The following is a 57671-nucleotide window of genomic DNA, read 5'->3' as shown; positions in this document are numbered from 1 at the left end:
ATACCGAATGGCATAATATAGTGGTGCGTAATAAAGGGGCCGAAATTTGCGAAAAGTACCTAAGTAAAGGCGATAAAGTTTATGTTGAAGGACGTATTAAGACCAGAAAATGGACAGACGATAAAGGAAATGATAGATATTCCACAGAAATACAATGTACAGATTTTACGTTTTTAAGCACCAAAAAAGAAAGTGGTAACAATGCTGGAAATACAGCAACGCCATCAACGCCTTCAAACCCTGTTGCGAAAGAGCCAACTCCAAATCAATCTACATCTGAAGATAACGACGATCTTCCTTTTTAATATATAATACACTCAAGTTTAACTAAAACCAAAAGTATTTGGACCCAGAGCCTCCCAGTTTGCAAGCTTTAATTATAGCAATTGATGTTTCAATTGTTTCAGGTTTTATATTACTGTTTTTATTGTTGTGCTGTTCTGCGCTCATATCTGGAGCAGAGGTAGCGCTTTTTTCTTTGACTAGAACAGATATTGATAATCATGCTAATCCAGAAAATAGAAAATTTAAAATTATTCTGGAACTTTTAGAACGTCCTAAAAAATTATTGGCAACCATATTAGTAGCCAATAATTTTATAAATATAGCTGTAGTTATTTTGTTCGCTTATTTAGGCGATTTTCTATTTAGAGGTATAGCAAACCCAACGCTTAAATTTGTGCTAGAGGTTGTTGTTGTTACGTTTTTGATTTTATTGTTCGGAGAAATTTTACCCAAGATTTATGCCAGCAGAAATAACTTGAAGTTTGCCGGTTTTATGGCGTATCCTCTAAAAGTTCTGGATTTTCTTCTGTCGCCAATAAGTCTCCCAATGCGGGGCGTAACCTTGGCAATTCATAAAAAGCTAGGGCGTCAAAAGTCTAATCTTAGTGTCGATCAGTTATCTCAAGCTTTAGAACTTACAAGCGACGAAGATACTTCAAGAGAAGAGCAAAAGATATTACAGGGCATTGTGTCTTTCGGAAATACAGATACAAAACAAGCCATGCGCCCGCGAATTGATATTTTCGCATTAAATATTGAGCAAAAGTATGCTGAAATATTGCCTGAAATTACAGAAAATGGGTATTCCAGAATTCCTGTTTATGAAGAGAATGTAGATAACATAAAAGGGATTCTTTATGTAAAGGATTTATTGCCATATATAGATAGAAAACAATTTGATTGGGTAAGCTTATTGAGAGAACCGTTTTTTGTGCCTGAAAACAAAAAGTTGGATGATTTAATGGCAGAATTCCAGGAGAAAAAAGTGCATTTGGCAGTCGTTGTAGATGAATACGGAGGGACTTCTGGGTTAATTTCTTTAGAAGATATTATTGAGGAAATAGTTGGAGATATCAGTGATGAGTTTGATGATGAAGATTTGAAATACTCTAAATTAGACGACAAAAATTATGTCTTTGAAGGTAAAACGGCACTTAAGGATTTCTACAAGGTTTTAAAAGTTGAAGACGATACTATTTTTGAAAATGAAAAAGGCGAAGCAGAAACCATAGCTGGTTTTGTTTTAGAAATTTCAGGAAGTTTCCCGAAGTTGCAATCTAAAATATTTTTTAGAGATTACGTTTTTACAATAGAAGCATTGGATAAAAAACGTATTAAACGAGTTAAAGTTAGTATTAATTAATATGAAAATTAAGTTTAGTTTTTTCTGTGTTTTACTTTTGGTTTTATCATCATGTGATGACGATTATGTGCCCAAACCAAAAGCCTTTTTAAGACTGGATTATCCAAAAGCAACTTACAAAAAAACAAAACTACCTAAAATGCCAGTTGCTTTTGAAATGAGCAGTTTGGTAAATAATGTTACCACTAAAACTATTTCTGGTTCAACCGAAAGTTACGGTGCAAATCTGGAATATAAACCTTTAAAAGCTACCTTGTTTTTAACTTATAAAGGGATACATAAAGATAAAACTAAGTTAAAGGATTTTCTAATAGATGCGCAGAAACTGACTTTAGAGCACACCAAGAAAGCTGATGAAATCCCTGTATATCCCTATGAAAACAAAGAGCGCAGAGTTTACGGAAAACTATCGGAAGTTAAGGGTGATGCGGCATCTTTGGTGCAATTTTATGTTACGGATAGCGTGAATCATTTTTTAACGGGTTCGTTATATTTCAATGTGAAGCCAAATTATGATTCTATTTTGCCAGCGGCTGATTATTTGCAGAAAGATATTCAAAGGATAATAGAGACACTTGAATGGCAATAAAAAAAGCTTCCCTAAAATAGAGAAGCTTGTTATCATTTTGTTGCTTTTAAAACCTAGGCTTTTTTAGCACAACATTCTTTTTTGCAATCTGCCTTACAGGCAGTTTTCTTAGCTTTATCTTTAGCGCAACAAGCTTTTTTACAGTTCGCAGCACATGTTTTTGTCGCAGAAAAGTCCTCTACGGTTTTCATATCGCTAACCTTGTATAAATCTGCAACACTAGTAACGGTGTTTTCAAGAGATTCAGGATTTACTTTAGCTTCATCATATTCTACCATTGCAAGTTTTTTATCAAAATCGACCTTAGCAAATTTCACACCTTCCATTTTTGCGATTTTCTTTTCAATTGAAGCAGCACAGCCAATAGCGCAAGTCATGCCTTCAACTGTAAATTCAGCTTTTGCATAAGTTGCATTTGGGTCTAGTTCTTTTGTTTCGCTAGTACTTTCAACCTCAACAGTTTTTACTTCGGGTTTAGTTTCGTTTTTACAGCTTACAACTAAAAGCGTTACAAGCGTAATTCCTAAAATATATTTTATTGTTTTCATAATTTATATGTTTAAAACTTAATGATACAAAACTACTAAATAATGCTGTTTATTGCCTTAAAAATTCCACATTTGTGATATAAATAACACTAGATCCACATGTCGGGAAATTCCATAAAATGGGTATATCTGATTATTCTTTCTATCATTTGGGGGAGTTCCTTTATTCTCATAAAAAAGGGACTTATTGGCTTAACCCCTGTTCAGCTAGGTGCTATAAGGGTTGTTTTTACTGCTATATTTCTGTTTATTGTTGGCTTCAACCGTATAAAAACGATTGCTTTAAAAGATTGGAAATGGGTAGCTTTGACTGGATTGTTGGGCACTTTCTTTCCAGCGTTTCTATTTGCATTTGCTGAAACTGAAATAGATAGTTCGGTAGCTTCAATCTTAAATTCATTAGTCCCTTTAAATACCATTATTTTAGGATTTGTAATTTTTAAAATAAATTCTACCAAAAGACAAATTTTAGGGGTTCTGGTTGGTTTAACAGGAACATTGTTACTCATTTTGAATGGTGCTTCCTTAAATCCGGATCAAAATTATCTGTATGTTAGCTATGTCATCATTGCGACATTTATGTATGCTGCGAGTGTGAATATTTTAAAACGCCACTTGCAAAACATGAACGCTTTAACCATTGCTGTTGGGAATTTTGCCGTTATTTTTATCCCAGCGTGCTTGATACTTGTAGCTTCAGGATTTTTTAAAGAAGAAGCGCTAAGTGCTCCAACACTAAAACCTGCATTGTTTTACATGCTATTACTTTCTCTGTTCGGGACAGCAATAGCCAAAGTATTATTTAATAAACTGGTGCATATTTCAACACCAGTATTTGCATCATCTGTTACGTATGTAATGACGATTGTAGCGGTTTTTTGGGGCATCTTAGATGGTGAGCGCTTTGGAATATTACAAGCGGTTGCGACCATAATCATTTTAATAGGTGTGTATTTAGCACACAAGCGAAAATGATTTAAAGGTAATTAAGTGCTTATAAATTATTTAAATTCAATTTTTTTCACGAAATTTAAGTGCTTTAACCCTTTGAAATATGAAAAATTTAATCCTTCCCATTCGTTTTGGTTTAGTGACTAGTGCTGTTTTAATTGCCTACTTTTTAGTATTATCGTTGTTTAACAAGCATATAAATCCGGCATTTAGTTTGGTGAATGCAGCCATAACATTATTCGGGATTTATGAAGCTGTTAAAATTAGTAAATTGCAATATCCCGAGGCGTTTTCGTATGGCGAGGGTTTTAAAACAGGAATTATAACAGGCTCTGTTGCCACTTTAGTATTTACCTTCTTTTTTCTGTTTTATGCTACCGAAATAAGTCCTAGTTTTTTAACAAATTTATTAGAAAATATCAATTGGGATTTTCAATCTAATATTGGGCTTGTTGTATTTGTAGTCTGCATTATGGGTCTGTCAACCACAGTAGTATCTTCGCTTACAGTCATGCAACTTTTTAAAAAGAGTAATAATCACGTTGAAAATAAGTAAAACGTTTGTAGATTAATTAATTAGAAGTATATTTGCACCCGCCTTGAGTAAATTAAGGTGTTTTTGAATATAATTTAATTAATAAAAACGTTACGCTATGTACGCAATTGTAGAGATAGCAGGGCATCAATTTAAAGTTGAAAAAGACCAAAGAGTTTTTGTTAATCGTTTACAAACTGAAGAAGGTAAGAAAGTAGATTTCGATAACGTTCTTTTAATTGGAGATGGTGACAATATAACTGTAGGCGCCCCCGCTATAGACGGAGCTCAAGTAGGAGCCAAAGTCTTAAAGCACCTTAAAGGTGATAAAGTAATAGTTTTCAAAAAGAAAAGACGTAAAGGTTACCGTGTTAAAAATGGACACAGACAATCTTTAACTGAAATCGTGATTGAGAATATTGCAACTTCTGGAGCTAAGAAAGCTGCCCCTAAAAAGGAAGTTAAAAAAGCTGAACCAAAAGTAGAAGCGAAAGCTGCTGCTGCTCCTAAAGCTGAAAAAGCGGCGCCAAAAGCTGCTGCTAAAAAAGCAACCGGGAAAGCGGATGATTTGAAAAAGATTGAAGGTGCTGGGCCTAAAGCTGCGGAAGCATTAGTAAATGCAGGTTTAGATACTTTTGCCAAAGTTGCAGAGGCGAAACCGGAAGCATTAAATACTATTCTTTCTGAAGCAAGTTCAAGATTATCCCATATCGTTACAGATACATGGCCAAAGCAAGCAAAATTAGCTGCTGATGGTAAATGGGATGAGCTTAAAGAATTACAAGACAGATTAGATGGTGGTATTGAAAAGTAATTTTCAAACTACTAAGTTTAACACAATAAAATCGAAATAAAATGGCACATAAAAAAGGAGTCGGAAGTTCGAAAAACGGTAGGGAATCAGAATCGAAACGCTTAGGTGTTAAGATATTTGGTGGACAAGCTGCATTAGCTGGAAACATTATCGTTAGACAAAGAGGAAATACACATCACCCAGGTGAGAACGTGTATTCTTCTAAAGATCACACATTACACGCCTATGTTGATGGTGTTGTAAAATTCACAAAGAAAAAAGACAACAGATCTTATGTTTCTATTGAGCCTTTTGAGGTTTAAGAACTAATTTTCTTTACAAGTAAAACAAACCCTTTCTGGAAACAGAGAGGGTTTACTTTTTTAAAATATCTCGAACAATTTTTAAATGATGCTTTGTATGTATTTCCAAAAAACGAAGTGTTTGTTCTTTTGATAACATCCCAAAAATATGATGTATAAAATGTGATGTTTTGGGTAAAGGTTTCACGTTTTCAATTTGTGCTCTTGCGGTTTTTAATTGCTGGAACAAATCCTCTGTTGAGATAAAATCAGGAGGCAAAACAATTTTGGGGGCCTTAGCTTTTCCTCTGGGAATGTAGCACAAAGGAAATAATAGCATTCGAGTAAAATTAAATTCTTTTTTGTATTTGTTAGGATTTGTCTTAATCAAAACCCTACAAACAGCGTTTGTTACTTTTAGTGCATGGTCCAATTGCCAACCTACAGTAACTTGGGAAACAATAGTGTTTGTTGTGTCTTTAAAAGGAATATGTTGCTCTATTTCTGATAGAAGATGATGTAGTAGTTTTATTTTTTTATGCTCCATAGGCTAATTTAGGTATAAAAATGAAAAAAATAAAAATGCACAAATGAAAATAAATTAGTAACTTTAGATATTGCATTTGCAATTAGCGATTATGTTTCACTTTAAAATTTGTGCTTATGCTTCCGTTTAGATCAGAAATTAGAAATTCCCCAGCAAAACCAACAATCAAGATTTTTTTGAGTGATGAATCTTTAGATGTCAGAATTAAAAAACACCTAGAACATTTCAAAGAAATTGAAGAAATCGAAATACGGGAAAGTATTGGTCAAAATAGAGGTAATGAAAATATTACCGTGTTTTTGAAAGATGATGTTGATATCAATAAATTTAAACAATCTATTGATTCTAGTTTGTGGTGGTATTTTGAGGAAGATATGGTGGATGAGTAAAACTCTTTTTATTTCAATAAACTAAACAGTATTATTATGCGTTCTCATAAAATGAGGACGTTATTTTATATATTTCTATTTTCAGTATTTTTCTGTACTGCGCAATCAAATTCAAAACCAAAAACAATCCATGTATTTGTGGCTTTGTGCGATAACGTCAATCAAGGTATTGTACCAGTACCAGCAAAATTGGGAAATGGGCAAGACCCTAAGAATAACCTGTATTGGGGAGCAATGTATGGCGTGGAAAGTTATTTTAAAAGAAGTAAAGATTGGGTATTTATATCTACCGTAACAAAACCTGAAACTCATATTTTAGAACGTGTTTTGTTTAAGCATAAAACGACCAACACCTATTTGCTGGCAGATGCCTATGATGGGAAATTTATTAAAAACACTACTAAAGCCTTTTTAGAAGCTACTGCGGGACGACATGGTATTGTAATTACCAAAAGAGCACAAAAATTAAAGTTTGGTGGTAGTTCTAATCTGTTAGCTTATATTGGGCATGACGGATTAATGGAGTTTGATGTCTCCGGGGAATTTAAACCAATTGATACCGAAAAAAGAGATGCTATAATTTTAGCATGTGTGAGTAAAGATTATTTTAAACCTTATCTTGAGCAGACAAAAGCCAATCCCTTGGTTTGGTCAACTGGTTTAATGTCGCCCGAAGCTTACACTTTAAAATGGGCTTTGGATGGTTGGGTTTTGAATGAAACGGATTTACAAATTAGAGAACGTGCGGCAAAGGCGTATCATCATTATCAAAAATGTGGTATTAATGGCGCAAAACGATTGTTGGTTACTGGCTATTAAGGCTTCCTGTTTGCAGATAGACCATCACATCATTAATACACGTTTTTAGGTTCTTTTTAATTTCAGATTCCCAAAACCTAAAGACTGTAAATCCCATGCCTTCCAATTGTTTGTTTACTTCCCAATCGCGTTGCATATTGCGTTCTATTTTAGGAATCCAGAAACCACGGTTTGTTTTTAGTTTTTGTTTGCGCTCATCCCAGTTATAGCCATGCCAAAATTCGCCATCTATAAAAATAGCCAGTTTGTATTTTTTAATGGAAACATCGGGTTTCCCTGGTAGCGTTTTACTATCCACACGGTAACGAACATTTTTACGCCACAATGCTTTACGGAATTGTAGTTCTGGTTTTGTGTTCCTGCCCCTGATCTTGCTCATGATTTTTGAGCGTTTCTTAGTGGTGTAGAAACCAGATTCCTCATTGAATCTTGGGACTTTTATTTTCTTATATTCGTAATCCATAAACTATTCTAATATAAGAATTTCATGAGCGATTCAAAAAACAAATATCTTGACTTTGTATCTGATGAACATTTTTTACAATGTATTTCTAATTTGTATCAATCATATTTAGAAGCAAAGAAAGAATTTACAAAATCAAAGTTTTATAACAATAAGGTTGATGTTTTCAAGTTGACATTTGATTCTAAATTTAATGAAATTTCCGAAGAAGACTTGTTAAAATTAGAATGGCCCGACAAATTGATAAGTCTGTAAATAATGCCATTGGAACTTTCCATGAGGAAGTTTTAGGCGGCGTTAAAGGTTATTCTAATGGAAAATTTAGTGGTTATGACATAAAAGCTGATGACGATTCTATTTTTGCTGAAGTAAAGAACAAAATGCTAAAATGAACAATAGAAATATCTTAGATGAGATAACCTTTGAGAATTTCTATCATTATGATGGTTTTGAAACCTTAAACAGCTAAAGCCTTTAATTCATTTTCTTTAAGTTCTTTATTTTCATGAACTTTATTTAAAAACGAAATAATAGAGTAACCGATTTCTTTAGCGAGATTTACAGGAACTGCGTTACCTATTTGTTTGTATTGTTGAGAAACGGAACCTTCAAAATGCCAGTTGTCTGGAAAAGTTTGAATTCTGGCATATTCCCTAACAGTAAAAGGTCTGGTTTCATCTGGATGACAGCGCTCAGTTTGTTTTTGGGCTGGACTACAAGTTAAAGTTAAACTTGGCTCATCCCAACCTATTCTTCTTGCCATTCCAGTTTTTCCTCCACCTAAATAAAAGCTTTTTCCCATATATTTTTTTTGAATTTCAAGAGGCAAGTCTCTCCAATAGCCTTTCGGTGGTACTAAATCAAGTATTTCTTTTTTATGTTCAGGGTATTTTGAACCTTCTGATTTAGGAACTTTGCAATTATATAACGCTCCTTTTTTAAGTGCATCGACTAAATTATATATCTTTTTATGAGGTTTTGGATATTCATATTTAACATCAATATCCTTTCTAATACCAACCAGAATTATGCGTTCTCTTTTTTGAGGCACTCTATAATTAATTGCTTTTAAAACTTTAACAGGAACTACATTATATCCAATTTCATCGAGTATTGAAATCATACCTTCTAATGTTTTGCCTTTTTCGTGGCTTAATAAACCTCGAACATTTTCTCCGATACAAATAGACGGGTTTACTTCTTTTACCGCTCTGGCAAATTCATAAAACAAAGTCCCTCTGGCGTCATTTAACCCAAGTTTTTTTTCAGCATAACTGAATGCCTGACAGGGAAAACCACCAGTTACCACATCAACTTTTTTGTTGTATTTTTTAAATGTGAAATCTTTGATATTTCCTTCTAATACATTCCAATTTGGACGATTCTTTCTTAAGGTTTGGCAAGCCCATTTGTCAATTTCATTTAGAGCAACACATTTCAATCCAGCTTGTTCCATGCCTACCGCTAGTCCACCAGCTCCTGCAAAAAGTTCTAAAACTGAATAATCATTGTGTGGTTTGATAAAGTTTGAGACTTCATCGGTTTCATCTATATTAAATAAATTCCCTAGCAACAATTGAACATCTTTTTTATGATAAACCCTGTAATTAGAAACAGGCTCTCTTACTGCTTTTAAGATACCTTCATTATCCCATCTTCTCAGTGTTTCTTTACATTTTCCAACTAGTTCTGCTGTTTCAGCTAAGGATAAATATTCTTTCATAACCACGTTACTAAACATTATACAATGGTTATAAATTTAATCTAAAAAGTAGCACCACCAAACTAAATTCAGTCAATCGTAAATTTATTTAAAAAGGGAAGGCATCTTAGAGAAACAAATATTTACAAATGGATTCCTGCCTTTATAAGAATGACAAAAAGCAAAAGATATGAGCCCGCCCCCCTTTTCGGGGGCAACCCGCCAGACAGGAAAGCAGTCACCGAAAATACTATTTTACATTTGGCCACGTTTTCTTAACTTTGTATCACAAACTAAATAAACTTTGTCGTTGAACCTACAGGACATTCCGCGTGTAAAAACGATTACAAAATCTGATTTCTTAGAGCATTATTTTAAGCCTCAGAAACCTGTTGTTATTGAGCGTTTTATTGAAGATTGGCCTGCCTACAACAAATGGAGCCTAGACTACATGAAGGCTATTGGAGGCAATATTACCGTGCCGCTTTACGATGATAGACCTGTAGATTATAAAGATGGTTTTAACCAACCGCACGCTAAAATGAAGTTGGCTGATTATGTGGATTTGTTAAAAACTGAGCCTACAAAATACCGTATTTTTTTATGGAACGCGCTTAAGGAAATTCCGCAATTACAAAAAGATTTTACATTTCCTGATTTTGGTTTACGGTTAATGAAAGGTATGCCTATGTTGTTTTTTGGTGGACGGGATTCGCATACGTTTATGCATCACGATATAGATTTGGCCAACATTTTTCATTTTCATTTTGAAGGCAGAAAGCAATGTATTTTGTTTGACCAATCGCAAAATGATTATCTCTATAAAATACCTCATTCTTTAATTACCCGAGAGGATATAGATTTTAATAATCCTGATTTTGAAAAATGGCCCATGCTCAAAAAAGCTAAAGGGTATAAAACAGAGCTTAATCATGGCGAAGTGTTGTATATGCCCGAAGGTTATTGGCATTATATGCGGTATATTACTCCAGGATTTTCAATGAGTTTACGTGCTATTGCTAGGAATCCTAAAAATTTCAGTAAAGCAGTTTACAACGTATTTGTGATGCGTAATTACGATAATTTAATGCGACGCATTAAGGGGCAAAAATGGATTGACTGGAAAAATGAACAGGCTATTTTAAGAACTCACAAGCATTTGTAAATAAAATCTTTGAAGTTATAAAACTTATAATATCTTTGCCCACTCAAATAAAAAACTCAAATCATGCAAAAATTAATTTTATTATTAGCTTTAGTAAGTGTTTCTTTTATAGACGCACAAGCCTTTATTGGTAAAAACGATAACAAATTTCAAGTTGGTGCAAATCTTCAAGACAATGGTACCGGTATTAATATTAGTTATGACTTCGGAATTGGCGAGAATATTTCGATAGGTTTATCTTCGACCTATTTATTGGGTGTAAATGACGCTTTAAAAAACAATATGGTTGACGCTTTGAACGCTGAATTCGATAATCGCTTTGATGTTAGAGCTCGTTTTAATGCTAACTTAGGAAACGTTATTAATGTTGATGAAAATTTTGATGTGTATCCTGGTTTAAGTCTTGGACTTAAAAACTTTGGTGGTCATTTAGGAGCACGTTATTTTTTCACTGATGGTTTTGGTATTTATACTGAATTAAATGCGCCATTCGCAAAGTACAAATCTGGTGCCTTAACTGCTGCTGAAATGCTTCACAATCAGTTTACAGTTAATTTAGGTGCTTGCTTTAATTTATAGTAAGACTGAATTTTAAAAAACCAAAAAAGCGGGTTAAGTAGTGTACTTAATCCGCTTTTTAAGGATTTACCCGAAAAACTCATTCGCTTTTTCGTACACAAGATGCGATTCCCAGCCTCTATAGAGCAGATAATCGATTAATTTTTTCTTTTTTTTGTATTTGTTGGGTTCCGTAATCGAATTCGCCTTTTTTTCGGCTAAACTATTGAAAACCCCGACATACTCCTCATTATCTATTTCCGCAAGTGCCTGATTTATATTAACTTTGCCTATGTCTTTTTGCTTTAGTTCATAAGTTAATCGACGACGGCCCCAAGCCTTAATTCTAAACTTACCGCTTACAAATGTTTTGGCAAAACGTTCTTCATTAAGAAAGTTATGTTCAAGCAGATGTACCATTATCACATCTATGGCTTCAGGAATCATTTGCATATCCCTAAGCTTTTGTCTAACCTCTTTATGGCAACGTTCTTGATACGCACAGTAATACTCCAGTTTTTTGGTGGCTTCTTGTACCGTATATGTTTTTTTGGTTTGCATAGGCACATCAAAAATAACAATTGAAATTGATAAAAACATTAAATTTTATAGATCCAAATCTAAATTTAAAAACTTAACGATTATGAAAAAGATTATTTGTTTAAAACTACCTGCTTTTTTAATTGCAATTTTTTCTGCAGTATCTTTTGGGTATGGGCAAAGTATATTTACAAATTCAGTAACAGGTACTGATCCGGGTTTAACAAGTCCTTATACGACAGGGCAAATAGTGAATGCCAATATTACTGCTACTGGAATTTCTAGAGGATCTGGAATTACTGGAAGAGCAGCCAATAATAGATATAATGCTATAAACTGGAACAGCCCCTCAATCGATAATACTGATTATTTTGAATTTACACTATCTCCAAATGCATTATACGAAATTGATTTTGTAAGTTTTGTATATACCGGGCAAGCATCTGGAACAGGTCCAACAAATTTTGTTTTTAGAAGTAGTTTAGATGGTTATACAGCTAATATAGGAACTCCTACGGCAGGTGGCACAACAATAAATCTGTCTTCAAGTACTTACCAAAATATTACAAGCGCAATAACCTTTAGATTTTATGGGTGGGGAGCTAGTAGTCCCATTGGAACTTATAGTATTAATGATTTTATATTTAACGGCAATGTTGGTCTCATTGGAACTTGTTCGTTGCCAACTGTAACTTGGACTGCTGGTGCTTGGTTACCTATAAGTGGCCCCACAATAAATACCCCTGTGGTAATTGCTGATAATTATAACACAAGTATTAACGGTAATTTTAGAGCATGTACTTTAACTGTTGATACTGGATATACATTAACCGTCAATAACAATTCTTATGTTGAGGTAGAAAATGATGCCATAATAGATGGCACAATAATAGTAGAATCCCAAGGAAATTTTGTTCAAAATGATAGTAATGGCTCATTTACCTTAAACGGATCTGGTGTTGCAAGAGTAAATAAACAAACAGCAACAAAAGCAGAATGGTATTATTACACATATTGGAGTTCTCCTGTTGTTGGAGCAACTGTTTGGGATGTTTTTCCTAATGTAGATTACGGCAGACGTTTTTGGTTTAACGCTGCAAACTTTGTTGATACTAATGGTAATGATATTGACGACAATGGTGATGATTGGCAAATTGCCAATGGAACGATGGATCCTGGAGTTGGGTATGCTGTGACAGAAGCTCAATTATTTGTATCTCCTGGAACAGGAACAGCATCTTTTGAAGGAGAGTTCAATACTGGAGACATTCCAGTAAACATCACTTTAAACGTTGCTAATACTGGCGTAAATTGGAACTTTATCGGAAACCCCTATCCTTCAGCTATAGATTTTATAGCCTTTCAACAAGCAAATTCTAGCATTATAGATGGCGCGGCATATTTTTGGTCGCAAGCTCGACCACTTGACGCTCTTAACCCTGGTAATCAAGGCTTAAACTTCAACCTAAATGATTATGCTACATTTACTATTGGAACTGGAGGAACAGCTGGAGGAACAACAATAGTGCCAACTGGGTATGTTGGTTCAGGGCAAGGATTTTTTATTCCAGCGTTAAATAGTGGTACAGCAACATTTACCAATGCTATCCGAATGGCAGATGCTACTAGCAATAGTCAATTTTTTAAGGGATCAATTACTAAAAAATCTTCTCTTAGTAATGAAGAAAATAAGCTATGGATCAATTTAACCTCTGGCAACGGAGTTTTCAATCAAATTTTAGTTGGTTATGTTGATGGCGCAACAGACTTAAATGATGGCTTGTCTTATGATGCTCCTAAATTACTTACTCAAGATTTTGCAGCGGCACTTTACACAGCAATGGATACAGATTTGAAAAAATATGTTATTCAAGGTAAGCACGTTAATAGTATTGATAAAAATGAAGTCATAAAACTTGGGTTTAGCACTAATATTGAAGTTGCTACAATTTACAAATTGTCTGTTGCTCAATTTGAGGGGGAATTCCTTAATACTAATTCGGTTTTCTTATTAGACAAATTGCTGCATAAAATACACAACTTAACAGATAGTGATTATTCATTCACCTCAGAAACTGGCGAATTCAATGATCGTTTTGAAATCGTATTTAATGAGCATGCATTACTGTCAACTGATGATTTTGCTTCAAACCCAGATAATTTAACTATTGTTGAATTAGAAAATAACAACGTTAAATTTAGCACAACACATTCCACACTAAAATCTATCGCTATTTTTGATTTATTGGGTCGGGAACTTTACAATTTAAAAGGCCATTTTAATTCTGAAACTTTTAGGCTAGCAAACCTAAAGAGTTCAATTTACATAGCTAAGGTTCAACTATCAAACGGAAGCAGTATTTCTAAAAAATTCTTCAAAAAGTAATCATTATCTTTCAGTAAAAATGTATTTCATCGATTAAACATGTCTTTTAATCTATGTTTTTTACAAAACTATTTTCTGGTTTAAGAAATATATTTTAGCTTTGACTATATTATATACTGTAGTTTTAATAATTACAATTTAATATTGTTTTTAATATTACTAAAAGAAAGCCCCCCTTTCTAGTATTAAAGCTTAACCCGATGAAAAAAATTACTTGTTTAATAGCATTACTTCTTGCTTATAATTTTAATTTTGGACAAACTACTCTAGCCGCAGGAGATATTGTTGTTACTGGATTTAATTCAGATAACAACCTAACCCCTCCAAATATGGGAGAGCATTTTAGTTTTGTTCTTTTGGTAGATGTAGAAGCATCTACTGTGGTTAAATTCACAGATAAAGCTTGGTTATCAACTAACACTTTTAGAACGGGAGAAGGAATTTTAACATGGACAGCTGATACTTACATTCCTTGTGGCACAGAAATAATCGTGGATAATTCTACAAGCCTGTCTGCTTCATCTGGAACAATTGTGAGTACGTTTGGAACTTTTGCCTTAAATGCCACAAATGGCGATCAAATCCTGATTTATCAAGGCACAGAGGCTTCTCCTACTTTTATCAATGCTATACATTTTGGAAATACCAATGGATGGTCAACCATAAGTAATTCTAATAATACATCACTACCTACAGGTCTTACAGATGGTACAAACGCCGTGAATTTTGGCGATTTCGAAAATGGAGATTATGGATGTAGTGTTACAAGTGGAAATTCAGCTATTTTGTCAGCCACAACAAATGTTTCAAATTGGACCCTTACAGATAGCCCTTTATCCTCTATTGGTGGCTGTGCATACACATGCGACCCTTGTTTTACAACCGCGACATGGGATGGTACATCTTGGAACATAGCGCCTACTATAGACAGAAAAGCAGTTATTGATGACGACTACGATACAAGCACAAATGGTAACTTTACTGCATGTAGTTTAGACATTAATAATGGCGCCATTTTGAATGTTGCAGATAACACTTATGTGGAAGTTGAAAACAATGTCGATGTAGATGATGGTGAAATTACCGTACAAAATCATGGTGCATTCGTTCAGAATAATGATAGTGCTACTTTTACCTTAGGAGTAAGTGGCTATGCCACAGTTAGAAAAGAAACAAGTACTTTAACTAACTGGTACGATTATACATACTGGGGTTCTCCCGTAACAAATACAACTGCTGGTTCAGCATTTTTTACTTCTGATATGCGTTTTTGGTTCAATGCCAACAACTATATAGATGCACTTCAAGAGTCTGGAAATGATAACACACTTATTGCTGGTTCTGATGATATTGATGATGATGGTAATGACTGGCAAACATTGGCCCCAGGTACTACTCTAGCACCTGGCGTTGGTTATGCTGCTACTCATACAACCGTTGGTTTTACATCTGGAGCATCCTATAATTATAATTTTGAAGGGGCATTTAATAACGGGCTCGTTACTTCCACAATTTATTATAACCCTGCCAATATAGGAGAACATTGGAATTTAATTGGCAACCCTTATCCATGTGCGCTAGATTTTGATGCATTTTACGCGCTTAATTCTGGAGTAGTTAGTGGAGCGGCTTATTTATGGTCTCATTCCACCCCTGCTTCAAGTGCAGCAAACGGTAATCAAGGATTTAACTTTTCTCAAAATGACTACATTATCATAAATACTGGTAGCGGAAGTGTTAATAATACCCCAGGAACTGTTGATGATTTTATTCCTTCAGGACAAGGGTTCTTCATTGCGGGAATAGCAAATGGAAGTGTTAGTTTCAACAATTCCATGCGTGTTGCCGACGGCACCAGCAACAGTCAATTTTTCAAGAATTCTAAGAAAACTAAGACCACCCAAACTGATAAACTTTGGATTAATTTAACCTCTAACAATGGTATATTTAACCAAATACTTATTGCTTATGTAAAGGGAGCTACGAATAATTATGACGGTATGGCTTATGACGCGCCTAGGAATTTATCAAGTGGGGTGGCATCAATAATTTACACTAAAATTAATGGTGAAAATGACAAAAAATATGCTATTCAAGGTAAAAGTCCTGATAGTATTACTATAAATGAAATAATCCCTATTGGTTTTTATACTTCTATAACAGCCCCAACTATTTATACATTATCCGTTGAAAAATCACAGGGGGACTTTTTAACAAAAAACTTTGTTTATTTGAACGATAATTTGTTAAACAAAAGCCACAATTTATCAAATGGCAATTATACATTCACCTCGGAAACTGGTGAATTCAATGATCGTTTTGAAATTGTATTTAATGAGCATGCATTATTGTCAACTGATGATTTTGCTTCAAACCCGAGTAATTTAACTATTGTTGAATTAGAAAATAACAACGTTAATTTTAGCACAACACATTCCACACTAAAATCTATCGCTATTTTTGATTTATTGGGTCGGGAACTTTACAATTTAAAAGGGAATTCTAACTCTGAAACCTACACCTTATCTCATCTTAAATCTGCGGTTTATATTGCAAAAGTAACTTTAGCCAATGGTGCTGTAATTACCAAGAAAGCGGTAAAGAAATAAAATACCTCGGGGCAAGCCCACGAGGTTTTAAAATTCCAAAAAAGAAAAAACTAAATTCCAAAAAAGAAAAACGAGGCAAGCCTCGGGGTACCAGCCTGCCGGCTGGCAGGTTAAACCCTCAAAAATGAATAAACCGTTTCTATATACGATAAAAAACCACACCTCTTTATCAAAGATATACTGAGGTGTTTTTTATAAACTATACTTTAAAGCAATGATAAGGTTTCTTCCTGGAGCTGCAATTCCTGAAGAGTAAGGTTTGTAACGTTGGTCTGTAATGTTCTCCAAAGCAGCAGTAATCGTGGTAGAATTGCTGACTTTATATTGGGTTCTAATATTTAGGGTGTACCATGAAGGCGCATAAGGATTTCCGTTTTCATCGGCTGCATAGATATAGTCTTTTTCTATTTCTGAAGGTGCCAATTGATTAAAAGATAATTCGCCATTGTAATCTACAAAGGCATCAAAAGTGAATTTGTTGTTTGCCCAAACCAAATGCGCATTTCCAAAATTTGGAGCTACATGTCTTATAGGCACTTCTATATTATCATTTTCTTCCGTACCTCCAATAACACTATATTGTGATGTAAATTTTAAATTCTTAGCAAGTGCTATTTTTAAACCAACCTCAAAACCATAGATCCAAGCTTTTGATGCATTTTGTATCGCTTGAACGTTGCTTAATTCGCCATCATATAAAATTTCGCTATTACCATCAAGCATAAAATCCCTCCTTACCAAAGCATTATCCAAATAGGTATAATAGGTACTTAAATCTAATACGAATTTTTGGTTAAAATCCAGCTTTAACCCTAAGTCCCCGCCATATGCATACTCTGGTCTTAAATTTTCGTTGGGCACTACAACAGATCCTGGTTCAGAATCAAAAACCTTGCCTATATCATCTATATTTGGTGCTCTAAACGCGGATGATGCATTAAGTTTCCATTGCATGATTTGGTTTGTTGACCAAGTAAGACCGGCAGTTCCTGTTAAGGCACCTGCTTTATTCATTGCACTTTGAAAGGGCAAATTTAAATATTGGTTGTTTTCAGTAAAATCTGCTTTTGAAACTACATTATTAAAGCGCAACCCAGATTGAAAAACGAACTTTGCATTGGGCTTGTACTTTAAACTCAAATATACAGCTGCGGAAGACCAACTAGAACCATTAGGGTATCTTGAAACGGTATTTGAGAATATTCCAGTATTAACATCTTCAATTTGCCCCTGAGACATCACTTTATTAAATACATACTCAACCCCATAGAACAAACGGGTTTTAGCAGTTAATCGCTTTTCGAAATCTAAATTGAACGAGTATGCATCCAAAGCTTCTTCTCTAATTCTTCTGTCATCCGATTGAAAATCCCTATCAATTCTGCTTTCTTGAAAATTTTGATACGCCAATGTCGCTTTTATTTTGTCATATAAATTGGAACGACTACTTAATTTAGTAACCTGAAGATTGGACATAAACCATTTTTGCGGCCCATAATTCCATTCCGCAAAGCGCAAATTTTCATCCTGATAACGCACAAATCTATCATATCTTGGGATGTCTGAAGATGTTGAATAATGAATCCCCAAATCAAAATCTAAATTTTTATGAGGCTTATATTTCACCTTTTGCATGATGTTTAACTGATTGTATCCCGAAAATTTCTGAACCTTTGGATTTGGATTAGAAACTACAACATCGTTTCCTCCATTAGAAACAACAAACTCTGGTCTTAAATAATCATCAGGCCCATGAGAACCCATTCTTAAATCATTAAAATCGGTGTAACTAGCACTAGTTAAAAAAGCCCATTTTTTATACCCCAGATTAACATCAAAATGCATTGTTTTTTCGTCACTCGCAGAAGAGTATCTTGCCAAAGTATTGGCTTTAATTAAAAGTGTATCGCTATGCGACAACTTTGGTTCTTTTGTATAAAAACTCATCACACCACCAATAGCGTCACTACCGTATATTACAGAGCCAGAACCCAATGTAACTTCTGTGCTTTGAATGGAAAGTGGATCTACGGCTATAACATTATGTACATTGCCACCTCTAAACGTAGCATTATTCATTCTTACCCCATCAACCGTGATGAGCAATCTGTTGGTAGAAAACCCTCTGATCATTGGGCTTCCGCCACCCAATTGGCTTTTTTGAACATACACCAACCCCGTATTTTGCAACAAGTCTGCACTTGTCTGCGGATGCATCAAGTCAATTATTTGTGCATTACTGTTTAATATTTTCTGAGGAATATCACGTTTACTTTGCTCAAACTTAGAAGCAGAAATTACAATTTCACTTAAGCCTTGCGTATTGGCATCTAAAAAGACACTATGAGATGTTGGAATTTCAGATTTTAGTAATGATTTGGTAATATGGGATAAGTGCTGAAAATAAAGCGTATCGTTTGGGGCAAATTTGTCTAATAATGCGATACCTTTAAAATTGGTAATAACACTTTTAGTTTTTTTTGAATCAAAAATTGCTACACCATAAATAGGCTCTTCTGTGATGGTATTTAATACTTTTATTTCTTGAGCTTTCACTCCTATAGAGAGTAGCGAAAACACTAAAAGCAAATAGCTAAACTTCATTATTTTAATTAAAAACCTGATTAAAAACCTGTAGTGATCTGGGCGTTCTAAAACTGCCCAAATGTAGTTCAAAATAAAGCAAAATCATACTTAAGAACGTCTGTCTTTGACCTGCATTTATTTTTATAGTATTTAAGGCATCAAATGTTGTGCCTAAAAGATCTTTTAAAAGTATTAAATTTTCCCCTGAAATTGATTGCTTTCCTTTGCTTTTCATTTCAAAACAACCATCTTGTAAGTTGAAAAACTTGAAATCTATATGTTCAATATCTGGATAAAACCCTAAATATTTAGTAAGCTTTAATAAAAATAACAAATGAAAATTGGGGCATTCATCCTGATTATCAAACCATTGTAAGGTTGTTTCCAAATAACTATACAATGCTTCATTTTTCTCTTCTTCTTGAAGTGTAGTGGCTAATACTTCTGATAAGAACATAGCCACCGAACATTTTAAAATATGGGAATGCAAACTGCTATAAAGTCCATGAGGCTTTACTTCTTTTAAAGTATATAAAGAACGGTTTTGAGTGTAATTAAATACAATTTGTAGCTGTGATAATAATTGAAAATAAGCAGCTTTTGTATGCGATTTTTTTGATTTTAAAACCCCTCTTACCAGAAAACTTATAATGCCATATTCGAGAGTATAGCATTTAACAATTAAATCGTTGTCTCGATACCTTAAACTTGAAAGAACAATTGCTTTTGTTGTACAGAGCATTACCTTACTACCATTAGTTTAATGACTTTGGTTTCAAAACTATCCAAATCTGCAAGCATTATTAAATATACTCCAGATGCTACTACGTTGTTGGCAAAATTCTTTCCGTTCCAATAGGCTATTCCACCGTCAATTTCTAAATTAAATCCCTGATACCTTAAATTGGTTCTTGATTGGGCTTCGGCCACTAAATTACCTTCAATATCGGTTATTTTAATATTTACGTTTTCTGGAATATCCTTAATTTTAACTTTCTCTTCAACAATATCAAACTGAGGCCTAACGGGGTTTGGATAGGCATGGGATTTAGCAAAATCTGCTTGGGTAGCCGAACTCCCAGAAGAAAAAGACACTAAACCCTTTTGAGTAGCTATAAACACTTCTCCATTGGCTTCATCTATTGAAATATCGGTTATGATGTTAGATGGTAATGGCGAGTTCTCTTTTGTAAAATGAAAAATAGTTCTTTGTCCGTCTTGAGATAGATAGAAAAGCCCTGTCTCGAAAGTCCCAATCCATTTATTATTTGATCCATCAACTTCTATATCTGAAATATACTGTTGAAACAAGAGCTCTTTAGCTATACCATCCTCTTCAATTATGATCTCATCAGCTATAACATCATCCCTAAAAAAATTAGATGTATTGTACAACACCCTTAGCCCCTTTGCGGTGCCAATCCATAGTTGGTTTCTTTTATCTAAAGCGATTGATGTTATTGTTCTACCTGGTAAATTGGCCTCTTCGTCACTAATGTTTTTTAAGAGTTGGTTTCCGTTATTCGCATTAAAACCAATAACTCCTTTTGACCATGAGGCAATGAAAATAGTGTCATCTGGAGCTATTACAAAATTAAAAAAACCTACATTACCATTTAAAGGATTCCCTACTATTTCGCTAAAATCGTAATGGGCCCATTGCCCATTTGAAGGATTGTAAGATTTCAAGGGGCGTTGTATTCTGCTTGTAATAGTCCAGAGCAAACCATTCTCGTCAAAAGCTGAATGGCCTAACCTTACATCAATATAACTTGGATTTGTAGGAATTATTAAAGATTCTATTTCACTATTTGTAGTATCATATAAAACCGTAGGGATATCATCATTTACTTCCAATATGCCATTAAAAAAAGAACTTATAAAAACCTGACTGGTATTAAATGGATTAACAGAGATAGTATTTAAACATTTTGCTTCAAAAACAGCACTATATGGTGTGTTAACCCAACCTGTTTCCTTTAGCACACTAAAACCTCGACTATTTAAAGGATACGGATTTAATTCGTTATTATACTCGCCATAAGTAACCCATAAATTATTGTATTTTGCTTCAATAGAAAAAGGGATGTTTAACAAGGGCCCATCTGGACGGATTTCCTCAAAACTTGTGGCGTTTATCAAAGATGTTTTTAGAACACCAAAATCTTCTGTTCCTATAAAAATAAAATCTCCGTTTGAAGTAGCCGCTGTATATTTAGTGTTTAATTCAGCTGTAACATCAAACTGGCCACTCAAAGTAAAATCACTTGAATAAACGAATACATTGTTCTTGGTGGTTACCAATAAATTATTGTCTGAAGCCACCATTTTAAGAGGCACATCGCTATAGTGGAAACGTTCTGATAATGCATCATTATTTATCTCATAAATTCTCCTGTCGGTTCTTACGGTATATAATTTATCCTCAATAGTTTCAATAGCTGAATAATTACCCCCAACGATGGTTTCCCAATTCTTGTAATCAATTAAGTTAGTATTTGTAATTGGTGCTTTTCTAATTCCTGCGCCGTCCAAACATCCCGCATAAATAAACCCATTAAAAATTGTAGTTTGTTTTACCTCTATTTGGCTTCCAAGGTTGCCAATAAAATAGGTGTCTCCAAATTCCAACCTTTCTAAATCGAAAACAGAAATACCAAAATCGGTGGCTATATACACCAGATTTTCATGAGCATTAAAATGGTTTATTCGTTTATCGTTAGGCGGAATGGTAGGTTTATCCCGGATATCGACTATTGTTAAAACATCATCGTCATCATCTAAAACAACTTCCATCAATCCATTTTCATAACCTATTAACAGCAATCCGAAAGCATCACTATAGAAAATAGTAGATATTGCTTCTCCAGATAATCCATTTACCGTCGTTATTTTCTCTATCTCTTTGGTTTGAATATCATAGCTAAAAACGGCATTCTCGGCTGAGGCATAAATTTTTGTCTCGCTACTTACAATGTCTGTTATATTGTAATATGAAAAATACCCTTTCCATAAATTAGAAAAATCTTGGGCAAACTGCAACAAGGGCAAGGTATAGATGAATAGAATGATGGCTTTTTTTAACATAGCAAGTTTTTCTGCGTTCAAAGATATTTATTAGTAACGAATTATAGCATAAAATAATATACATATCCCTATTTAACTATAAAACAAAAAGCTTCCTGTAGAATAGGAAGCTTTTAAACTATTATATTTTGACGGTTTAATTAAAACACACCTTGCGCCAACATTGCATCGGCAACTTTTACAAAACCTGCAATGTTTGCTCCTTTTACATAATCTACATAACCATCTTCATCTTTTCCATAGGCTAAACATGATTTATGGATGTCAGACATAATATCTTTAAGTTTATTATCAACTTCCTCTCTTGACCATTTAAATCTCAAAGAGTTTTGAGTCATTTCTAGACCTGAAGTAGCTACACCACCTGCATTTGATGCTTTTCCTGGAGCAAATAATATTTTTGCTTTATGGAAAGCTGCAATAGCTTCTTTAGTTGAAGGCATATTGGCGCCCTCGCTAACACAAATACAACCATTATCTAATAGTATTTTAGCATCGTCTTCTTGAAGTTCGTTTTGGGTTGCACATGGTAAAGCCACATCACATTTAACTTCCCAAGGTGTTTTTCCTTTTACAAATTTTGCTTTTGGATACGGCTTTAAATAGTCACTTATTCTGCCTCGTTTTACATTTTTAAGTTCCATAACGAAAGCTAATTTTTCTTCATCTATACCTTCTTCATCATAAATATAACCTGAAGAATCTGAAAGTGTCAGCACTTTTCCACCTAACTGCAATACCTTTTCTGAAGCATATTGCGCTACATTTCCTGATCCAGACACAACTACATTTTTCCCTTCTATACTATCCGCTTTAGTTTCAAGCATTTTTTGCGCAAAATATACAGTACCATATCCCGTTGCTTCTGGCCTAATTAAAGAGCCTCCCCAAGACATGCCTTTACCGGTTAAAACTCCAGTAAATTCATTTCTTAATTTTTTGTACATACCAAATAAGAAACCTATTTCTCTCGCTCCAACACCTATATCTCCAGCAGGAACATCGGTATTTGCTCCAATGTGTCGAAATAATTCGCTCATAAACGCATGACAAAAACGCATAATTTCATTGTCACTTTTTCCTTTAGGATCGAAATCACTTCCGCCTTTTCCCCCACCCATTGGCAGGGTGGTTAAACTATTTTTAAATACTTGTTCAAATGCCAAGAATTTTAAAATACTGGCATTTACCGTAGGATGAAAACGTAAACCGCCTTTGTAAGGGCCAATAGCGGAGTTCATTTGAATTCTATACCCTCTGTTAACTTGAATTTCGCCACTATCATCAACCCAACATACCCGAAAAGAAATTAACCGTTCTGGCTCAACCATTCTAAGCAGTATATTTTTACCATAGTAAATGTCATGTTCAACAATGTAAGGAATAACGGTTTCCGCTACCTCTTCTACCGCTTGTAGAAATTCTGGTTCGTGAGCATTACGCTCTTTTACCAAATCTAAAAATTCTGAAATAATTTTTTCCATGAATTAACAAATGTTTAAATTTTAATGAATATACAATTTTAAGACACAAAGATACGTTATCTTTAAAAAAAACACTATTTTTTTTATAATTTCGCAATTACCCCTAAAAGCCCTATGCAGTTTGTCAGAAATATTTGGTGGTTCATCGGGTTTTTATATATTTGTTCTGTTAACGCCTCGAAAAAAAATATTTATGACGCTTGACTTTAAATGTTTAGCTCTTATTCTATGCTTGTTTGCTATTGGGCAAACATCCTATTCTCAATTAGGCTTCTCTCACGAAATTGGCGTTATTGCAGGCCCTGTTCAATTTAGATCAGACTTTGGAAATCGTTCGGATGAAGAGACTAACTTTGGTAATTCCGGTATTGGCATTGGTATCGTGCATTATATAAATTTTGCCTATCGTGCAGATTGTAACTGCTACTCCACAGACACTTACTTTAACGATCATTTTAAATTAAGAAACGAAATTTCTTGGAATAAAACAAAACTTGAGCATCTTGGTAAATGGGTGGATCCTAGCAGAACAACTCCCGAAGCCAATCAATTGCGAGGTCATACTGGTGTAGCAAAAAATCTGGATATAGGAACGCAACTTGAATTTTTCCCATTAAGTATTAGATCCTTTCAATCCTATGGTTATAGATTTGCTCCGTTTGCGAGTTTAGGGGTTCATTACACAAGTTTTACTCCAGAAGTAACTACTACATATGCTAATCCAGACCCATCCGCCGTTGGAGATGTTACAGACCCGAGCAACTTTTACTCCTTTTGGGCTCCGGGATCAGTTGATGCTTCTCCAGGTAGCACATGGTCTATGGTAACCAGCGTTGGTGTTCGTTATAAAGTTGGAAAATTATCTGATATTATGCTAGATTTAAGATGGCAGTATTATTTTGATGATTGGGTTGACGGTCTAAATCATGATTTAGTGTACAACAAGAATAACGATTGGTTGCTATGGCTTAATGTTGGGTACATCTACTATCTTGACTAATTTTCTTTTTAATTTATACATCTAGTGCATAGAGAGATTCTTTTATGTCTTCTGATTGTTCTCGGTTTTAACTCATGTAAAAACGAGCAAGTAATCACGTTTTCTGAAGTAGAAAAAACTACTGATACCAATACTATAGTTGAAATTAATGTACCTGAAGCATCTGGTAACCTATTAATTTCGAATACAATAAATAGCGAAATTGAAAGCTATATCTGTAAGCTGCTTTCACAAAACGATGAAGCCTCTATTTCAACTTTAGACGCTCAAATTGATGCTTTTAATCGATCCTATAAAGATTTTACAACTGATTTTCCAAATAGTAGCCAACAATGGGAAGCACAAATAGACGGGGAAGTTATCTATAAATCTTCAGAAATTATAAGTATTGCCTTAACTGCGTATATTAATACAGGAGGCGCCCACGGCTCAACTACTATTTCTTTTTTGAATTTTGAAAGTGCAACTGGCAATTTAATTCCCAATACCAAATTATTCAATACTATTGAAGCTTTTAAAAATGTTGCACAACCCTATTTTAAAGAAGCTACCCGAGATAAAAGCCTACTTTTAGAATCCAAAACTTTTGAATTACCTGCTAATATCGGTTACAGCGACGAAGGGATTATTTTACTCTATAACGTTTTTGAAATTGCACCTTATTCAGAAGGAATAATAGAATTTACCATTCCATATAGCGAGGTAAATGATTATTTAATTTTTAACGGCCTTTAAAAGTGCCAATACGTAACCATAATGAAGCCCTTCGTGTATGGCGACGAACTGTAATGCCTCATCTATGTTTGTTAAAGTATTTCCCGTAGTAGAAACGGTATATGCGTTATACGTTTCAAAAACATCATCGTAATAATCTTCTTTTGTCTTTTCAATTGTAGAAGTCAACAATGCTTTAATTTCATCGACCTCAGCTTGAGTTACCTCGCCTTTGGGTTTACTATCTTTTCTATAGTTGTTAATCATTTCATCTGAAAGTATTGTGTCTAAACCTGATAACTTATAAGCCAACAACTGCTCTGAAACCAACACATGGCCAATATTCCAAATGATATTATTATTAAAGCCTTTTGGGATTTTATTTAAGTCTTTCAACGAATTCTTTTCGATGATTCTTTTAAAAATATTGCGTGTATTGTTTAAAACTTGAAATGTAAAATCCATGATTATCTATATTTTCGATAAATATAGTATTTATGATATAATTGCTTTTATTTTTGTTGGGAAGAATATTTAGATTTCCTGCTGATAGTTGTTATCTGGATTCAAGGAAATGACAATTATAATTAATTATGAAAAAAGTATATTATTTAAAAACCTGCAGTACATGTACTCGAATTTTAAAAGAACTGAATTTACCGTCTGATTTTGTGTTACAGGACATCAAATCTGAAGCAATTACAGTAAAACAAGTTGAAGAGATGAAAGCCCTCTCAGGAAGCTACGAAGCCCTTTTTAGCAAACGCTCTAAACTTTACAAGGAAATGGATTTAAAGAATCAGGACTTAAGCGAAAAAGACTTTAAACATTACATTTTAGAGCATTATACGTTTTTGAGCAGACCTGTTATTATTATTGATGATAAGATATATGTGGGGAATTCTAAGAAGAATGTTGAGGCGGTTAAAGCTTTTATTAATTTTTAAGCTAAAAATCTGAGTTTAATGTAAGGACAAACATAATCTAATTTAAATCATTAACTTATGTTGTAATGTCAGGTTGAGCGCAGTCGTAACCCAAAGAATTTATAGATTTCAAAAACCTTTCGACTGCGCTCAAGGTGACAACCATCTATTTTGTTGATTTTTATCCTAAAAATGGAGTTTTTTATATAGAACTCAGGTTAAAAATAGTTGACTTGTTGATATTACAACTTTGCAGGTTAGTTTTTAAAATTATTCTGTATTATATCGAATAAATAAACTTAAAAAATCCATTTATTGTTTTGTAACCATTTTAGCACTATTTTTATTCGAATTTTGAAATGAAAACAACTCATTTAATGAAAACAAAACTACTGGTTCTTATTACATTTTCAATTCTTATTAATGTTAATGCTCAAATTAAATTCCTAGGTCATATTGTAATGGAAAATGTCAATTCCATGCCATACACAACATATATAGAGAACGTTGATATGGATGGAGATGGAGATTTAGACCTGATATCTATTGGGAATTATGGTATCAAATGGTTTGAAAATACCGACGGTACTAATTCAAATCTCATTTCGCACCAAATTTCAGATTTAAGTGGCATTTACATAAACGCGAAAGATTTTGACAAAGATGGTGATATGGATATAATTTTCCATAACACAGGAAGACCATTCTATATTGAAAACATTGATGGAAATAATGATTTTGCAGAACCCGTGAATTTAACAAGTACTATCGTTGGTATTGATAAAATATATTCAATTTCTATTGAGGATTTAGATAAGGATGAGGATTTAGATATAATCATTTCATACAGGACGGAGGCTTCATTCACTAGTCTTGGTTGGCTTGAAAACATTGATGGACAAGGCACATTTACGGTGAATGAATTTGCAAAATATTCGAATTCTACGTCAATGACCACTGCTGATATTGATGGTGACAATGATATTGATATTATTACATTTAACTACCGAAATCAGGAAATTGAATGGTTTGTAAACGATGGCGAACAAAATTTCATTAAACAAACTATTATTTCTGCTAGTGTTAATAACAATGGCCCTATTCTTTTAAAGGATATTGATAATGACAATGATTTAGATTTAATAATTTCTGAGGTACCGAGCTATTCAGTTGATTCAGTCAAACTAAGAATTTTAAAAAATGATGGATTAGGTAATTTCAGTGAATATTATACAGTTAATACAGACGTAAAAGATATTTCAAGGCTACATGCAAACGATATGGATGCTGATGGAGATATAGACATCGCTTTTTCTTCACGTAAAAACAATACAGTCGCTTGGTTTCAAAATTTGGACGGATTAGGCACTCTCGGAAATTATAAGATACTTAATGATAACGCTAAGGGTGCTGGATGTGTTATTTCGTATGATTATGATTCAGATGGAGATATAGATATTCTTTCAGCTTCTCAAACCGACCACAAAATTGCTTTATATGAAAATCTAGATAGCTTCGGTAATTTCTCTGAAGAACAAACTTTAACTACTAGCATAAATAATCCTCAAAAAGTTTTGTCCATAGATTTAGATGGAGATGACGATTTAGATGTCATAGCATCTGATATTAATAACACTTTAACTTGGTATGAAAACCTTGATGGCAAAGGCACATTTGGATCCCAAACAACAATTGGCTCAGGTATTACTTCAATAATTAATTTTGCCGCAAAAGATTTTGATAATGATGGTGATATAGATATTGTAACTGGAGACACTAATAGTGATTCAAGCCCCTTAATGTGGTTTGAAAACCTTGATGGACAAGGCAAATTTAGTTTACCTAAAAGCATTGGAGGCACAAGTTTTTTAAAGGAAATTAAAGCAGGAGATATAGATAATGATGGCGACAACGATTTTATATACAACATAGGTTGGTCCAGAGAACACATATCATGGCGTGAGAATGTTGATGGTAAGGGTGACTTTTCAGAATACCACATTATCGAAACAACTGTAGGAAATGGTGGAAAGATAGTACTGGAAGATATTAATAATGACCAAAAAATTGATGTTGTACTACAAAGCAGAGGTAATATTGCTTGGTATATTAATGATGGGGCTGGAAATTTTACTGAAAACATTATCTCGTCTGCATTCTACCGAGGCTTTTCATTTAGTGTAGATGATATTGACAAAGACGGCGATTTTGATATTGTATCTATATATCAATCAGGTTATTATGGAAATAATCACATTGGGTGGTATGAAAACTTAGATGGATTGGGGAATTTTGGGGATATTCAAATTATAGATAACAACACCCTTAGTGTTATGGAAATTTATACTGAAGATTTAAATAATGATGGCTTTGTAGATATAATATCAAGAAGTTTAGGTGGTAAAATTTTTTGGTACGAACATACAGATGGGCTTGGTGTATTCACTACTAAAAAAATAATTATTGAAAGAGATTCTTATATTAACTCAATTGATTTAGGCGACATAAATGCTGACGGAAAAACAGATATTTTATCAACTTATTCCTTAGACCCTTACGGACATGAGTATGAGGATGATAAAATTTTATGGTATAAAAACTTAGGGTTAGGTTCAAATAAAATTAATGGCATAGTAAAATTGGATGCATCATCAAATGGTTGTGAAAATTTTGGTCAGCCATTGTCAAATGTTATGGTTATAGCTGACAGTAATACAGAAACTTTAGGAACCTTTACTCTAAGCAATGGATATTATCAATTATTTCCAGATATAGGAACATATACTACAAGAGTTGCATCTAGCTTAAATAACTACTACAGTACAAATCCAAATTCTTACGATCATATCTTTACAGAAATAAACACTACTGAAATTGCAAGTTTTTGTGCAACGCCATTGAACTCAATAGATGATATATCAATAAGTATTTTTCCAATAAGCGAAGCAAGACCAGGTTTTGAAGTCACTTATCAAATAGTTTATAAAAATACAGGCACAACTGTTTTAAGCGGTAACATCGTTTACAAATTTGAAGGAAGTAAATTAAACTTTTTAAACTCAACTCAGCCTCCTTCTGAGGAAACTACAGATTCATTACTATTTGATTTTACTAATCTACAGCCCTTTGAAACCAAAACTATTAATTTAACTTTCAATCTATTGCCTCCACCAACATCAAATATTAATGATGTTTTAATCCATTTGGTAACTATAAATCCTAATTCAGGAGAACAACAAACTTTTGCCTTCAATCAACTTGTCATTGGTTCTTATGACCCTAATGATATTCAAGTTTTAGAAGGAAAACAAATACTCTATGAGCACACAGACAAATACCTTCACTACATTATAAGATTCCAAAATACTGGAACCGCTAGCGCAATTAATGTACAGATTGAAAATGAATTGGATAGTAAATTGGATTGGACCACAATGGAATTGGAGAGTTTAAGTCATAATGGATATGTAAAAATTAGCAACGGTAATCATGTTAGCTTTGCGTTCGATAATATTTTCTTACCAGACAGCACTAAAAACGAGCCAAACTCTCATGGCTATATTACCTATAAAATAAAACCAAAAAAAGGGATTGCTATTGGAGATATTATTTTGAACAAGGCCGATATTTTCTTTGACTTTAATCCAGCAATCACTACCAATACCGTAAACACAAAAATTATTGTTGAAGATGATGATATAGACGATGACAATGATGGTATTCTAGATAACTTAGATGAATGTTCTAACACGCCTTTAAATACTCTAGTAGATATAAAAGGGTGCATCTTATTTCCAGAAAACAATTTAGTGATTGAAACTATTAGCGAAACATGTCCAGATAAAGACAATGCCAAAATAATTATAACGGCAATTGAAACGTATGATTATGTTGCAACCCTAAACGGATTAGACTATAATTTTACATCAGATTTAACTATAGACAATTTATTTCCAGGTAATTATGAATTATGTATATCTGTCCCATCAGAATCTTACGAACAGTGCTACACAATTGCTTTGGCAGAAGGAACTACCATATCTGGTAAATCATCTTCTACAAAATCGGGAAAAGTATCTGTCAATATTGAGAAAGGAACTGCTCCCTATAGTATTTCTATTAATGGACATGTTGTTTTACAAACCGAATTATCTTTATTTTCAGTCAATGCTTCGCACGGAGATTTTGTAGAAGTAGGAACCAGCAAATCTTGTGAAGGTAAATTATCAAAAACTATTGAATTATCTAGTGTAATATCGGCATCTCCAAATCCTACTTATGGAACGGTTGAAATCAATTTACCAGTTTCACAGAAAGAAGTAACAATAGATTTATATACCATACATTCTCAATTAATATCGACACGTAGTTACCCTATTGAAAATGGTAAGGTAAAGATGAATCTAAAAGACAAACCAAATGGGGTATATTTTGTTAAAGTATATATTGCAGAACCTCTATCCTTAAAAATTGTAAAACAATAGGTATGAAAGCGAATTTGAAAATTGTTTTAATTAGTTTATTATTATCAGCATGTAGTGGAGGTGAATCAGGAGATGACACTCCGCCTGTTTCTAAAAATAATATACCTACAACACCTATATTAGTTTATCCAACTAATAATTTGTTGTGTATTGATAACACCTTGGAATTTGAATGGAATACCTGATCAGATAGTGATGGAGACGCTATTACCTATAAAATAGAAATAGCATCAGATAATCAATTTTCATCAATTGCATTTTCAACAAATAGCACTTTAACTAAGCACATATTTACATTAGAAAAAGGATTAGCTTACTATTGGCGTGTAAAAGCAACAGACAGTAAAAATGAATCAAGTGTCTATTCTTTTATATTTAGTTTATATACTGAAGGGGTAGGAGTTTCAAACCATTTACCTTTTTCGCCAGAATTAGTAAAACCTTCGAATAATAGCGTTGAAGCACAAGGAACAACAATATTGGAATGGAAAGGGAACGATACAGATGGAGACCCACTTACCTTTGATGTTTATTTTGATGAAAACAATCCTCCAACAACATTAGTTTCAGAGAATCAAAGTGAAAGCACTTATAGTGTAAACACCATGTCTTCATCAACATATTATTGGAAAATTGTAGTTAAAGATGATAAAGGAGCTGTGTCTATTGGACAAGTTTGGGTTTTTTCTAGAAACTAAACCTCTTTTGCGTTACTTTAAACATTACATTTTAGAGCATTATACGTTTTTGAGCAGACCTGTTATTATTATTGATGATAAGATATATGTGGGGAATTCCAAGAAGAATGTTGAGGCGGTTAAGGACCAATTATCATAAAAAATAAAAACCGACAATATCATGTCTGGCTTTCTTTGCTGGTTGTCTTTAATTTTGATGAAAAAAAAATCAAAAATAGTTTTCTAATGATTTTATATTTACATCTGCGTATTTTAACAAACTGTTTTTAATGCTAAAGATTCAATACCTGTGAATTTCGCTAACCCATGGGAATTGGCATAATCATTGCGTTAAATAATACAGGAAATATTTCTTGTTTTTAACGGAAATATTTCCTATAATTGAAATATATAAACATAATAACATTATGAATGTAACTGTAAATAATCCTCAAAAATCTACTTCACGTACTACAAAAACTGCTGCTTCCCGTAAAAAAAAAGCCTATAAAAGCAAAAAGCAAAATATTCCAGTAAGAATTACTGACAATGAATTATTGAATTATATTGAGAATAATAAGATCAGCTATGATTACATTGAGAGATTCAAAAAAATATCTCATATCACTGACTCAATTATGTCAGATATCTTAAATCTAACAGAAAGAACAGTTAGAAATTACAGACAATCTTCTGAAAAAAAAGAGCTAAGCAATACATTAAGAGAAAAATTAGTCCTATTAATTTCATTATACAAACATGGAGCAATAGTTTTTGGTACTACCGAAAATTTCAATACATGGTTAGATACTGAAAATTTCATTTTAGATAAAAAAGCGCCACGAGAATTCCTGAAAACCGTAACTGGAATTAGATTTATTGAAGATAGGTTAACAGGAATGGAATATGGAGATAATGCTTAGTCTATGGAAGTGTTCAGAATATCGGCAGAAACCTACGCTACAAAATTAACTTCTTCCGGTAGTGCAAATCGATGGAATTTTGATAGTCAAGAGGTTCTTTACACTGGCTCTTCAAGATCATTGGCTTCTCTGGAACTGATCGTACATAAAAACTCAATCAAACCTGGAATTAGATATATGGTTATGATTATAAGCTTAGCAGATTATGACCATTTAATCAGAACAATAAGCTTAGAAGAATTACCTCCAAATTGGAGAACTTTTGACGCATATTCAGATTTGCAAAAAATAGGGTCTGATTGGTACTCTACACAAGAAACGCTGATTTTAAAAGTGCCTTCTGCTATTATTCCCCTAGAATACAATTATATTATCAATACTCAGCATCCTGATTTTGGTAGTCATATAAAACTTGTTAGAACAGAAAAATATTTTTGGGATGATAGATTAAAATAAAATCAGAATTCTAGGTTATACCATCTCTCATTTAAAATAACCGTAATAAAACGCCCTTTTTGGGATAGTGTGCAACACTATTTAGGATTTTAGATAAGTTATATTTCAATTCCGTTATGGGACGATTTATAGAAAAAAGCAGGATGTTTAACAGGTGGCGGACACTCATTTCAATTCCGTTATGGGACGATTTATAGGAAGTTGTTAAATATTTCACACAGATAGGTTTCTCAATTTCAATTCCGTTATGGGACGATTTATAGGGATCCTCAACGTCGATAATGCTTTTTAAAAACGGATTTCAATTCCGTTATGGGACGATTTATAGTTTAAGCTTAGAAGCCTTAGATGATGTAAGCTATGTATTTCAATTCCGTTATGGGACGATTTATAGGAAGTTGTTAAATATTTCACACAGATAGGTTTCTCAATTTCAATTCCGTTATGGGACGATTTATAGTTATCATGCTCAATCACAGCATCAACGGCATACTTAATTTCAATTCCGTTATGGGACGATTTATAGACACACAGCATAAACTGTCTATTCCCTGTAAATCTAATTTCAATTCCGTTATGGGACGATTTATAGGGTACACGATTCGTCGTTGGAATTCTTCACAAGCCAATTTCAATTCCGTTATGGGACGATTTATAGCGTAGCCGAAATTATCTTTGACCATTCCGTGAATGCATTTCAATTCCGTTATGGGACGATTTATAGTAATGTGCTGCTGCCTTGTCTCGCTCTTCAAAACTTAATTTCAATTCCGTTATGGGACGATTTATAGGTTAAAGGAATGTTTAACAAAAACTAAATTTAACCAATTTCAATTCCGTTATGGGACGATTTAAAGATTAAATATTAAAGGCTACTCTATCAATTCCTACTTATTTCAATTCCGTTATGGGACGATTTAAAGTTTTATTTTTTAAGTTTCTTAATTAATTTCGGTGCGATTTCAATTCCGTTATGGGACGATTTAAAGTTACTTATATAATTTCCCTTTATCTGTTAGAAATTGATTTCAATTCCGTTATGGGACGATTTAAAGTGTTTTTAAAGCATCTGCCAGCAATTGCTGCGTTAAATTTCAATTCCGTTATGGGACGATTTATAGCCGTTATTTTCGAAAAAATAAAAGCCTGATAATGAGTTTTTTAACTTTATCAAAGATATAAAAGTTTCCTTAAAAAATCGTCGATAGCTAATAATAAGATTTTCTATTAGGTTCGACTACTTTTTAAAGCACTCGTTTTTAAACATTTAAAATATGATATGTCAAAGAACTTTAATCCAAAGAGCTGTTTTTATTACTTCGACGCTTACAGCAGATTATCTAAATCGTTTTTTTCTTTTCCGATAACCTGCTTTTCCAACCAACTTTCTTGTCTGTTTTTAAATATAATCAAACTATCGGTTTCTTCATCCATAATCAGTTTTGCGTGTGCTAAAAATTCCTTTAACTTCACTTCGGTAATGGCGCCTTCAAATACGCTATTTTGAATCCAATTGAGATATCGCCGGCATAACTTCAGCATTTTGCCAACCCGTTTTGTGTTCATATCATAAACTAAAATTACATACATCTACCACCAAGTTTTAAAAGGTTTATAATCCTGAATATCCATAACGTGTTTAACCAATTTGTAACATTCCAATCGGATCAATCGTTTATAGCTTATGCTCTGGTCCAGTATTCTATGTTTAATGGTTTCGTTCAGCTTTTCATCCCAAGCTCGCATCACTATTTTCCGCCCAGACTCTTTTAGCAAGCAACTGTTTACTGTATTATCAAAATGTTCTGACTGAATCATCTTTTTGTTCATCAATGAAAAAATAAGGCGGTCTGCCAATAATGGCTTAAAAACTTCGGCTAAATCCAATGCCAAGGAATACCGTCTAAACCCCGGTTCATGCAAAAAACTAATCGTCGGGTTTAGCTGTGTATGGTATATTTGGTCCAGACATGCCGTATAACATATCATATTCACAAAAGATATCATAGCGTTTACCTCATTATTGGGTGGTTGTTTTGTGCGATTGTTCATTTCAAAATCCTTGATAATTTCACTAAACGCACTATAATAAACGATTCTAATATTTCCCTCAATCCCCATGAGCTCGTCAATAGCTTTCGTATTTGCTATAGACAGCACCAAGGTTTCTATTTTCGTTATTTGAACTGCTGTATCTTTTCCTCTTTTTGAGTAATACTTTAAATTTTTCAACATGTTGTATGCCGCGCCCTGTATAAACTGTTGTGCTATTGCCAATCGCTTTTTATGTGAGCTGTAATGTGCTACTTGATTTACTATTACTTTGCCACTAAGCAAATAATCCTTGGGCATAAAACTACCGGTATAATGCTCATAATAATCAAAAAAATGAACGCCTATGTGGTGTTTTCCCAAGAAATTGTACAAAGCGCTGTTGGCATCCAAACTACCAAAACAAAAAAGATTCTTAACGCCTTCCACGGGCAAATATTTAGGTCTGCCCTCTACACCTTCTTCGTTTACGGGTACAAATTTCAGCGTGTTTTCTTTGCGTGACAATCTGCCCGGATTAAATAAATAATAGGATTTCTTCATGGTTCGTCAATATAACAGAGTTGATAGTAGGAACATTTTTTACAGATTTTTGAATTTATGGTTTCGGGGCATTTTTTTTGATGAATGAGTTTATGGACACCATGAATGGTTTCTTCCAAAAAGGCAACATCGGTTCGAGATAATAATACCTCGGTAGTTTTTCTGAGTTTTGGGTATTCAATACGCCCCGTTACACCATCGATGCCATTGCGTTCAAAGAGCCAGATATAAAACTTCACTTGCAAGGTATGCGCTTGTTCTATGGATTTACCTCTTTTTGTTTCATGGATCATTTTATGTTTATGATCGTAAAAATCCACTTTGCCATGAAGTGTTAAGCCGTCCCATTTTGCAGTAAGTTCCATTTCACTATGTTTTTCAGCGCGTTGCGAATAACTGGTTTCGTGCAAGAGTTTCCCATCGTAAACCGTGTTGGAGGTGTGCTCCATTTGAATCGCATGGGCGAACAACCATAGTTTTCTGTGGCAGATGGTGTAATAATTAATATGCGTAGCTATAATATCCATAGTATGTTAATACAAAAACCCAAATAACCAAAGGGGTAATTTAGTTATAGGAAACTCCAAGTTATCAGCAACCACAAATCCATTTTTTACTGAATCTATCTGTTTACTGGTTTTATCTTTTCCTCCAACTTCAAAGGTATAAACGTCGTCAACCAAAAAATCGCCTTGCTTAGGGTATGACATTTTATGTCGCACAGAAACTTGTGATATAAAATAAGTTTCCCTTAAATTTCCTGTATTTGGATTTGAGGTAGAAAATGCAAAGGCAAGGTTGGGGTTATCTAAATACACTTTTTCAGGCTTTTGAAGTGTTGCTAGACTAATTCCCGATGCATACAATAGTTTTATCAACTGCGCTTGTTCCAAAAAATGAAGATAAGTGACTACTGAATTTCTATGTATATCGCTTTTTTTTGCGATGTTGGTTATATTGGGCTGAAAGGGTACATTGGCGGCAACCACATTAAGCAATTGCAACATTTTTTTGGCATTGCGGATATCAAAACCCTTTAGTTCTGCCATATCGTATTCTACAATTAAGCGCACCAACTGTTGTAAACGCATGGCATAACCTTCCTTATCCTCCATTGAAAATGGGTAATAACCGTATTGTAAATAGTTCTGAAAATGTTCTAATGGCCGAAACCCCGGGGGAAACAATGCTGCCCATTTTCGGTCTTTAGAAAGTATGTCTTCCAAGGTGATCGATTCAAAATCATACAAATCATTAAACGCCAAATATTCCCGATACGAAAGTCCAGGTAATTGGTACATTAACATCCGTCTGCTTAAATCGCCTGCCTCTCTCGAAATATCGATTATAGACGACCCGGTGAATACTATTTTTAAATCTGGATAAAAATCATACAGGTTTTTTATATGAATAGACCAATTTTTGTATTTGTGCACCTCATCTAAAAAAAGATATTGCCCACCTTTTTTATAGAATGCTTCGGCAGTTTCTACCAAAGAATGGGTTGTGAAATAAAAATCGTCTAAGGACCAATATGTTCCTTGCGTGGGCAACAACTGCAACTCTTTTAACTTTTGCAATAAGAGCGTTGTTTTGCCTGTACCACGAGCGCCTTTTACCCCTATTAATCTATTGTTCCAATTGATTTCATTGAACAAGTACCGCTTTTTTTCGGTGCTTAGCCTTTGTACCGATGTTGCTGACTTTTCTAATAATTGTTCCATGTTGCATATTTACATGTGCAATGTAGTAATAATATTGTATATTTCGATGTGCATTTTTAATAAAAATATTAAATGGTGTTATATCCCGTGTATCCTTTAGAAGATTTTTTCCTCGCTAACGGTAAAATAAATAATTGCTTTTCCCTATTTACTGAAGATTTCCCCCCATAACTATTAACATGTTCAAATGTCAATTTTTTATTAAAATCATCATATTCCTGCAAAACTCCTGCACTTAAAGAATCTCCGCTAAATAATTTCACATTCGGTTCTGTAGGGTGTTCTTTATATTCAATAAACTGAAAAAAACACCCTCGCTTACCGAAATAATTTATCTTATGCATGTACGTTTTCAAAAACGCTTTTTGCTTTTCATTCTTAACTGAAAAAATGATTTCAATAGGCTCATTAATATGAATATATTCTCGAAAACTCACCGTTTCTTGAACTTCTCCTGGTCGGCTTCGACTTGGTTTTAATATTTTTACAAAACAATTATTCACACAATAGTTGCCTGTTAGAAAATAACTAATATCCGCATCACGAACCATTGTAAAGTATTCGTTTTTTCCTTTTCCCGTTTCAAAATCAACACCGTCTAAAGTAATGGCTTGATTGAGAATTGCCATTCTAATCGCATAAGGTGAAGGCAAAAACAAACTTTTTGCTCCTGAGTTAGTAGAATTACTATCTTTCAAAGAAAACAAAGATGTTGATTGAAAAACGACTGAAAATTTTAAACTGCTCATAATTAAGCTATCTTATAAGGTGTTGCAGCAGCCAAATCCACTAAAATAGCTATCAAATCTGAAATACTATCAAATGGTTTCGCGTGAACACTATCTTCTTCTAATTTATTTAAAGTTGTCGTAATTTTTTTAATTTCCTCACGATAATCGCTATTAATAGCACTAATCGTTGGGGCAGGAACAAGACTTGTCGTGTAAGTCACAACACCTTTAAAATCTGTAATATGTGGTTTTTGAGTGCTTGTCATTGCGCCTTGTGGATTAATAATAGAACTAATTAAACTTTGAACAACTGCTTTATAACGTGCTTTTCTTATTCCATCAACTTTATCTTCATCAAAAGCATATTTTCTTGACATATCATTAAATCCGATTCGATAAGCATCAATATTACAAACAAAAGCATACGAACCATGATTGGCAGGACGATGGAAAATATTCTGACCTTCATTGCTTGATGTTCCACTTCCTTTTTGTCCTGCATCAGAAACTAACTTTGTATGAAGATAGCTTTCTGTACCATTTTTATTTGGAATACCAACAGTCCAACCATATTCGACACAGGATTTTCGAGGTGTATTCGTGCTGCTTTTATTATCCCCAACTTTATCTGTAATTAAAACACCATGCAAATCACATACGGTACAAATATTTACAATTGCATCAACTACATCTGCGGATGTTTTATTCGGTTTCTTTGTTTCTTCAAAATAAGGCTCAAGGTCTTTACTGGCAGAGATACGATTTGGGTCATTTATTTTGGAGTAAGAACTCAAAGCTAAACCGTTCTCAACTGCATGATTAACTAAATGTACAGCGTGAATATGTTTAAACATATCACCACTAATACCATTTACGGTATGTTGATTTCCTTCTTTATCAATGATTGATAATTGACGAGTAATAATTTGATTACCTTCTCCTCCTTCATTATTTAAAGAGTGTAGGTTTAAAGTGATTTCTCCACTAATTGAAATAGATGCTATATTCATGATAAATTTATTTTTTTAATTGATTAAAATTATTCTTCTGATGTTTCTTTATCCTTTTTATTCAATGCAAATCCATAAGCTGCGAGCATTGCACCTAATACTTTTGAATTAACAATATCCACTAATTCAAAGAATGCAAATAATTCTTTGTCTTTCACATTTGCTCTAAAAGCCTTATTTGTTTTTTCATATTGACGAGCTGTATCAGAATTGTATTTTGCTACAAATTCTCCAATAAAAGAAATCAAATCTTCTTTTGAATTCGACTTGTTTTGCAATTTTTGAGCAAGACCATATTGAACGTCAAATTTTCTTTGTTCTTTTGGCGTGTATTGCAGACTAACCGTACTTTTACGGATTGCAGCCGCTACTCCTTGAAATCCCTCGTTTTCGATAATTTTCTTAAATGAAATGTCCATAAGTGTAAATATTTTGTTTAATGTTTCAATTTTATTTGTTGTTACATAAGTTTGTTTCTTATTGCTTAATTCGTGCATCAAATAAGAGGCAAACCAATAGTTGAATTTGAAATATTCGTTAATGTCCGAACCATTCAAAAAGTTACGATAAGCCAATAATCCAATCATGGCATCACCTTGTTCTATAATACCATTCATTACCTTTTTTTGGTCTTCGATAATTTCTAACCAATCTTCTCTGTCTGTCAAATCAATAAAATCAGGCGTTTCTAAAAAGCCAATATTCGTAACACTTTTTGTATGTTGACTTAGTTGTTTTTGATATACTACATGGAAACCTAACAAAAACTCTTTCAGCTTTCTTCGTCTTTTTCGTTCATGTTGTTTTAAAAACAGTTCACAAATTTTCAAGGTATTTTGTATATCTAATTTTATTGGTGTATTGCTACTTGCTATTCGTTTGAATTTTTTTAATAAAGATGTCTTTTCTTCTAAAATCATTTCATTGAAAACAGGTACATAGACTTTCATATCAAAACTTCTGCTACCAGAAGGAAATAAAATACAAGTCATTCCAAACTTCATTGCTCCATTTAACTTCATTAACTCCTTAGTCCATTTGCTACTACAATTTTTAGTTTCTATTCCCCATGCTTTAGCTTTATTTAAACCTTTTCCTTTGTTTGGATTAATCAATTGAAGATTAGTTATATTTTTTTTTACAGATATTTTTTTCTGTTTAATTAGTTTTTCATATTCGGAACTCCCTTCTATACCAACGATATATTGATTTAGAATTTCCGAAATGATTACATTAAATTTATCTTTGTTCAGATTTAGATTTTCATAAATTTTATAAAATGCATTAATATTATTGTTATCAGCTAATTGAGATAATACATCATATTCATCTCGAAGTCTATTTGCTCCTTTTGAATGATATATTTCCTCAATACGAAGAATAGCATTTTTTCTCTCATCTTTCTTCAAATCCTTTATAGCATCGAAATCGGCTTTTCTATTTGATTTAATTTCCTTTTGTTTGGAAAAGTCAAAATAATTTACGCCTGTAAAATTTTTAGGCAAACCTGTTTTTTCATCTTTTTTAATAAATTCTATGATTTGAAAATAAGTTAACCCCTTTAGTATCTCCTGTGTTAAAGGCTCTTCTAGCAATATTTCAAAATAAACTTCTCTATCATAAATTTTAATATAACCTTCAATATTCAGATTATCATAAATTGCTTGTACTAAATGAGCAACACCATAAGCCTCTAATGTATCTGCATAAGTATTTGCTTCTTTTGGTATGTGGAAAGTTGTGTACATATTTTTTAGTTTAAGTATTTTTCAAAATCATCAGTTGCCTTTTGGTCACAAAGCCTTAAAATCCGAACAAAGAATAAATACATTAAAAAACTTGATTGACTATAACTTGTGAAATCCTCTAATTCTTCTGCTTTTTCTTTTTGTGATAAATTATAATTTCCAAACCCATACTTCTCCAAAAGATGATTTATTGATTGATAATTATGGTCAGAGACGAAAAATTTGGGGCTACTAACGTTACTTACTCCGTGATGTCGAGCAATAGCATAAGCTGCAGGAACAAATAATTTTTCCCATAACTTATCACTTCCTAACCAATCTTCTAAAACATCAAAAATCACTAAAGCACCAACACCAGAATGTCGAGGACGACCACCTTTGAGTTTTTTCTTGATAGATTTTTCTACTTCTTTTATAATATTTTGGTACTGTTCACCTAACTGTTCTTTTTGTTCTTTGCTGTCAAAACCTGTATGCCCAAGTGTTAAGTTTTTTTGATAAGTGAAAGGAGATACTTCAAATTCGGATAATGCTTTTTGATACGTTTGCATCCAATTTTGCCATTTATCATCTAACTTACCATAATCATGTAAAATCAAAATCAATTGTATCAATTTTTCAAAATCAACCTTTGATTTCAAACGTTCATTAAAAGCATTAAACACAAAATCCAATTGTTGTTTTCCAAATTGTTTTTTCTTTGAAAAATTTTGTTCAAAAGCACCTAATAAGCCCTCTGTATGCTCAATAAATGTATCTTTTCGGTAAGCATGAATAACTTGTTCCTTATCCTGTCGGTCTTTAAAATTAGATTTTTCTTCACCTTTTCCCACTTTATTAAATCCAATTGAATGATGATAATGAAATAATTCTTTATTCAGAAATAGGGTTTCATGTGTTTCCTTAACAGCTTCAATATCTTTCAAAGGATGAAATTCGTATTCCATTTCATTTTCATCTAAATCCAAAAACAAATCCTCTTTATCTCGAATAACTCCAACTATCCAAAATGTATCATCCTCTTCATCAAATCGATGTTGATATTCTTCAAAAATTTCCTTTATCCATTTTATCACGCTCCATTTAAAAATACCCACACTTTCTAACGAGAAGGGCATCTTAACAGCAAAATCACGATTATCAATAATTATCACTTCTGTACTTTGAATATCACGAATTAATTCACGATATAGGTTTTTTGCTCCGAACTTTTTTTCAACTGAAGTACGCCAAGAATCACGTATTTCTTTCATTTTATATCCATCAGATATTGCCTCCCAAATTTCTTTTTCTTCTTGTTTTAAAATTTCATTCACCAATTCAATCGTAATATCTTCATTAAGTTGTTGGTATTTTTTTTGAGATAAATATTCAAGTGTTTTTATACATAAGTCTTTTTTGTATGGCAAATAAAGGTTTTTCAATTTCCGAATTTCTGTTTTATCTTCTTTCGATAAATTTTTAAAATCCTTTACATCAATTTTTGCCTTTTCCTCCTCTTCCAAAACATCATAAACAAATACTTTTCCATATTCGCCTGTGTATCTCGCACACCTTCCAAGACGTTGTAATAAAGCATTAATCGGAGCAATTTCCGTGTGCATTACTTCGCAAGAAATATCCATTCCTGCTTCAATGACTTGAGTAGAAATTAGAATGGAATTCGTCTTTTGGTCTTTTACATCTTTACCAAAAAGCACTTTTAGTTGCTTCTCTGCTGCCTTTCGGTGCCTATCAAAGAAGCGAGAATGCAAACAAATCAAATTGATGTTTTTTTCCTTTGCCCAATATTCCAGCTCTAAGTAAACACGTTGAGCTGTTTCTACTCTATTACAAATTACAATTGTTTTATCAATATGGTTTTCCTTGATTTTTTCGGCTCGAATAATGCCTTTTACAACTTCAATCTCTTTTTTACTTGATTTATTTTCAGGAACTTTCAACGAACCAATCTTAGCAATATCTTCATCAAAACCATCTAAAGTCACGATTTCAATATCATCCAAAGCACCTTTTATTTTTGTCATAAAATCATCGCTCAAAGTCGCTGTCATAATACAAAAGCGACTCAACTTACCTAACATTCGTAACATCCCTAAAGTTGTCGCCATTGAACGATCACCATCTAACAAATGAAATTCATCAAAAACCAAATAACTACCAATCAAAGCACCAGCATTAACATTAGCTTGACGTTGCGATAAAGGCAAAGGAAAGCAGAGAAAATTACTCAATGTTTGGTCAATCGTAGAAAAGATAATGTCTTTTTCAAAATATTTATCTTCACTAAATTCTCCCGTTTGAATGGCTGATAAGCCTTCAAAGTTTGTGTTTTCAATAGCTTTATTTACATCTTCTGAAATAGAATTACACAATGCCCGAAGCGGCAAACTATAAATCATCTTTTTAGGAAAATTTATATCTGTTCGATTTTTTGCATATAAAAAAGGCATAATAGAAGCCCAAGTCTTTCCAGCACCCGTTGGCACAGAAAGGATTATATTCTTACCATTCAGAAGGTGTTCCGCAACTTTTTTTTGATAAACATATGGAGGAAAGCCATTTTGGTTATGTGTGTCAGAAGTTATTTTTCTATAAAAATCTTCATAATTCAACTTTTTTTCTTCCATATAACTCAAAATGAACTGCTCTTAGATTTAATTCTCATAAAAAACTCTTTTCCTTTTTGATAGCAACATCCGCTTATCAATCCATTTCATTCTTCCAATACCCCCAAACACCCCATCCCCAGCGCATTATACAACCCCGCTCCAGCATTATAAATAACCTGCAACTGCTCTGAATTCCCTGTTAGCTCCATTTCAAAATTCAAGTAGCCTTTTATTCGCGTTTGTTGTTTGGTAAATGCTTTAACAGTTATTAATCGCGACTTGGGTTTGGTGTTCTTTCGGTTTACGTCAACTTTTAATTCGTTTTCATCAAACGGAATTTTTAAGGCTTTTAATTTTTCTTCCCAATTGTGTTTTATGCAAAAGGCAAAGCGTGCATCGGTTGGTGGTATAAAGTCATAGTCGTCTTTGTCATTTTTAATTCCGGCAACGCATGCAGAAAGGGGACGAAAAGTCATGGTGCTATTAACATCTTTCTCAAAATCAACAAAAGGATCGGGTAAGGCTTCAACACTATTCACCTTAAAGGTCGCTTTGCTTTTACTGTCCGCTATATCGATATCTTGGGACAGAAACAAACCTTTTACAAAATGTTGGGCCGCTTCGGGCAAATGGAATGACACTATAAGCTCCATAATTGAGTTGATATGCAACCTGTCGTGGTTTCCTTTGCACCGGCCCTTCAAATCTGAAAAGGTAAATAACTTAAAATGTTTTAGTCCCCCATCAACAGTATAGCCTTCTTCATGTAAAAATGCGGCATAATCAGCATCTGCCTGGTCTAAAATTTTATATATCGCAGCACTTAACGGGTATTGGTAATTTATAGGAATAATTGGATTCCTGTTTTTAGAATCCAGTTGGAGTTGAAACCGCATGTAAATCTCTAATAAAAATGGTTAGGTGTTTAATAACTGCATAAACTTATAAAAATATTAGAAATAAATTACAAGTTATTGTGTATAAATTCTGAAAATACTATTCATAATACGATTTCGTTGGAAAAAAAGATAATAAACAGATCCTAATATATAATTCACAAAGTGCATAATGAAGATATATAAGACTACTAATTGCATCAATAAACGCCATCCGCTCAAGTAGGGTAAAACCAGTTTTGGATTTATATCATGAATATTGTATGTTTAATTTCATGATTTTTAAGGTTTTATGTGAATAGTTAAATGGTACACCTTGAAGAAATAATGGTACACCTAATAGTATGCCTTTTTAAGTAAAATAACTTGGCAAGTTAGCATTTGAAGTAAAATGCGAATAGTACGGTAAGCGCAAGTATTAAAAGGAAAGTATTAAAAACAAAAAAGTCCAACATTTCTGCTGGACTTTTTTTGCTCCTTCTCTTGGGCTCGAACCAAGGACCCTCTGATTAACAGTCAGATGCTCTAACCAACTGAGCTAAGAAGGACTGTGTTTTTTTACTAAGCGAGTGCAAATATATGTTGTTTTTTAATTCCTGCAAATATTTTTAAACAAATTTTATTCAAATATCGCTTTATAAATATCATTCCCGTTTGCAAATAAAACCAATGCTATTAAAATAAAGAAACCTACCATTTGCGCATACTCCATAAACTTGTCTCCCGGTTTTCTTCCAGATACCATTTCGTATAATAAAAACATAACATGTCCGCCATCTAACGCAGGTATTGGTAATAAATTTAAAACAGCCAACATAATAGACAAGAAAGCTGTTAAATACCAAAATGCCTGCCAATTCCATTCTGCTGGAAACATTTGTCCTATAGCTGCAAAACCTCCAATTTGGGTAGCGCCTTTCTTTGTGAAAATGTATTTAAACTGTGCTAAATAATCTTTAATTTCCCAGTATGCTTGATTTACTCCACCAGATAAACTCTCGGTAAACGTATAATCTTTTTGGTTGTAGGTTATATAGTCCAAATCTGTTTTAGTAGAAACAATACCTATTTTATTATCTTCATTTGGTTTGATCTTTAAATCTAAAATATTGTTATTACGTTCTATTTGTATATTTAAAATAGAATCCGGACTGTTTTTAACTCCATAAGTAAAATCAGTAAAATAAGTAACCGGTTGTCCATTTATTGAAACAATTTTATCTTTTGGCAACAATCCCGATTTCGCAGCTGGAAAATCTGGTACAACTGAATCTATTTCAAAAGGGGAACGTGGCTCTAAAGCTGGCAAATCTCCAGCTTCAAAAAGTTGAGTCCCTATATCCTCTGGAAGTTTAATGGTTTCAATAGTGCCATCTGCATGTTCTACCTTTATATTTTCAACGGTTCTAAACATAATGTACTTATTAATATCAATGGTAATATCTTCTATTGGCTCACCATTGACAGAAATAATTTTATCTCCTTGTTTAAATCCATAATTCTCTAAAGTTTTGGTAACGCCATAACCATATTTTACATCGTCCTTGGTAATGTACTTAGATCCCCAAACGGAAAGCATAATCATAAAAAGCACAATTGCCAACAAAAAATTTACTGTAACTCCACCCAACATAATTATCAATCGTTGCCATGCGGGTTTAGAGCGAAATTCCCAAGGTTGTGGCTCTTTTGCCATTTGTTCGGTATCCATACTTTCGTCAATCATTCCAGCAATTTTCACATAACCTCCTAAGGGCAACCAACCAATACCATAAACGGTTTCGCCTATTTTCTTTTTGAATAATGAAAACTTTACATCAAAAAACAGGTAGAACTTTTCTACTCTGGTTTTAAAAAGTTTGGCAGGAATAAAGTGCCCAAGCTCATGTAAAACAACTAATATGGAAAGACTCAATAGTAATTGAGCCGCTTTTATCAAAAATACCGACATCTACATTTTTTTTATAACCGTGCAAAAGTACGTTTTTTAAACCGTGTTTAAAAAGTCATTTGTTTATTGCAACTCGTTTTAACACTAATTTAAGTTTGGTTTAAATTCTTAGGCTCTTAATTTCATTGTATTTTTGCACAAAACTTATAATTTCTAAGTATTAATGTTGTCCTTTTTTAAAGCATATAAGGTGTTTGCCATCGTTTTTGGAATTATCTCCATCATTATAATTGCGCTTATTTATAATACGCTAAATGTTTACAAACCTTTACCTATTTATCAACCTGCAATGGTAAGTACAGAATTGGTTGACAGCACCATTCAATATCAAAAAAAATACCATAAAATAGCAGATTTCAAACTTTTGAATCAAAATGGTAAAATCGTCACTCAAAACGATTATAAGGACAAAATTTATGTTGCCGATTTCTTTTTTACAACCTGCCAAACCATTTGTCCAATTATGACAAACCATATGGTTAAAATTCAGAAAGAAATCTTAAATGATGATGAAGTGATGCTTTTGTCACATTCTGTTACTCCAGAAATCGATTCTGTTGCACAATTGAAACGTTATGCAACTAAAAAAAGTGTAAACGATAAAAAATGGAATCTAGTTACGGGCGATAAAAAGGAGATTTACAAACTAGCGAGACAAAGTTATTTGGCGGTAAAAGAGAATGGTGATGGTGGCCCATATGACATGATACATACCGAAAACTTTATGCTTATTGATAAAAAACGGCAAATTAGAGGTTTTTATGATGGCACAAATGCGGAGGATATTAGTCGTTTACTCAATGATATTTCTGTGTTGAAAGAAGAAAAGTAATTTATTCCCTATTTGAAACTGTGACCCCAAACTGGACTCCGCCAATTGAATACTCTGACTGCAACTGAAAACTGCGACTGAAAACTTTTTTACTTCTAAACTTTACACTACTTTTGCTTCTTTAAAATCAATCTAAATAAGCTTGGAAGACACTTTAGCACATTTAAAACGAGGGGAAAACGCCATTATTACTGATGTTTCGTCGGTTGATATTCCTTTAAAACTTCTGGAAATGGGATGTTTGCCCGGTAATTCGGTAGAACTAGTTCAGGTTGCACCGTTTCAAGACCCTATGTATTTGAATGTAAACGGGTCGCATTTAGCGATTAGAAAAGAAACGGCCGCACTTATTTTAATTGAAAAAGTAGCGCATGAGTAAACAGATAAACGTTGCTTTAATTGGAAATCCCAACACGGGAAAAACTTCGGTTTTTAACGCTTTAACTGGTCTAAACCAAAAAGTTGGAAATTACCCTGGGATTACTGTTGAGAAAAAAGAAGGGATTTGTAAATTACCACGTGGTGTAAAAGCACATATTATAGATTTACCGGGAACTTACAGTTTGAACGCGTCTTCTCTGGATGAAAATGTGGTAATTGAATTGTTGCTCAATAAAAATGACAAAGACTTCCCCGATATTGCAGTAGTGGTTACCGATGTTGAAAATTTAAAACGTAATCTGTTACTTTTTACCCAAATAAAGGATTTAGAAATCCCAACGGTTTTAGTGATTAATATGTCTGATAGAATGCGTTACAAAGGCATCTCTCTAGACTTGGATTATTTGGAGGAAAAACTGAATACAAAAATTGCTTTAATCAGCACCAGAAAAAGTGAGGGTATTGATAATTTAAAACAGCTTATTATAAATTATAAGGAGGTTTCTGTTGAACCTTGTCTAGACACTTCCCAGATTGATGCCGTATATTTTGGAAACCTCAAAAAAGCGTTCCCAAACCAATTGTTATATAAGCTCTGGCTGGTTATTACCCAGGATGTAAACTTCGGAAAAACGGACAGAAATGAAATTGATGCCGTTGCAGATTTCAAGACCAAAACCAAAAGTGACTTAAAACGTTTACAGCAAAAAGAAACTATAAAGCGCTATCAATTTATTAATAATGCGTTAGATAAAGGGCAGACTATAGATTTGAGTCAGGCTAAAGATTTACGTATTAAACTGGATCGAATTTTAACCCATAAATTTTGGGGATATTTTATTTTTGGAATTATTCTACTCACTATATTCCAAGCTATTTACGATTGGTCCAGTGTGCCAATGGATTTTATTGACAGCCTTTTTGCGAGTTTAAGCGAATGGACAAAAAACACATTACCGGATGGCGCATTTACAAGTTTACTTGCTGAAGGGATTATCCCTGGGCTTGGTGGAATAGTCATTTTTATTCCGCAAATCGCTTTCTTATTCTTATTTATAGCGGTGCTCGAAGAAAGCGGTTATATGAGTCGTGTTGTGTTTTTGATGGATCGCATTATGCGTCGATTTGGATTGAGTGGAAAAAGTATTGTCCCCCTTATTTCTGGAACCGCCTGTGCTATTCCTGCTATTATGGCAACACGGAATATTGAAAACTGGAAGGAACGCTTAATCACTATTTTAGTAACGCCTTTTACTACATGTTCTGCAAGATTACCTGTGTATTTGATTATTATTGCATTGGTTATTCCAGAAGGTCGGTTTTTGGGATTGAGTTATCAAGCACTAACGTTAATGCTCCTCTATTTAATTGGTTTCGGAACTGCGGTTTTTTCAGCTTATATATTGAACAGAATACTTAAAATAAAAAGCAAGACATTTTTTGTTATTGAAATGCCAAATTACAAATTGCCATTGTTTAAAAATGTTGTTTTAACAGTAATTGAAAAAACAAAATCGTTTGTATTTGGTGCAGGAAAAATAATTTTAGCCATATCTATAGTGCTTTGGTTCCTGGCTTCCTATGGCCCTGGAGAAGATTTTAATAATGCAGAAACTATTGTAAAAACGGCGCATGCTTCTGATGTTTTAAGTGAAGATGAATTGCAACAAAAAATAGCATCACACAAACTAGAACATTCGTTTATAGGTATCGCTGGTCATGCTATAGAGCCCGCTATCAGACCTTTAGGTTATGATTGGAAAATTGGCATTGCCATTGTCAGTAGTTTTGCTGCCCGCGAGGTATTTGTGGGGACACTTGCTACAATTTACAGCGTTGGTAGCGACCAAGAAGAAACCATTAAAAACAGAATGGCTGGAGAGGTAAACCCTATTTTAGGAGGGCCTTTGTTCACTTTCGCATCAGGGATTTCATTATTACTGTTTTATGCCTTTGCCATGCAATGCATGAGTACTTTAGCTATCGTGAAAAAGGAAACCAACAGTTGGAAGTGGCCTATTTTACAACTAGTTATAATGACAGCTTTTGCGTATATTGTAGCTTTAATTGCTTTTCAGTTTTTGAAATGAAGCTAAATTAAATCCGACTTAATTATTATGAACAACATCATTCAAAACATATTAGTTTTTACTGCTATGGCTTTGGCAATTTCATTTCTGATTAAGAAATTCTTCTGGAAAAAATCAAAACCTAAAAAAGCTTGTGGTGGCGATGATGGTTGTGGTTGCCACTAGTAAACATCAAAATCACCCTTAAATTCTAAAAAAACCGTTGTACATTTTGAGAAAATTTTGTCAGAACTGACATTTGTTTATTAAAAAGGGCCAAAATGCACAACGGGTTAAAAAAGTAATTGTCTATTAAGACAAAACCGTTTTTTATAATTAATTTCAGTTCCTAAGAAAAACTATTCTCAAAATTTTAAAAAATGAAGAAAACATTTTACGGATTAGCTTTAATGTTTCTATTTGTAGGTTCAATTAATGCACAAAAGAAAAAGAAACCTATTGAACTATTAGACAAAAATTTAAGTCATTTTGAAAAATGGATTGGTGTGCCACATACTTCTGTAAAAGATTTACCCGACGGTACTTTCCAAGCAGATATAGTTACTCAAGGCACTCCGCTAGGTCTAAATAACGACCTTAAAAATATATTTACAACTACTTCTGAAAACGGAGAAGTTATTTTAAATATTTCAGGAGAAATATATGGCTGTATTTCCACAAAGGAAAATTATAGCAACTATCATTTAAGTACTCTATTTAGATGGGGCGATAAGAAATGGGCACCCAGACTTAATGCCAAAAGAGATACCGGTATTTTATATCACAGCTATGGTGACCATGGCAGGTTTTGGAAAACTTGGAAAACAGCTTTAGAATATCAAGTACAGGAACAAGATTTAGGGGATTTTATCCCACTAGGAGGAAATACTGCTACACCAAAAGTTGGAGAGCCAGTTGTAGAAATTCGAGGAGATTTTAGTAAGGTGAAAAAATTTGACCCTAACTCCGAAACATATTCAAGTGGCAATGGTTATATCCAAGCTGCTTCGGAACATGATGCGCCACATGGTGAATGGAACCTTTTAGAAATTTATGTAGTTGGTAATGATGCTGTTCATGTTGTAAATGGTGAAATTGTAATGGTGGTTGAAAATGCTATGAATCCAGAAAACGGAAAGCCATTAACCGAGGGACAAATACAAATTCAATCAGAAGCTGCAGAGTGTTATTATAAGCAAATGGTTTTAACGCCTATTAAAAAATTTCCGAGGTTTATTAGAAAACAAGTGCGCTTTAAATAAAGATGGGATTAGGGCTAATTCCAATTTATCCAGTTAATATTTTACATATTCAAACACCTTATTTCTTGTTTTATTGAAGAATAGTTTTAGTTATGCAACTTCAATTGAATTCGCTTTCGCGGCATATCAACCTCCAGAACTTTTACGATAATTTGTTGATGTAAACTTACATGTTCGTTCACGTCTTTTACAAATGAATCTGATAGGTTAGACACATGAATCAAGCCGCTTTCCTTGATACCCACATCTACGAAACACCCAAAATTAGTAATATTATTGACGATTCCAGGAAGTAATTGCCCTGCTTTTAAATCATTTATGGTCTTTATGTTTTGATTAAAAGTGAAGACTTTAGCTTGCTCTCGAATATCCAACCCTGGTTTTTCTAGTTCTTTAATAATGTCTTCAAGGGTTAATAAACCAACAGATGCTGAACAATACTTTTTTAAATCTATCTTTTGAAGTAATTCCTTATTTCCTATTACATCTTCTACTGATTTACCTAAATCCTTAGCCATTTTTGTTACAATGGGATAACTTTCTGGATGCACAGCAGAATCGTCTAACGGATTTTTTGAATCTTTAATTCTTAAAAATGCTGCCCCTTGCTCAAAAGCTTTTCCACCCAGACGTGGCACATTTTTAATATCGTTTCTAGATGTGAAAGCACCGTTTTCGTTTCTGTAATCGAAAATGTTTTCAGCTAGTTTTGGCCCAATTCCCGAAACATAACTCAACAAAGGTTTACTCGCTGTATTAAGATTTACTCCAACTGAATTTACACAGTTTTCAACCACAGTATCCAGTTCTTTTTGCAATTTAGTTTGATCTACATCATGCTGATACTGTCCTACGCCAATGGATTTCGCATCAATTTTAACCAATTCCGCCAATGGATCTTGAAGTCGTCTTCCAATCGAAACAGAACCTCGAACCGTAACATCATAATCTGGAAATTCTTCTCGTGCAATCTTTGAAGCAGAGTATATACTCGCACCAGCTTCACTTACCACAAATACTTGTATATCGTTTTTAAAATGGACTTTTCGAATCAATGCTTCAGTCTCTCTTGAAGCGGTGCCATTTCCAATAGCAATGGCTTCTATTTTATAAGCTTCGGCAAGCGAACTTATCTTTTTCATGGCACCAACACTATCGCTCTTTGGTGGATGCGGATAAATGGTCTCGTTGTGTTTTAATTGCCCTTGCGCATCTAAACAGACTACTTTGCAACCTGTTCTAAATCCTGGATCAATTGCCAAAACTCGTTTTTCGCCTAACGGCGCACCTAATAATAATTGTTTTAGGTTTTTAGCAAAAACGGTTATAGCAGATGCATCGGCTTTATCTTTTGCTGCTTGTAAGGCTTCGTTGCTTAATGATGGAAATAGTAATCGCTTGTAAGCATCTTTAATAGCTACTTTTATCTCTTCCGCAGAAGCGTTGTTACTTTTTATGATGCGCCTTTCAATGTTCTCTAAAGCACGTTCGTTATCAATTTCAATTTTCAATCGAATAAAACCTTCTTTTTCTGCTCGCAAAATCGCTAGAAGTCTGTGTGATGGAATTCTGCCCAAAGATTCTTCCCAATCAAAATAATCCCTGAATTTTTGGGCATTTTCATCCTCTGCTTTCGTTTTGATCGCTTTCGTGGAAATCATTGCAAAACGTTCTAATTGACGACGGATATTATTCCGAATATCGGTACGTTCATTAATCCATTCTGCGATAATATGCCTTGCGCCTTCCAAAGCATCTCCAACAGAATTTATAGCCCCTTTTACATATTTAAAAGCAATGGATTCGATGTCGTTCGCATTTTGAGACATGATGATTTTTGCCAAAGGTTCCAATCCATTTTGTCTGGCTTTCTCTGCTTTGGTTTTTCGGCTTTTCTTATACGGTAAGTATAGGTCTTCAAGTGAGGTTACATCTTGAGTCGCTTCAATTTTTTGTTTTAATTCCGAAGTTAAAACAGCTTGTTCCTCTAAAGCTTTTAAGATGGCTTTTTTTCGTTTTTCTAAAGTTTCAAACTGTTCCTTGAATTTAACGATATCTCCTATTTGAACTTCATCCAGATTTCCTGTCCGCTCTTTTCTGTAACGCGATATAAATGGAATCGTGCAATCTTCGTTTAGCAACTGGATTGTATTTTTTACTGCCGTTTCTGGAAGTTGGGTATGCTGGATTATATATTTTATCATGCTGATTGAAGCTCTAAATTTTAATCAAATCTAAATAATTTTAAACATTCTTGTCCGATAAAAATTTTCAGAAAGGTCTCAATCACTTACAGGATAAGCTGTTTTTAAGATGTCGCCCCGTTGGGGCTTGATTTTTATTTCTTATCCTTTTGCTACAAAGATTTCATCCCTATGGGATTTTTTGTAGATCTATTGGAGCATAATCTTTCTAGAAAGAATCGTAAACATGATATAAATCTCCAAAGGAGCGAAATTTAATAGGCAATAGTGAATTTTAAAGTTGATTTAATTAAAAAGACCTCTCAGGTTTTAAACTCCGAAGAGTCAGGACTGACAGGTCTGAATTTATATGCATTTTTAACTTTGAGAAATGAGATGTTGAAATAAATTCAGCACATGCAAGTTCAGCATGACAACGAGTTATTAAGCTACTTTTTTAACCAAATCAAAACAAGGACATTTTTTACAACGCTTGTTCTCGCCTTTTTTAAACTTTTTACAGCAACTGCTTTTTACTTTATCGGGAAGTTCAATTCCTAATTTTCGTAATTTTTTGATTGCTTTCTTTTGCTTCTTTTTACCCAAAATAGAATGTGCTATTCAAATCCGAAGGCAAAAGTAAGCTATTTTTATTAAATCTAAATAAGCTTAAATGTTAAAATTATTAGTAAAACTCAAATTTGAGAAGTCCTTAGACGAACTCAAATTTGTAAGTTGAACTAATCCCGCCTCCTGTGCAGAACTTGCATGTGCTGAATTTATTTCAGTATTTCAGTATCTGGCGGGATCTATATCTTATGCTGGCGTATTCGTAGCTGCCGTGGTAACGGTTAAATTTTCAATATCTCTATCAAATAAATACAAGCCACCCTTATCGTCGCCAATCATGTTTATTTTATCCAAAATGGTTCTTGCAACTGCTTCTTCTTCTATTTGTTCAGCTACATACCATTGTAAAAAGTTATGCGTGGCATAGTCTTTTTCCTGAAGTGAAATATGAACCAATTCATTGATACTTTGGGACACGAACACTTCATGGTCAAACAATTTTTCGAACATTTCTTTAATAGATTTAAAAGTTACGTTTGGTGCTTTTAACTCTGAAATTTTGGCATGTCCGCCACGTTCGTTTACAAACTTTACAAGTTTCAACATATGTTCACGTTCTTCATCAGATTGTGCATACATAAAATTAGAAACACCTTCCAAACCTTTAACCTCAGCCCAACAAGCCATAGCCAAATAGATTTGAGAAGATTCTGCTTCTATTCGAATTTGATTGTTTAATGCGTCTTCTATATTTTTTGATACCATAATATTTGTTTTTTGTAAAGTTACAGATTTCTCTTGCTTCTTTCAAACGGGTTCAATAAAAAAAGGTTATCCTTTTATAGAATAACCCCTTTTCTAACTATTAATCAATTTAAAAACTACTGTACTGTCAATGTATATTGCGGTGTTGGATTTAATGGGCAGAAATACACATATTCTCCTTTTGCTAATGTCGTAGCCTTTGTTTTCTGAGTTTCACCATCTTTAGCAACAGCTGTTACATATGCTGTTTTAATATGGTTTTCTGGTTTACTAGCGTCTTTTCCTTTTGGGACTAAAACTAAACCAACTTCTTTTGCGGCATGGTTGTTTGACACTTCAAATACATAAGTACCTTCGCTTACAGTTAGTGCTTTTTGAACAAACTCGCCTTTAGTTTGCTCTAAAGAAATTGTTTTTACTGGGTTGTCCATCATCTTATCTTGCGCATTTGAACTGAATGTAAATGCTAATACTACTACTAAAATTGCTACTACTTTTTTCATGATTATTTATTTTAAATTTTCTTGTTTGTAATTCTTTGTACAAAGGTGCAACAGTACTAAAAGTCATACCATGTGAACTTTTCCTTTAAGCTTGTCGATTTTTCCTTTATTGATTTCATCCTATTGTATTTGGAGCTATATGCCGTTTTTCAGCATCGCAATAAAAATCTGAAATATGATTTTGCTCGCAATGTGTTTTTGTACTGATCGTGTTTGATGCTGCTTTTCTTTTTCCTTTGAAGATTTCAATTAAATTGAAGATTGATATGTGTTTTAAATTCATAATTGTGTTGATTTAATTGTTCGCTACAAAGATGAATTGAAATAAGAAGTGATAAAATGGTAAGATTGCCTTAGAGCTTGTCGATTTTTCCCTAAGATGCGTTTCTAAGCTGTTTTTTGAATTCTGAAGGAGATAACGTAGTATGTTTTTTAAATAATCGGCTTAAATGTGAAGCATCCTCAAAACCAACTTCGTATGCTATTTCCTTAGCCGATTTATCGGTATAGATTAATAAGCGTTTTGCTTCAAGCACGATACGTTCGTGAATGATTTGCAACGGACTCCTATTCAGTTTTGCAAACGTATTGGATAAGGTTTTCGGAGATTTAAATAATTGTTCAGCATAAAAAGAGACGCTATGTTCATTTTTAAAATGTGTTTCTACCAACATGTTAAATTCACGCAATAAATCGATTTTAGTGTTTTTTGCAGTTTCCACAAAACCTTCTTTTGCTTTTAATAATCGAGTACTTATGATAATGAAACGTGCCATGAGCATACGTAGCATTTCTGCTTGTATTGTATCTTCAGTTTCCAGCTCATCTAAAAAGACGTCATGCAATATTTTGAATTTCCTGCTTTCATCTACATCTAATTCCAAAATTGGAATATGCACATTTCCGAAGAACAACAATCCTGCACAACTTACTTCTTGGTCGTGGTCTTTAATGCAATAAAATTCTCTGTTGAATTGATAAACGACTAAATCCTTACCTGCTGTAAACCGGAAGTATTGAACTGTGGTCAATACTAAAATACTATTTGGCTCTATAGTATAAGGAATACTATCGACCACAATTTCAGCTTTAAAATCATTGGTTCTAATGAAGGTGTATAAATCTGGTTGTTTGGCTTCTTTATAAAATTCTAGAAGTTCCTCATCTCCTATTTTTAGGATGGCGTTGGTAGAGAATTCTTTGAATGTTTTTTGCATGGTTCCTTTGTCTGAATCTAATTAAAAACATTACAAGATTCTAAATATACTATTGTTAGTACAAGTTATTTTAAATAAATATTTATAGTTTGGCTTAATTTGTGATGTTACAAAAGTAGCTAATAAAATATTTTTCATACTTTTGCAACATACCAATCCAAAGAAAATGAGCGACAAAAAGACTTTAGGTAAAAACATTCAGGCTTACAGAAAGAAGTTAGGATTTACCCAAGAATCATTTTCGGAGTTTTTAGGAATTAATAGAACGGAATTAAGCTATTACGAAAGCGGAAAAAGATTAGCTCCTATTTCGGTAATTTCTAGAGCTGCGGATATTTTTGGAATTGAAGGATATGATCTTTATGAAGAAAATCCATATGAGAACTCAGTAAACTTAGCGTTTGCATTTCGCGCAGAAAACTTTAACGCAAATGATTTGAATGAAATTTCTAGTTTCAAAAAAATAGTAAAAAACTATGTGAAACTAATTGAACTTAAAAAGAATGAATAGAGAGTTACTTGAAAAAAAAGCTAACGAATTTAGAAAGAAACTCGGGCTTGGGAGCGAAACTACTATTAGACTAAAAAGTATTTTATCTCAATTAAACATTATAACAATTTTCAAACCTCTTAGTGGCGGTTTTTCAGGTATGGCAATTAAAATTGCACAAACCGAAAACGAAGATTTAAAATTCATTCTAGTTAACAGCAACCATGCTCTGGGAAAACAACACTTTACTATCTGTCATGAGCTTTATCATTTATACGTACAAGAAAATTTTACAGCACGTTCATGTGTCACAGGAAAATTTAATAAAAATGATAGAGAAGAATACAATGCTGATTGGTTCGCTGCTTTTTTATTATTACCCGAAGCAGGAATAAAAGCTTTGATTCCTGATAACGAATTAGGGAAAAATAAAATCACAATTCAAACTATTCTCAAAATTGAACATTTTTTCGGTTGCTCAAGAGCAGCATTGCTTTACAGGCTTTTAAAGCTAAACTTAATAAATCAAGATTTTTATAACTATTACAAAGTAAATGTCAAAATTAGCGCAAGAGAGAACGGATACCTAACTAACTTATATGAATCTGGAAATCACCAAGAGTTCATCGGCAATTATGGTTCTTTGGCTCGAGAACTTTTCGAAGAAGGAAAATTATCTGAATCCCAATATTACTCCTTATTATTTGATTTAACTAACCCTTATGATGCTCTAAAAACCAATCTAAATGACGAAGAAGAGTAGCAGGATTATATTAATTGATTCAGATGTAGTGTCACATTTTTTAAGAGCTGGTAAAATAACAGCTTTAAGTACAATCTTTAAAACACCAATCAAAATATTAGATGTGGTTTACTGTGAGCTTGAAAAGTGGAAAGGCAAACAACAAGAAATAGAAAATCTAATAGAGTTTAAAATACTTGAAATAATACCTTTTCCACAAACTAATACAGAAATATCAAAAGAATTCTTTTGGATTAAAAAATCTAGATATTATGGAGATGGAGAAGCAGCATGTATGTCATATGCTAAACATACTAAAAATGTAATTGCCAGTAATAATTTGAAAGACACTAAAAACTATTGTGACTTACATAATGTTGACTATTTAACGGATCAAGAACAATTGTTGTGTTTACGCAAATACTGTGGTTAACCTATAAAGGAAAAAATCTACGTTTCTCACACCTCTGAACTGTGCCCTAAAAGCTTTAATTTTTGCGTTGAAAGAT

55 protein-coding genes, 1 tRNA gene, 1 pseudogene and 1 CRISPR repeat array (1 of these 58 running past the window's edge) are annotated in these 57671 nt (G+C 33.4%); of the genes and pseudogenes, 31 read left to right on the top strand and 26 right to left on the bottom strand.

The features are described 5' to 3' along the window. The 3 genes in view from ssb to gldD are tightly spaced (at most 38 nt apart) and all read left to right on the top strand, a layout consistent with a single transcriptional unit that may run on beyond the window. Positions 1-305, top strand: partial view of a single-stranded DNA-binding protein gene (ssb, locus tag ABXQ82_RS05465; RefSeq protein WP_367056054.1) — the 3' portion only. 151 nt of this gene lie to the left of the window's left edge; only the last 305 of its 456 coding nucleotides appear in the window; the start codon falls outside the window, past its left edge; its stop codon occupies positions 303-305. Positions 306-343: 38 nt separating this feature from the next. Further along, the gene (locus tag ABXQ82_RS05460; RefSeq protein ID WP_367056051.1) at positions 344-1648 is read left to right on the top strand and encodes a gliding motility-associated protein GldE; all 1305 of its coding nucleotides are present in this window, start codon (positions 344-346) and stop codon (positions 1646-1648) included. Between the two features lies 1 nt (position 1649). Next, entirely contained in the window at positions 1650-2237 is a 588-nt protein-coding gene (gldD, locus tag ABXQ82_RS05455) for a gliding motility lipoprotein GldD (RefSeq protein ID WP_367056048.1), read from the top strand. A gap of 53 nt (positions 2238-2290) precedes the next feature. Here the strand turns inward: gldD and ABXQ82_RS05450 are convergent, their stop codons facing one another. Further along, positions 2291-2785 carry a heavy metal-associated domain-containing protein gene (locus tag ABXQ82_RS05450; RefSeq protein WP_367056045.1) on the bottom strand — a complete coding sequence of 165 codons (495 nt, stop codon included), beginning with the start codon at positions 2783-2785 and terminating at the stop codon, positions 2291-2293. A 99-nt stretch (positions 2786-2884) separates the two neighbouring features. On the opposite strand from ABXQ82_RS05450, the gene ABXQ82_RS05445 reads away from it, so the two are divergent. The 4 genes from ABXQ82_RS05445 (at position 2885) to rpmA (ending at position 5387) form a co-directional block, all read left to right on the top strand. Beyond that, entirely contained in the window at positions 2885-3760 is an 876-nt protein-coding gene (locus ABXQ82_RS05445) for a DMT family transporter (protein ID WP_367056042.1), read from the top strand. 79 nt (positions 3761-3839) lie between these two features. Continuing rightward, positions 3840-4292 carry a DUF4199 domain-containing protein gene (locus ABXQ82_RS05440; protein WP_367056039.1) on the top strand — a complete coding sequence of 151 codons (453 nt, stop codon included), beginning with the start codon at positions 3840-3842 and terminating at the stop codon, positions 4290-4292. Between the two features lie 97 nt (positions 4293-4389). After that, on the top strand, positions 4390-5085 hold the full coding sequence (rplU, locus tag ABXQ82_RS05435; protein ID WP_367056036.1) for a 50S ribosomal protein L21: 696 nt from the start codon (positions 4390-4392) through the stop codon (positions 5083-5085). A 41-nt stretch (positions 5086-5126) separates the two neighbouring features. Beyond that, positions 5127-5387 carry a 50S ribosomal protein L27 gene (rpmA, locus tag ABXQ82_RS05430; RefSeq protein ID WP_367056032.1) on the top strand — a complete coding sequence of 87 codons (261 nt, stop codon included), beginning with the start codon at positions 5127-5129 and terminating at the stop codon, positions 5385-5387. Between the two features lie 52 nt (positions 5388-5439). Here rpmA and ABXQ82_RS05425 read toward each other — a convergent pair whose 3' ends face one another. Next, positions 5440-5913, bottom strand: coding sequence for a DUF1569 domain-containing protein (locus ABXQ82_RS05425; RefSeq protein WP_367056029.1), 474 nt, complete (start codon positions 5911-5913; stop codon positions 5440-5442). A gap of 116 nt (positions 5914-6029) precedes the next feature. Here ABXQ82_RS05425 and ABXQ82_RS05420 point away from each other — a divergent pair, with 116 nt between their 5' ends. Beyond that, entirely contained in the window at positions 6030-6302 is a 273-nt protein-coding gene (locus ABXQ82_RS05420; RefSeq protein ID WP_367056026.1) for a hypothetical protein, read from the top strand. Positions 6303-6338: 36 nt separating this feature from the next. After that, positions 6339-7121, top strand: coding sequence for a hypothetical protein (locus tag ABXQ82_RS05415; protein WP_367056023.1), 783 nt, complete (start codon positions 6339-6341; stop codon positions 7119-7121). Here the strand turns inward: ABXQ82_RS05415 and ABXQ82_RS05410 are convergent. Continuing rightward, positions 7108-7584, bottom strand: coding sequence for a very short patch repair endonuclease (locus ABXQ82_RS05410; protein ID WP_367056020.1), 477 nt, complete (start codon positions 7582-7584; stop codon positions 7108-7110). The genes ABXQ82_RS05415 and ABXQ82_RS05410 overlap by 14 nt on opposite strands. A 24-nt stretch (positions 7585-7608) precedes the next feature. On the opposite strand from ABXQ82_RS05410, the pseudogene ABXQ82_RS05405 reads away from it, so the two are divergent. Then, positions 7609-7976, top strand: a pseudogene (locus ABXQ82_RS05405) (Eco47II family restriction endonuclease). A gap of 65 nt (positions 7977-8041) precedes the next feature. On the opposite strand, the gene dcm reads toward ABXQ82_RS05405, so the two are convergent. Then, entirely contained in the window at positions 8042-9313 is a 1272-nt protein-coding gene (gene dcm, locus ABXQ82_RS05400) for a DNA (cytosine-5-)-methyltransferase (RefSeq protein ID WP_367056017.1), read from the bottom strand. 277 nt (positions 9314-9590) lie between these two features. Between dcm and ABXQ82_RS05395 the strand changes: the two genes are divergently transcribed. Then, positions 9591-10451: a cupin-like domain-containing protein gene (locus ABXQ82_RS05395; protein ID WP_367056014.1), complete on the top strand. Its 861-nt coding sequence runs from the start codon at positions 9591-9593 to the stop codon at positions 10449-10451. A 63-nt stretch (positions 10452-10514) separates the two neighbouring features. After that, entirely contained in the window at positions 10515-11030 is a 516-nt protein-coding gene (locus tag ABXQ82_RS05390; RefSeq protein ID WP_367056011.1) for a DUF6646 family protein, read from the top strand. A 66-nt stretch (positions 11031-11096) separates the two neighbouring features. Here the strand turns inward: ABXQ82_RS05390 and ABXQ82_RS05385 are convergent, their stop codons facing one another. Further along, on the bottom strand, positions 11097-11570 hold the full coding sequence (locus tag ABXQ82_RS05385; RefSeq protein WP_367056663.1) for a regulatory protein RecX: 474 nt from the start codon (positions 11568-11570) through the stop codon (positions 11097-11099). An 82-nt stretch (positions 11571-11652) separates the two neighbouring features. Between ABXQ82_RS05385 and ABXQ82_RS05380 the strand changes: the two genes are divergently transcribed. Together ABXQ82_RS05380 and ABXQ82_RS05375 are read left to right on the top strand one after the other, a co-directional pair. Beyond that, complete coding sequence (locus tag ABXQ82_RS05380) at positions 11653-13935, top strand: T9SS type A sorting domain-containing protein (protein WP_367056008.1); 2283 nt, start codon at positions 11653-11655, stop codon at positions 13933-13935. Between the two features lie 200 nt (positions 13936-14135). Continuing rightward, positions 14136-16544 (top strand): T9SS sorting signal type C domain-containing protein, encoded by a 2409-nt coding sequence (locus tag ABXQ82_RS05375; RefSeq protein WP_367056005.1) that lies wholly within the window; start codon positions 14136-14138, stop codon positions 16542-16544. Between the two features lie 192 nt (positions 16545-16736). Here ABXQ82_RS05375 and ABXQ82_RS05370 read toward each other — a convergent pair whose 3' ends face one another. From ABXQ82_RS05370 to gdhA, 4 genes are all read right to left on the bottom strand, one after another. After that, complete coding sequence (locus ABXQ82_RS05370; RefSeq protein ID WP_367055999.1) at positions 16737-19148, bottom strand: TonB-dependent receptor; 2412 nt, start codon at positions 19146-19148, stop codon at positions 16737-16739. Between the two features lie 4 nt (positions 19149-19152). Continuing rightward, on the bottom strand, positions 19153-19872 hold the full coding sequence (gene recO, locus ABXQ82_RS05365; RefSeq protein WP_367055996.1) for a DNA repair protein RecO: 720 nt from the start codon (positions 19870-19872) through the stop codon (positions 19153-19155). Then, positions 19872-22238, bottom strand: a complete 2367-nt coding sequence (locus ABXQ82_RS05360) for a two-component regulator propeller domain-containing protein (protein WP_367055993.1) — start codon at positions 22236-22238, stop codon at positions 19872-19874. The genes recO and ABXQ82_RS05360 overlap by 1 nt, the downstream gene beginning before the upstream one ends. 119 nt (positions 22239-22357) lie before the next feature. Further along, complete coding sequence (gdhA, locus tag ABXQ82_RS05355) at positions 22358-23701, bottom strand: NADP-specific glutamate dehydrogenase (protein ID WP_367055990.1); 1344 nt, start codon at positions 23699-23701, stop codon at positions 22358-22360. A gap of 193 nt (positions 23702-23894) precedes the next feature. Between gdhA and ABXQ82_RS05350 the strand changes: the two genes are divergently transcribed. Both ABXQ82_RS05350 and ABXQ82_RS05345 read left to right on the top strand, forming a co-directional pair. Continuing rightward, the gene (locus ABXQ82_RS05350; RefSeq protein ID WP_367055987.1) at positions 23895-24701 is read left to right on the top strand and encodes a glutamate dehydrogenase; all 807 of its coding nucleotides are present in this window, start codon (positions 23895-23897) and stop codon (positions 24699-24701) included. 24 nt (positions 24702-24725) lie between these two features. After that, a complete protein-coding gene (locus ABXQ82_RS05345; protein WP_367055984.1) occupies positions 24726-25436 on the top strand; it encodes a DUF4163 domain-containing protein in 711 nt (236 codons plus the stop codon). On the opposite strand, the gene ABXQ82_RS05340 is transcribed toward ABXQ82_RS05345, so the two are convergent. Next, positions 25416-25880 carry a DinB family protein gene (locus ABXQ82_RS05340; RefSeq protein ID WP_367055981.1) on the bottom strand — a complete coding sequence of 155 codons (465 nt, stop codon included), beginning with the start codon at positions 25878-25880 and terminating at the stop codon, positions 25416-25418. The genes ABXQ82_RS05345 and ABXQ82_RS05340 overlap by 21 nt on opposite strands. 128 nt (positions 25881-26008) lie before the next feature. On the opposite strand from ABXQ82_RS05340, the gene ABXQ82_RS05335 reads away from it, so the two are divergent. The 7 genes from ABXQ82_RS05335 (at position 26009) to ABXQ82_RS05305 (ending at position 32881) form a co-directional block, all read left to right on the top strand. After that, entirely contained in the window at positions 26009-26362 is a 354-nt protein-coding gene (locus ABXQ82_RS05335; protein ID WP_367055979.1) for an ArsC/Spx/MgsR family protein, read from the top strand. 356 nt (positions 26363-26718) lie between these two features. Then, on the top strand, positions 26719-30825 hold the full coding sequence (locus ABXQ82_RS05330) for an FG-GAP-like repeat-containing protein (RefSeq protein WP_367055976.1): 4107 nt from the start codon (positions 26719-26721) through the stop codon (positions 30823-30825). Positions 30826-30827: 2 nt separating this feature from the next. Then, positions 30828-31010 (top strand): hypothetical protein, encoded by a 183-nt coding sequence (locus tag ABXQ82_RS05325; protein WP_367055973.1) that lies wholly within the window; start codon positions 30828-30830, stop codon positions 31008-31010. Positions 31011-31304: 294 nt separating this feature from the next. Then, complete coding sequence (locus tag ABXQ82_RS05320; protein WP_367055970.1) at positions 31305-31523, top strand: hypothetical protein; 219 nt, start codon at positions 31305-31307, stop codon at positions 31521-31523. Positions 31524-31530: 7 nt separating this feature from the next. Continuing rightward, a complete protein-coding gene (locus ABXQ82_RS05315) occupies positions 31531-31662 on the top strand; it encodes a hypothetical protein (protein ID WP_367056674.1) in 132 nt (43 codons plus the stop codon). A gap of 268 nt (positions 31663-31930) precedes the next feature. Further along, complete coding sequence (locus tag ABXQ82_RS05310; RefSeq protein ID WP_367055967.1) at positions 31931-32425, top strand: antitoxin Xre/MbcA/ParS toxin-binding domain-containing protein; 495 nt, start codon at positions 31931-31933, stop codon at positions 32423-32425. 3 nt (positions 32426-32428) lie between these two features. Further along, positions 32429-32881: an RES family NAD+ phosphorylase gene (locus ABXQ82_RS05305; protein WP_367055964.1), complete on the top strand. Its 453-nt coding sequence runs from the start codon at positions 32429-32431 to the stop codon at positions 32879-32881. Positions 32882-32983: 102 nt separating this feature from the next. Next, a CRISPR array of direct repeats spans positions 32984-34002; the repeat unit is 30 nt; unit sequence ATTTCAATTCCGTTATGGGACGATTTATAG. Between the two features lie 205 nt (positions 34003-34207). Here the strand turns inward: ABXQ82_RS05305 and cas2 are convergent. The 11 genes from cas2 to rseP form a co-directional block, all read right to left on the bottom strand. Beyond that, complete coding sequence (cas2, locus tag ABXQ82_RS05300; protein ID WP_367055961.1) at positions 34208-34471, bottom strand: CRISPR-associated endonuclease Cas2; 264 nt, start codon at positions 34469-34471, stop codon at positions 34208-34210. Then, complete coding sequence (cas1b, locus tag ABXQ82_RS05295) at positions 34472-35476, bottom strand: type I-B CRISPR-associated endonuclease Cas1b (protein ID WP_367055958.1); 1005 nt, start codon at positions 35474-35476, stop codon at positions 34472-34474. Beyond that, positions 35473-36003 (bottom strand): CRISPR-associated protein Cas4, encoded by a 531-nt coding sequence (gene cas4 / locus ABXQ82_RS05290; protein ID WP_367055955.1) that lies wholly within the window; start codon positions 36001-36003, stop codon positions 35473-35475. Before cas4 ends, cas1b begins: the two co-directional genes overlap by 4 nt. Before the next feature lie 6 nt (positions 36004-36009). Then, complete coding sequence (locus ABXQ82_RS05285; protein ID WP_367055952.1) at positions 36010-37200, bottom strand: AAA family ATPase; 1191 nt, start codon at positions 37198-37200, stop codon at positions 36010-36012. A gap of 68 nt (positions 37201-37268) precedes the next feature. Further along, positions 37269-37898: a hypothetical protein gene (locus ABXQ82_RS05280; protein ID WP_367055949.1), complete on the bottom strand. Its 630-nt coding sequence runs from the start codon at positions 37896-37898 to the stop codon at positions 37269-37271. Between the two features lie 53 nt (positions 37899-37951). After that, positions 37952-38941, bottom strand: coding sequence for a DevR family CRISPR-associated autoregulator (locus ABXQ82_RS05275; protein ID WP_367055946.1), 990 nt, complete (start codon positions 38939-38941; stop codon positions 37952-37954). 29 nt (positions 38942-38970) lie between these two features. Next, on the bottom strand, positions 38971-40689 hold the full coding sequence (locus tag ABXQ82_RS05270) for a hypothetical protein (RefSeq protein ID WP_367055943.1): 1719 nt from the start codon (positions 40687-40689) through the stop codon (positions 38971-38973). Positions 40690-40694: 5 nt separating this feature from the next. Further along, positions 40695-43319 carry a CRISPR-associated helicase Cas3' gene (gene cas3 / locus ABXQ82_RS05265; RefSeq protein ID WP_367055940.1) on the bottom strand — a complete coding sequence of 875 codons (2625 nt, stop codon included), beginning with the start codon at positions 43317-43319 and terminating at the stop codon, positions 40695-40697. A gap of 86 nt (positions 43320-43405) precedes the next feature. After that, positions 43406-44197 carry a CRISPR-associated endoribonuclease Cas6 gene (gene cas6, locus ABXQ82_RS05260; RefSeq protein ID WP_367055937.1) on the bottom strand — a complete coding sequence of 264 codons (792 nt, stop codon included), beginning with the start codon at positions 44195-44197 and terminating at the stop codon, positions 43406-43408. A gap of 474 nt (positions 44198-44671) precedes the next feature. Next, a tRNA-Asn gene (locus ABXQ82_RS05255) sits at positions 44672-44745 on the bottom strand. Positions 44746-44816: 71 nt separating this feature from the next. Continuing rightward, positions 44817-46148: an RIP metalloprotease RseP gene (gene rseP / locus ABXQ82_RS05250; RefSeq protein WP_367055934.1), complete on the bottom strand. Its 1332-nt coding sequence runs from the start codon at positions 46146-46148 to the stop codon at positions 44817-44819. A gap of 163 nt (positions 46149-46311) precedes the next feature. On the opposite strand from rseP, the gene ABXQ82_RS05245 reads away from it, so the two are divergent. From ABXQ82_RS05245 to ABXQ82_RS05225, 5 genes are all read left to right on the top strand, one after another. Beyond that, complete coding sequence (locus tag ABXQ82_RS05245) at positions 46312-46980, top strand: SCO family protein (RefSeq protein WP_367055931.1); 669 nt, start codon at positions 46312-46314, stop codon at positions 46978-46980. A 142-nt stretch (positions 46981-47122) separates the two neighbouring features. Next, complete coding sequence (locus tag ABXQ82_RS05240) at positions 47123-47359, top strand: FeoA family protein (protein ID WP_367055929.1); 237 nt, start codon at positions 47123-47125, stop codon at positions 47357-47359. Beyond that, positions 47352-49451 (top strand): ferrous iron transport protein B, encoded by a 2100-nt coding sequence (gene feoB / locus ABXQ82_RS05235; RefSeq protein WP_367055926.1) that lies wholly within the window; start codon positions 47352-47354, stop codon positions 49449-49451. The genes ABXQ82_RS05240 and feoB overlap by 8 nt, the downstream gene beginning before the upstream one ends. 27 nt (positions 49452-49478) lie before the next feature. Then, positions 49479-49616, top strand: a complete 138-nt coding sequence (locus ABXQ82_RS05230; protein ID WP_367055923.1) for a FeoB-associated Cys-rich membrane protein — start codon at positions 49479-49481, stop codon at positions 49614-49616. 194 nt (positions 49617-49810) lie between these two features. Then, positions 49811-50692: a DUF1080 domain-containing protein gene (locus ABXQ82_RS05225; protein WP_367055920.1), complete on the top strand. Its 882-nt coding sequence runs from the start codon at positions 49811-49813 to the stop codon at positions 50690-50692. A gap of 86 nt (positions 50693-50778) precedes the next feature. On the opposite strand, the gene ABXQ82_RS05220 is transcribed toward ABXQ82_RS05225, so the two are convergent. From ABXQ82_RS05220 to ABXQ82_RS05200, 5 genes are all read right to left on the bottom strand, one after another. Beyond that, entirely contained in the window at positions 50779-52896 is a 2118-nt protein-coding gene (locus ABXQ82_RS05220; protein ID WP_367055917.1) for a Tex family protein, read from the bottom strand. A 795-nt stretch (positions 52897-53691) separates the two neighbouring features. Next, positions 53692-54210, bottom strand: a complete 519-nt coding sequence (locus tag ABXQ82_RS05215; protein WP_367055914.1) for a ferritin — start codon at positions 54208-54210, stop codon at positions 53692-53694. 116 nt (positions 54211-54326) lie between these two features. Beyond that, on the bottom strand, positions 54327-54713 hold the full coding sequence (locus ABXQ82_RS05210; protein WP_367055911.1) for a cupredoxin domain-containing protein: 387 nt from the start codon (positions 54711-54713) through the stop codon (positions 54327-54329). A gap of 115 nt (positions 54714-54828) precedes the next feature. Continuing rightward, positions 54829-54996, bottom strand: a complete 168-nt coding sequence (locus tag ABXQ82_RS05205) for a hypothetical protein (RefSeq protein ID WP_367055908.1) — start codon at positions 54994-54996, stop codon at positions 54829-54831. A 91-nt stretch (positions 54997-55087) separates the two neighbouring features. Further along, positions 55088-55930 carry a helix-turn-helix domain-containing protein gene (locus tag ABXQ82_RS05200; protein ID WP_367055905.1) on the bottom strand — a complete coding sequence of 281 codons (843 nt, stop codon included), beginning with the start codon at positions 55928-55930 and terminating at the stop codon, positions 55088-55090. Positions 55931-56096: 166 nt separating this feature from the next. Between ABXQ82_RS05200 and ABXQ82_RS05195 the strand changes: the two genes are divergently transcribed. From ABXQ82_RS05195 to ABXQ82_RS05185, 3 genes are read left to right on the top strand one after another with little or no spacing between them, the layout of a single operon-like run. Continuing rightward, on the top strand, positions 56097-56441 hold the full coding sequence (locus ABXQ82_RS05195) for a helix-turn-helix transcriptional regulator (RefSeq protein WP_367055902.1): 345 nt from the start codon (positions 56097-56099) through the stop codon (positions 56439-56441). After that, positions 56419-57183 carry an ImmA/IrrE family metallo-endopeptidase gene (locus ABXQ82_RS05190; protein ID WP_367055899.1) on the top strand — a complete coding sequence of 255 codons (765 nt, stop codon included), beginning with the start codon at positions 56419-56421 and terminating at the stop codon, positions 57181-57183. Before ABXQ82_RS05195 ends, ABXQ82_RS05190 begins: the two co-directional genes overlap by 23 nt. Beyond that, complete coding sequence (locus tag ABXQ82_RS05185; protein ID WP_367055896.1) at positions 57167-57595, top strand: hypothetical protein; 429 nt, start codon at positions 57167-57169, stop codon at positions 57593-57595. The genes ABXQ82_RS05190 and ABXQ82_RS05185 overlap by 17 nt, the downstream gene beginning before the upstream one ends. Positions 57596-57671: the final 76 nt, after the last annotated feature.

Source organism: Algibacter sp. 2305UL17-15 (genome assembly GCF_040720935.1).
Taxonomy (GTDB): Bacteria; Bacteroidota; Bacteroidia; order Flavobacteriales; family Flavobacteriaceae; genus Jejuia.
This window is presented reverse-complemented; position numbering and strand designations above follow the sequence as displayed.

Bases quoted from the DNA above. Each gene is read 5' to 3' on its own strand.
- cas4 (WP_367055955.1), bottom strand. From the start codon at position 36,003: ATGGATATTATAGCTACGCATATTAATTATTACACCATCTGCCACAGA.
- ABXQ82_RS05385 (WP_367056663.1), bottom strand. From the start codon at position 11,570: ATGCAAACCAAAAAAACATATACGGTACAAGAAGCCACCAAAAAACTG.
- rplU (WP_367056036.1), top strand. From the start codon at position 4,390: ATGTACGCAATTGTAGAGATAGCAGGGCATCAATTTAAAGTTGAAAAA.
- cas2 (WP_367055961.1), bottom strand. From the start codon at position 34,471: ATGTATGTAATTTTAGTTTATGATATGAACACAAAACGGGTTGGCAAA.
- ABXQ82_RS05325 (WP_367055973.1), top strand. From the start codon at position 30,828: ATGAAAGCGAATTTGAAAATTGTTTTAATTAGTTTATTATTATCAGCA.
- ABXQ82_RS05420 (WP_367056026.1), top strand. From the start codon at position 6,030: ATGCTTCCGTTTAGATCAGAAATTAGAAATTCCCCAGCAAAACCAACA.
- ABXQ82_RS05380 (WP_367056008.1), top strand. From the start codon at position 11,653: ATGAAAAAGATTATTTGTTTAAAACTACCTGCTTTTTTAATTGCAATT.
- rpmA (WP_367056032.1), top strand. From the start codon at position 5,127: ATGGCACATAAAAAAGGAGTCGGAAGTTCGAAAAACGGTAGGGAATCA.
- ABXQ82_RS05210 (WP_367055911.1), bottom strand. From the start codon at position 54,713: ATGAAAAAAGTAGTAGCAATTTTAGTAGTAGTATTAGCATTTACATTC.
- cas6 (WP_367055937.1), bottom strand. From the start codon at position 44,197: ATGCGGTTTCAACTCCAACTGGATTCTAAAAACAGGAATCCAATTATT.
- ABXQ82_RS05415 (WP_367056023.1), top strand. From the start codon at position 6,339: ATGCGTTCTCATAAAATGAGGACGTTATTTTATATATTTCTATTTTCA.
- ABXQ82_RS05270 (WP_367055943.1), bottom strand. From the start codon at position 40,689: ATGTACACAACTTTCCACATACCAAAAGAAGCAAATACTTATGCAGAT.
- ABXQ82_RS05185 (WP_367055896.1), top strand. From the start codon at position 57,167: ATGACGAAGAAGAGTAGCAGGATTATATTAATTGATTCAGATGTAGTG.
- ABXQ82_RS05335 (WP_367055979.1), top strand. From the start codon at position 26,009: ATGAAAAAAGTATATTATTTAAAAACCTGCAGTACATGTACTCGAATT.
- ABXQ82_RS05440 (WP_367056039.1), top strand. From the start codon at position 3,840: ATGAAAAATTTAATCCTTCCCATTCGTTTTGGTTTAGTGACTAGTGCT.
- ABXQ82_RS05330 (WP_367055976.1), top strand. From the start codon at position 26,719: ATGAAAACAAAACTACTGGTTCTTATTACATTTTCAATTCTTATTAAT.
- ABXQ82_RS05410 (WP_367056020.1), bottom strand. From the start codon at position 7,584: ATGGATTACGAATATAAGAAAATAAAAGTCCCAAGATTCAATGAGGAA.
- ABXQ82_RS05245 (WP_367055931.1), top strand. From the start codon at position 46,312: ATGTTGTCCTTTTTTAAAGCATATAAGGTGTTTGCCATCGTTTTTGGA.
- ABXQ82_RS05390 (WP_367056011.1), top strand. From the start codon at position 10,515: ATGCAAAAATTAATTTTATTATTAGCTTTAGTAAGTGTTTCTTTTATA.
- ABXQ82_RS05275 (WP_367055946.1), bottom strand. From the start codon at position 38,941: ATGAATATAGCATCTATTTCAATTAGTGGAGAAATCACTTTAAACCTA.
- ABXQ82_RS05450 (WP_367056045.1), bottom strand. From the start codon at position 2,785: ATGAAAACAATAAAATATATTTTAGGAATTACGCTTGTAACGCTTTTA.
- ABXQ82_RS05225 (WP_367055920.1), top strand. From the start codon at position 49,811: ATGAAGAAAACATTTTACGGATTAGCTTTAATGTTTCTATTTGTAGGT.
- ABXQ82_RS05340 (WP_367055981.1), bottom strand. From the start codon at position 25,880: ATGGATTTTACATTTCAAGTTTTAAACAATACACGCAATATTTTTAAA.
- ABXQ82_RS05370 (WP_367055999.1), bottom strand. From the start codon at position 19,148: ATGAAGTTTAGCTATTTGCTTTTAGTGTTTTCGCTACTCTCTATAGGA.
- rseP (WP_367055934.1), bottom strand. From the start codon at position 46,148: ATGTCGGTATTTTTGATAAAAGCGGCTCAATTACTATTGAGTCTTTCC.
- ABXQ82_RS05445 (WP_367056042.1), top strand. From the start codon at position 2,885: ATGTCGGGAAATTCCATAAAATGGGTATATCTGATTATTCTTTCTATC.
- ABXQ82_RS05230 (WP_367055923.1), top strand. From the start codon at position 49,479: ATGAACAACATCATTCAAAACATATTAGTTTTTACTGCTATGGCTTTG.
- feoB (WP_367055926.1), top strand. From the start codon at position 47,352: ATGAGTAAACAGATAAACGTTGCTTTAATTGGAAATCCCAACACGGGA.
- gdhA (WP_367055990.1), bottom strand. From the start codon at position 23,701: ATGGAAAAAATTATTTCAGAATTTTTAGATTTGGTAAAAGAGCGTAAT.
- gldD (WP_367056048.1), top strand. From the start codon at position 1,650: ATGAAAATTAAGTTTAGTTTTTTCTGTGTTTTACTTTTGGTTTTATCA.
- ABXQ82_RS05310 (WP_367055967.1), top strand. From the start codon at position 31,931: ATGAATGTAACTGTAAATAATCCTCAAAAATCTACTTCACGTACTACA.
- ABXQ82_RS05195 (WP_367055902.1), top strand. From the start codon at position 56,097: ATGAGCGACAAAAAGACTTTAGGTAAAAACATTCAGGCTTACAGAAAG.
- cas1b (WP_367055958.1), bottom strand. From the start codon at position 35,476: ATGAAGAAATCCTATTATTTATTTAATCCGGGCAGATTGTCACGCAAA.
- ABXQ82_RS05305 (WP_367055964.1), top strand. From the start codon at position 32,429: ATGGAAGTGTTCAGAATATCGGCAGAAACCTACGCTACAAAATTAACT.
- ABXQ82_RS05220 (WP_367055917.1), bottom strand. From the start codon at position 52,896: ATGATAAAATATATAATCCAGCATACCCAACTTCCAGAAACGGCAGTA.
- ABXQ82_RS05375 (WP_367056005.1), top strand. From the start codon at position 14,136: ATGAAAAAAATTACTTGTTTAATAGCATTACTTCTTGCTTATAATTTT.
- ABXQ82_RS05205 (WP_367055908.1), bottom strand. From the start codon at position 54,996: ATGAATTTAAAACACATATCAATCTTCAATTTAATTGAAATCTTCAAA.
- ABXQ82_RS05285 (WP_367055952.1), bottom strand. From the start codon at position 37,200: ATGGAACAATTATTAGAAAAGTCAGCAACATCGGTACAAAGGCTAAGC.
- cas3 (WP_367055940.1), bottom strand. From the start codon at position 43,319: ATGGAAGAAAAAAAGTTGAATTATGAAGATTTTTATAGAAAAATAACT.
- ABXQ82_RS05200 (WP_367055905.1), bottom strand. From the start codon at position 55,930: ATGCAAAAAACATTCAAAGAATTCTCTACCAACGCCATCCTAAAAATA.
- ABXQ82_RS05215 (WP_367055914.1), bottom strand. From the start codon at position 54,210: ATGGTATCAAAAAATATAGAAGACGCATTAAACAATCAAATTCGAATA.
- ABXQ82_RS05350 (WP_367055987.1), top strand. From the start codon at position 23,895: ATGACGCTTGACTTTAAATGTTTAGCTCTTATTCTATGCTTGTTTGCT.
- ABXQ82_RS05425 (WP_367056029.1), bottom strand. From the start codon at position 5,913: ATGGAGCATAAAAAAATAAAACTACTACATCATCTTCTATCAGAAATA.
- recO (WP_367055996.1), bottom strand. From the start codon at position 19,872: ATGCTCTGTACAACAAAAGCAATTGTTCTTTCAAGTTTAAGGTATCGA.